Annotated in this window: 55 protein-coding genes (1 of these 55 running past the window's edge); 27 read left to right on the top strand and 28 right to left on the bottom strand. The window is 43.5% G+C overall.

The genetic code is table 11. The features are described from left to right. The 4 genes from bioB to AC5WJX_RS05600 all read left to right on the top strand — a co-directional run. A protein-coding gene (gene bioB, locus AC5WJX_RS05615; RefSeq protein WP_494483713.1) for a biotin synthase BioB crosses the window boundary here: on the top strand, positions 1–584 show its 3' portion. Its footprint begins 397 nt before the window's first position; 584 of the gene's 981 nt are visible here — the last part of the coding sequence; its start codon lies off the left edge, out of view; it ends in the stop codon at positions 582–584. Position 585: 1 nt separating this feature from the next. Further along, on the top strand, positions 586–1,881 hold the full coding sequence (gene bioA, locus AC5WJX_RS05610; protein WP_494483712.1) for an adenosylmethionine--8-amino-7-oxononanoate transaminase: 1,296 nt from the start codon (positions 586–588) through the stop codon (positions 1,879–1,881). A 262-nt stretch (positions 1,882–2,143) separates the two neighbouring features. Next, the gene (locus AC5WJX_RS05605) at positions 2,144–2,842 is read left to right on the top strand and encodes a toll/interleukin-1 receptor domain-containing protein (RefSeq protein ID WP_494483711.1); all 699 of its coding nucleotides are present in this window, start codon (positions 2,144–2,146) and stop codon (positions 2,840–2,842) included. A gap of 276 nt (positions 2,843–3,118) precedes the next feature. Beyond that, positions 3,119–4,084 carry a hypothetical protein gene (locus AC5WJX_RS05600; protein ID WP_494483710.1) on the top strand — a complete coding sequence of 322 codons (966 nt, stop codon included), beginning with the start codon at positions 3,119–3,121 and terminating at the stop codon, positions 4,082–4,084. 384 nt (positions 4,085–4,468) lie between these two features. Here AC5WJX_RS05600 and AC5WJX_RS05595 read toward each other — a convergent pair whose 3' ends face one another. From AC5WJX_RS05595 to AC5WJX_RS05560, 8 genes are all read right to left on the bottom strand, one after another. Beyond that, complete coding sequence (locus AC5WJX_RS05595; RefSeq protein ID WP_494483709.1) at positions 4,469–5,590, bottom strand: aldo/keto reductase; 1,122 nt, start codon at positions 5,588–5,590, stop codon at positions 4,469–4,471. Then, a complete protein-coding gene (locus tag AC5WJX_RS05590) occupies positions 5,571–5,702 on the bottom strand; it encodes a hypothetical protein (protein WP_494483708.1) in 132 nt (43 codons plus the stop codon). The genes AC5WJX_RS05595 and AC5WJX_RS05590 overlap by 20 nt, the downstream gene beginning before the upstream one ends. Positions 5,703–5,723: 21 nt before the next feature. Continuing rightward, positions 5,724–6,188, bottom strand: a complete 465-nt coding sequence (locus tag AC5WJX_RS05585) for a (R)-mandelonitrile lyase (protein WP_494483707.1) — start codon at positions 6,186–6,188, stop codon at positions 5,724–5,726. 38 nt (positions 6,189–6,226) lie between these two features. After that, positions 6,227–8,437 carry an aldehyde oxidoreductase molybdenum-binding subunit PaoC gene (gene paoC, locus AC5WJX_RS05580; RefSeq protein ID WP_494483706.1) on the bottom strand — a complete coding sequence of 737 codons (2,211 nt, stop codon included), beginning with the start codon at positions 8,435–8,437 and terminating at the stop codon, positions 6,227–6,229. 1 nt (position 8,438) lies between these two features. Then, positions 8,439–9,389, bottom strand: coding sequence for an FAD binding domain-containing protein (locus tag AC5WJX_RS05575; protein WP_494483705.1), 951 nt, complete (start codon positions 9,387–9,389; stop codon positions 8,439–8,441). Between the two features lie 60 nt (positions 9,390–9,449). Further along, entirely contained in the window at positions 9,450–10,094 is a 645-nt protein-coding gene (gene paoA / locus AC5WJX_RS05570) for an aldehyde dehydrogenase iron-sulfur subunit PaoA (protein WP_494483704.1), read from the bottom strand. A 44-nt stretch (positions 10,095–10,138) separates the two neighbouring features. Beyond that, entirely contained in the window at positions 10,139–10,591 is a 453-nt protein-coding gene (locus AC5WJX_RS05565) for a hypothetical protein (protein ID WP_494483703.1), read from the bottom strand. A gap of 105 nt (positions 10,592–10,696) precedes the next feature. Then, positions 10,697–11,044 (bottom strand): MBL fold metallo-hydrolase, encoded by a 348-nt coding sequence (locus tag AC5WJX_RS05560; RefSeq protein WP_494483702.1) that lies wholly within the window; start codon positions 11,042–11,044, stop codon positions 10,697–10,699. 196 nt (positions 11,045–11,240) lie between these two features. Here AC5WJX_RS05560 and AC5WJX_RS05555 point away from each other — a divergent pair, with 196 nt between their 5' ends. From AC5WJX_RS05555 to AC5WJX_RS05525, 7 genes are all read left to right on the top strand, one after another. Beyond that, entirely contained in the window at positions 11,241–12,140 is a 900-nt protein-coding gene (locus AC5WJX_RS05555; protein WP_494483701.1) for a helix-turn-helix domain-containing protein, read from the top strand. 433 nt (positions 12,141–12,573) lie between these two features. Continuing rightward, positions 12,574–13,767: an aldo/keto reductase gene (locus AC5WJX_RS05550; RefSeq protein WP_494483700.1), complete on the top strand. Its 1,194-nt coding sequence runs from the start codon at positions 12,574–12,576 to the stop codon at positions 13,765–13,767. 26 nt (positions 13,768–13,793) lie between these two features. Beyond that, positions 13,794–14,300, top strand: a complete 507-nt coding sequence (locus AC5WJX_RS05545; RefSeq protein WP_494483699.1) for a (R)-mandelonitrile lyase — start codon at positions 13,794–13,796, stop codon at positions 14,298–14,300. Between the two features lie 76 nt (positions 14,301–14,376). Beyond that, positions 14,377–15,369, top strand: a complete 993-nt coding sequence (locus AC5WJX_RS05540) for a carboxymuconolactone decarboxylase family protein (RefSeq protein WP_494483698.1) — start codon at positions 14,377–14,379, stop codon at positions 15,367–15,369. 5 nt (positions 15,370–15,374) lie between these two features. After that, a complete protein-coding gene (locus AC5WJX_RS05535; protein ID WP_494483697.1) occupies positions 15,375–16,289 on the top strand; it encodes an MBL fold metallo-hydrolase in 915 nt (304 codons plus the stop codon). A gap of 88 nt (positions 16,290–16,377) precedes the next feature. Then, positions 16,378–17,049, top strand: coding sequence for an NAD(P)H-dependent oxidoreductase (locus tag AC5WJX_RS05530; RefSeq protein WP_494483696.1), 672 nt, complete (start codon positions 16,378–16,380; stop codon positions 17,047–17,049). A gap of 296 nt (positions 17,050–17,345) precedes the next feature. After that, positions 17,346–18,875, top strand: a complete 1,530-nt coding sequence (locus AC5WJX_RS05525) for an IS1182 family transposase (protein ID WP_494483695.1) — start codon at positions 17,346–17,348, stop codon at positions 18,873–18,875. A gap of 258 nt (positions 18,876–19,133) precedes the next feature. On the opposite strand, the gene AC5WJX_RS05520 is transcribed toward AC5WJX_RS05525, so the two are convergent. Continuing rightward, entirely contained in the window at positions 19,134–20,165 is a 1,032-nt protein-coding gene (locus tag AC5WJX_RS05520; protein ID WP_494483694.1) for a zinc-dependent alcohol dehydrogenase family protein, read from the bottom strand. Between the two features lie 113 nt (positions 20,166–20,278). On the opposite strand from AC5WJX_RS05520, the gene AC5WJX_RS05515 reads away from it, so the two are divergent. From AC5WJX_RS05515 to AC5WJX_RS05500, 4 genes are all read left to right on the top strand, one after another. Beyond that, positions 20,279–21,688, top strand: a complete 1,410-nt coding sequence (locus AC5WJX_RS05515; RefSeq protein WP_494483693.1) for an aminotransferase-like domain-containing protein — start codon at positions 20,279–20,281, stop codon at positions 21,686–21,688. Positions 21,689–21,933: 245 nt separating this feature from the next. After that, entirely contained in the window at positions 21,934–23,349 is a 1,416-nt protein-coding gene (locus AC5WJX_RS05510) for an alpha/beta hydrolase family protein (protein WP_494483692.1), read from the top strand. Further along, positions 23,349–24,377, top strand: a complete 1,029-nt coding sequence (locus AC5WJX_RS05505) for a sensor histidine kinase (RefSeq protein ID WP_494483691.1) — start codon at positions 23,349–23,351, stop codon at positions 24,375–24,377. The genes AC5WJX_RS05510 and AC5WJX_RS05505 overlap by 1 nt, the downstream gene beginning before the upstream one ends. Next, the gene (locus AC5WJX_RS05500; protein ID WP_494483690.1) at positions 24,374–25,093 is read left to right on the top strand and encodes a LytR/AlgR family response regulator transcription factor; all 720 of its coding nucleotides are present in this window, start codon (positions 24,374–24,376) and stop codon (positions 25,091–25,093) included. Before AC5WJX_RS05505 ends, AC5WJX_RS05500 begins: the two co-directional genes overlap by 4 nt. A gap of 80 nt (positions 25,094–25,173) precedes the next feature. On the opposite strand, the gene AC5WJX_RS05495 is transcribed toward AC5WJX_RS05500, so the two are convergent. The 5 genes from AC5WJX_RS05495 to AC5WJX_RS05475 form a co-directional block, all read right to left on the bottom strand. After that, positions 25,174–26,358 carry a hypothetical protein gene (locus AC5WJX_RS05495; protein ID WP_494483689.1) on the bottom strand — a complete coding sequence of 395 codons (1,185 nt, stop codon included), beginning with the start codon at positions 26,356–26,358 and terminating at the stop codon, positions 25,174–25,176. Positions 26,359–26,928: 570 nt separating this feature from the next. Next, positions 26,929–27,123 carry a 30S ribosomal protein S21 gene (rpsU, locus tag AC5WJX_RS05490; protein WP_440427677.1) on the bottom strand — a complete coding sequence of 65 codons (195 nt, stop codon included), beginning with the start codon at positions 27,121–27,123 and terminating at the stop codon, positions 26,929–26,931. Between the two features lie 423 nt (positions 27,124–27,546). Continuing rightward, on the bottom strand, positions 27,547–28,719 hold the full coding sequence (locus AC5WJX_RS05485) for an acyl-CoA dehydrogenase family protein (protein ID WP_494483688.1): 1,173 nt from the start codon (positions 28,717–28,719) through the stop codon (positions 27,547–27,549). 188 nt (positions 28,720–28,907) lie between these two features. Further along, on the bottom strand, positions 28,908–29,438 hold the full coding sequence (locus tag AC5WJX_RS05480) for an adenine phosphoribosyltransferase (protein WP_440427681.1): 531 nt from the start codon (positions 29,436–29,438) through the stop codon (positions 28,908–28,910). A 2-nt stretch (positions 29,439–29,440) separates the two neighbouring features. Continuing rightward, positions 29,441–30,334 carry a ComEA family DNA-binding protein gene (locus AC5WJX_RS05475; RefSeq protein ID WP_494483687.1) on the bottom strand — a complete coding sequence of 298 codons (894 nt, stop codon included), beginning with the start codon at positions 30,332–30,334 and terminating at the stop codon, positions 29,441–29,443. Positions 30,335–30,405: 71 nt separating this feature from the next. Between AC5WJX_RS05475 and AC5WJX_RS05470 the strand changes: the two genes are divergently transcribed. After that, entirely contained in the window at positions 30,406–32,157 is a 1,752-nt protein-coding gene (locus tag AC5WJX_RS05470; protein WP_494483686.1) for a bifunctional lysophospholipid acyltransferase family protein/GNAT family N-acetyltransferase, read from the top strand. Between the two features lie 3 nt (positions 32,158–32,160). On the opposite strand, the gene AC5WJX_RS05465 is transcribed toward AC5WJX_RS05470, so the two are convergent. The 10 genes from AC5WJX_RS05465 to rpsT all read right to left on the bottom strand — a co-directional run bounded on the left by AC5WJX_RS05465 (position 32,161) and on the right by rpsT (position 43,760). Then, the gene (locus tag AC5WJX_RS05465; RefSeq protein WP_494483685.1) at positions 32,161–32,673 is read right to left on the bottom strand and encodes a DUF6705 family protein; all 513 of its coding nucleotides are present in this window, start codon (positions 32,671–32,673) and stop codon (positions 32,161–32,163) included. 98 nt (positions 32,674–32,771) lie between these two features. Further along, the gene (locus AC5WJX_RS05460; RefSeq protein WP_494483684.1) at positions 32,772–34,169 is read right to left on the bottom strand and encodes a beta-helix domain-containing protein; all 1,398 of its coding nucleotides are present in this window, start codon (positions 34,167–34,169) and stop codon (positions 32,772–32,774) included. Positions 34,170–34,337: 168 nt separating this feature from the next. Further along, positions 34,338–37,142, bottom strand: a complete 2,805-nt coding sequence (locus tag AC5WJX_RS05455; protein WP_494483683.1) for a TonB-dependent receptor — start codon at positions 37,140–37,142, stop codon at positions 34,338–34,340. A gap of 112 nt (positions 37,143–37,254) precedes the next feature. Beyond that, a complete protein-coding gene (locus tag AC5WJX_RS05450; protein ID WP_494483682.1) occupies positions 37,255–37,782 on the bottom strand; it encodes an Mpo1 family 2-hydroxy fatty acid dioxygenase in 528 nt (175 codons plus the stop codon). A gap of 117 nt (positions 37,783–37,899) precedes the next feature. Beyond that, on the bottom strand, positions 37,900–39,462 hold the full coding sequence (gene rny, locus AC5WJX_RS05445) for a ribonuclease Y (RefSeq protein ID WP_440427693.1): 1,563 nt from the start codon (positions 39,460–39,462) through the stop codon (positions 37,900–37,902). Between the two features lie 158 nt (positions 39,463–39,620). Then, positions 39,621–39,911, bottom strand: a complete 291-nt coding sequence (locus tag AC5WJX_RS05440) for a cell division protein ZapA (RefSeq protein ID WP_440427695.1) — start codon at positions 39,909–39,911, stop codon at positions 39,621–39,623. A 32-nt stretch (positions 39,912–39,943) separates the two neighbouring features. Then, on the bottom strand, positions 39,944–40,234 hold the full coding sequence (locus AC5WJX_RS05435; protein ID WP_440427697.1) for a coiled-coil domain-containing protein: 291 nt from the start codon (positions 40,232–40,234) through the stop codon (positions 39,944–39,946). Positions 40,235–40,284: 50 nt separating this feature from the next. Further along, positions 40,285–42,681: a phenylalanine--tRNA ligase subunit beta gene (pheT, locus tag AC5WJX_RS05430; RefSeq protein WP_494483681.1), complete on the bottom strand. Its 2,397-nt coding sequence runs from the start codon at positions 42,679–42,681 to the stop codon at positions 40,285–40,287. Positions 42,682–42,749: 68 nt separating this feature from the next. Then, a complete protein-coding gene (radC, locus tag AC5WJX_RS05425; protein ID WP_494483680.1) occupies positions 42,750–43,448 on the bottom strand; it encodes a RadC family protein in 699 nt (232 codons plus the stop codon). 57 nt (positions 43,449–43,505) lie between these two features. Next, a complete protein-coding gene (rpsT, locus tag AC5WJX_RS05420; RefSeq protein WP_494483679.1) occupies positions 43,506–43,760 on the bottom strand; it encodes a 30S ribosomal protein S20 in 255 nt (84 codons plus the stop codon). A 181-nt stretch (positions 43,761–43,941) separates the two neighbouring features. Here rpsT and purN point away from each other — a divergent pair, with 181 nt between their 5' ends. The 7 genes from purN to rodA all read left to right on the top strand — a co-directional run bounded on the left by purN (position 43,942) and on the right by rodA (position 51,809). Next, positions 43,942–44,520, top strand: coding sequence for a phosphoribosylglycinamide formyltransferase (gene purN / locus AC5WJX_RS05415; protein ID WP_494483827.1), 579 nt, complete (start codon positions 43,942–43,944; stop codon positions 44,518–44,520). A 67-nt stretch (positions 44,521–44,587) separates the two neighbouring features. Further along, on the top strand, positions 44,588–46,114 hold the full coding sequence (gene purH / locus AC5WJX_RS05410) for a bifunctional phosphoribosylaminoimidazolecarboxamide formyltransferase/IMP cyclohydrolase (RefSeq protein WP_494483678.1): 1,527 nt from the start codon (positions 44,588–44,590) through the stop codon (positions 46,112–46,114). 88 nt (positions 46,115–46,202) lie between these two features. After that, a complete protein-coding gene (locus tag AC5WJX_RS05405) occupies positions 46,203–47,225 on the top strand; it encodes a rod shape-determining protein (RefSeq protein ID WP_440427706.1) in 1,023 nt (340 codons plus the stop codon). 22 nt (positions 47,226–47,247) lie between these two features. Further along, positions 47,248–48,084 carry a rod shape-determining protein MreC gene (gene mreC, locus AC5WJX_RS05400; RefSeq protein ID WP_440427708.1) on the top strand — a complete coding sequence of 279 codons (837 nt, stop codon included), beginning with the start codon at positions 47,248–47,250 and terminating at the stop codon, positions 48,082–48,084. Beyond that, positions 48,077–48,592 (top strand): rod shape-determining protein MreD, encoded by a 516-nt coding sequence (locus tag AC5WJX_RS05395; RefSeq protein WP_440427710.1) that lies wholly within the window; start codon positions 48,077–48,079, stop codon positions 48,590–48,592. Before mreC ends, AC5WJX_RS05395 begins: the two co-directional genes overlap by 8 nt. After that, complete coding sequence (mrdA, locus tag AC5WJX_RS05390; RefSeq protein WP_440427712.1) at positions 48,592–50,547, top strand: penicillin-binding protein 2; 1,956 nt, start codon at positions 48,592–48,594, stop codon at positions 50,545–50,547. The genes AC5WJX_RS05395 and mrdA overlap by 1 nt, the downstream gene beginning before the upstream one ends. Continuing rightward, the gene (gene rodA / locus AC5WJX_RS05385) at positions 50,544–51,809 is read left to right on the top strand and encodes a rod shape-determining protein RodA (RefSeq protein WP_494483677.1); all 1,266 of its coding nucleotides are present in this window, start codon (positions 50,544–50,546) and stop codon (positions 51,807–51,809) included. Before mrdA ends, rodA begins: the two co-directional genes overlap by 4 nt. On the opposite strand, the gene AC5WJX_RS05380 is transcribed toward rodA, so the two are convergent. Then, the gene (locus AC5WJX_RS05380) at positions 51,802–53,031 is read right to left on the bottom strand and encodes a DUF8457 domain-containing protein (RefSeq protein WP_494483676.1); all 1,230 of its coding nucleotides are present in this window, start codon (positions 53,029–53,031) and stop codon (positions 51,802–51,804) included. The two genes, rodA and AC5WJX_RS05380, sit on opposite strands and share 8 nt — an antisense overlap. Before the next feature lie 167 nt (positions 53,032–53,198). Here AC5WJX_RS05380 and AC5WJX_RS05375 point away from each other — a divergent pair, with 167 nt between their 5' ends. Continuing rightward, positions 53,199–53,774 carry a thymidine kinase gene (locus tag AC5WJX_RS05375; protein ID WP_440427718.1) on the top strand — a complete coding sequence of 192 codons (576 nt, stop codon included), beginning with the start codon at positions 53,199–53,201 and terminating at the stop codon, positions 53,772–53,774. A 46-nt stretch (positions 53,775–53,820) separates the two neighbouring features. Further along, complete coding sequence (locus tag AC5WJX_RS05370; protein ID WP_494483675.1) at positions 53,821–54,018, top strand: KTSC domain-containing protein; 198 nt, start codon at positions 53,821–53,823, stop codon at positions 54,016–54,018. On the opposite strand, the gene AC5WJX_RS05365 is transcribed toward AC5WJX_RS05370, so the two are convergent. Then, positions 54,015–54,905 carry a LysR substrate-binding domain-containing protein gene (locus tag AC5WJX_RS05365; RefSeq protein WP_494483674.1) on the bottom strand — a complete coding sequence of 297 codons (891 nt, stop codon included), beginning with the start codon at positions 54,903–54,905 and terminating at the stop codon, positions 54,015–54,017. The genes AC5WJX_RS05370 and AC5WJX_RS05365 overlap by 4 nt on opposite strands. 109 nt (positions 54,906–55,014) lie before the next feature. Here AC5WJX_RS05365 and AC5WJX_RS05360 point away from each other — a divergent pair, with 109 nt between their 5' ends. Next, positions 55,015–56,238, top strand: a complete 1,224-nt coding sequence (locus AC5WJX_RS05360) for an MFS transporter (protein ID WP_494483673.1) — start codon at positions 55,015–55,017, stop codon at positions 56,236–56,238. 10 nt (positions 56,239–56,248) lie between these two features. On the opposite strand, the gene AC5WJX_RS05355 is transcribed toward AC5WJX_RS05360, so the two are convergent. Further along, positions 56,249–56,599 carry a hypothetical protein gene (locus AC5WJX_RS05355; RefSeq protein ID WP_440427725.1) on the bottom strand — a complete coding sequence of 117 codons (351 nt, stop codon included), beginning with the start codon at positions 56,597–56,599 and terminating at the stop codon, positions 56,249–56,251. Positions 56,600–56,696: 97 nt separating this feature from the next. Between AC5WJX_RS05355 and AC5WJX_RS05350 the strand changes: the two genes are divergently transcribed. Continuing rightward, the gene (locus AC5WJX_RS05350) at positions 56,697–56,924 is read left to right on the top strand and encodes a hypothetical protein (protein ID WP_440427727.1); all 228 of its coding nucleotides are present in this window, start codon (positions 56,697–56,699) and stop codon (positions 56,922–56,924) included. A 234-nt stretch (positions 56,925–57,158) separates the two neighbouring features. On the opposite strand, the gene AC5WJX_RS05345 is transcribed toward AC5WJX_RS05350, so the two are convergent. Then, positions 57,159–57,671 (bottom strand): group II intron maturase-specific domain-containing protein (locus tag AC5WJX_RS05345; RefSeq protein WP_494483672.1); only part of this gene is annotated, 513 nt, incomplete at its 5' end.

Raw genomic sequence — 57,671 nt, 5'->3', positions numbered from 1 at the left:
GTTGTACCCTGGGCATGATAACTGAACATCAGGCGGAGCGTTTACAGCAGGCCGGTTTATACGCCTATAACCATAATCTGGATTCCTCCGAAGGCTATTACGGAGAGATTATCAGTACAAGAACTTTCGGCGATAGGCTAAATACGATTAATAATGTAAGAAAGGCTGGAATCAGCGTTTGTTCCGGTGGGATCCTGGGACTTGGTGAAAGTCACGATGACCGTATGGGAATGCTCATGACTTTAGCCACGATGTCCAAACATCCGGAGTCTGTGCCTATTAATGCCCTAGCCCGGGTAAAGGGAACGCCGCTGGGTGATTTTCCAAAAGTTGAAGTTTGGGATATGGTCAGGATGATCGCTACCGCGAGAATCACAATGCCGGCTTCAATGGTAAGGTTAAGTGCAGGCAGAGCAGAAATGAATGAAGAAGAGCAGGCCTGGTGTTTTATGGCGGGTGCCAATTCTATTTTTACCAGCGAAAGTGAAACTTTATTAGTCACACCAAATCCCGGCTTGACTCAGGATAAAAAGATGTTTGAAAACCTCGGATTAAAGCCGATGGTAAAGGAGGTGAGAGAATAATATGCAGACTTTAGCCGAACGGGATCAGCAGCATATCTGGCACCCCTATACACAAATGCACACAGCCGCTCCTGCCATTCCAATTGTTAAGGGAAGCGGGGCATATTTATTTGATGAACAAGGAAAACGTTATATTGATGCGGTATCATCCTGGTGGGTGACCTTGCACGGTCATGCTCATCCTTATATTGCCCAGAAAGTTGCCGCCCAGCTACTTGAGCTGGAGCAGGTGATCTTTGCTGGTTTTACTCATTTGCCGGCAATCCAGCTAGCCGAGACCTTGCTGAAGATTCTACCTCCCAATCAACAAAAAGTTTTTTACACCGACAATGGATCTACAGCCGTTGAGGTGGCTTTGAAAATGTGTCTGCAATTTTGGAATAACAATGGGGAGGATCGGCAAAAAGTAATTGCGCTTACCAATGGATATCATGGCGATACATTTGGAGCAATGTCGGTAAGTGGCCGGAGTGCATGGACGAAACCTTTCGAACAACTCTTGTTTGATGTGGTATTCATTGATCCGCCAACCAGTGAAAACCTTCCAGAATTGAAAGTTCTTGTCTCGCAAATTGCGGCTGATACAGCGTGCTTTATTTATGAGCCCCTGGTGCAAGGTTCTGGAGGGATGCTAATGCATAGTGCTACTTGTCTGGATGAGTTGATGCAACATTGTCGTAAAGAAGGTGTTTTAATGATTCAGGATGAGGTTTTTACCGGCTTTGGCCGTACAGGGAAGAATTTCGCCTGTGATCATTTAACAGAAGTTCCCGACTTGATGTGCTTTTCGAAAGGGCTTACTGGCGGCACGATGCCACTTGGGGTAACAACCTGCATCAGGGAAATTTATGAGGCATTCCTCAGCGAAGACCAACATAAAGCCTTATACCACGGCCATTCGTTCACTGCCAATCCCCTGGCTTGCACTGCTGCGATCGCCAGCCTAGATCTGTTAAGCTCTCAGGAAACTCAGAACCATATCAGTAGAATTTGCAAAAAGCACCTTGAGTTCTCAAAGAAGCTGCAGGCGCACCCTCAAGTAAAGGAAGTAAGGCAGACAGGTACCATCCTGGCCATTGAATGGAAAAGCAATGCCGGGACCTCTTATTTTAATAGTTTCAGAGACCGGCTTTATCCTTTTTTTTTGGAACATGGTATCTTGCTAAGACCTTTGGGCAATGTTATTTACATACTCCCCCCCTATTGCATGACCGATGAGGATCTTGAATACACTTATACCGTGATTTTGAAGGCGCTAAATCAAATTAAAGATGCCGAGGGTTTATGCGCAGTATAGGTAAGTTCCGCATGAACACTTAAATACAACAAGCAATCATTGATCCTGTGAAAATATCCCGTGAGCTAGATTAATCTTCTCTTCTGTTTATTGACCTTGCATCTGCCAAAAGAAAAAGATGATTCGTAGGTGTCATACCCGTCTTTAGTGAGAAATATTCTTACTTATTCTTAATCTTCTTTTTACTAGCCATTGTTTGTGGAACTTTATTCTCCTCGCCTTATAATTTTTTGTGGATCTTTAACTGACTATTATAAACTCTATGGATGTAAATTACTATCAAAATCATGTCAACCGTATAGAATCTGAACTTGCCGCACTCCATAAAAAGATTGCTGATGAGGCAAAAAAAGAACTTGACAAGAGTAAACAAATTACTTCAATTCAAAACTCAATCACAAAAAGCACAAGTTTGTCTACATTGCAGAGTAAGAATCGTCAGATACAAGGCTACCAGAATAACATCTTTAACTGCAAAACAAAAATAGCAGACTATCAAAAGCAGATTGCGGCCAAGACTACTGAACTTGGAAGAAAAAAACAGGAAGTAAGGAAGGCGGAAGAGACCGCATTTAAAAAGCAGCAGAAAGACCAGATCAACTTTCATAAAAATCTTCAACAGGATTACCAAAGGCAAAAAAGCGAAATGAATATGGTTTTCAATCAGCATTACCTTATCCAACCGGCTGTCGTCACAGAACCCATTGTAGAAAAGGATGATAAGCAATACGATTTCTTTATTTCACATGCCTCCGAAGATAAAGATGCCTTTGTGCGTGTATTAGCAGATAGACTTCGTACTTCTGGATTTTCGGTTTGGTATGACGAGTTCGAACTAAAAATTGGAGATAGCCTGCGTAAAAAGATTGACCAGGGACTGTTTAAATCTAAATATGGGATTGTTGTCATCTCACCTGATTTTATAAAAAAAACTGGACTGAATATGAATTCAGCGGTATGATAGCTCGGGAAATGAATGGTCAGAAAGTAATACTACCAATTTGGCACAAAGTGACCAAAGATGAGGTGCTCGCGTTTAGTCCCTCACTTGCTGATAAAATGGCTCTTAATACTAGCATCAATTCCATAGATGAAATTGTCTCTCACCTAAAAGATCTACTTTATGTTTAGCCGTTTTTTTAAAAAAAAAAATAAAGTATCCCTTGAAACATTTTTACAAAAGGTATTTCATGACCAAAAGGATCCATATGATATAATGAACCTTAACAGAGGAAAATTGCAAAGGGCTACTCTGGAACAAATCCTTGATAATCCTGAAGATGTTGCCGACGGTGTGAATGCAGTCGAAATGGACTTTTCTACAACGTATTTCAATAATTTTAAGGCATTAGTAATCAAGCACCAGGCTGATGGCATCATTAGGTGGATGTTCTATGATACCATAGACAATGCCACAACCATACTTAATATATTTTCTGAGTTAAAAGATACGCTCGGGGAAGGATTCATTCAAGATCAGAAATTAAACACCTATTATCAGGTGGGAAAGGTTAGTGCGCTACCATCCGACCGACGGCATAATGCTAATGATGAAATCCTGCAACTTTGGCAAAAACAAAAAGTCACTATACTGCTAAATTACCAGCTTCAACTGCTACGGCTTTCCTTTACCTTCCATCCGGAAAAAAAGAAAAGCACTGTGATCAGGAATAAAGGAACATTAATTAAATTAATGCAACACGATTTACGTCTCCTCTTAATAGGAACGGAACTGAACGCAATTATAACAGAAGAGAGAGGAATAACTAAATTCATAGACTATAACTACGAGCTAATTCCTGTAGAGCTAAACTACTTCAACAGGGTAGATATCCGACTATTCTCTTCAACTAAATTTATTGATAAAGAAATACATACCAATGTGACTTACTGGAGTACGCTCGCGTTTGAGGTACAAGAAGTGATACTGCTCGTCGACAAGCTCTGCCGTCTATACGGGCCGGACAATTACGGAGACGAAGAAATGATGCCCTATGAGATTGATTTAGTAGAAAATAAAAAATACTGGACAGGACGCGGTTGGGATTTCAACGAAAGCCATGCATTGATTAACTATGATGACAAAGATCAAAGGTATCTTTACAGCTTCAGGCTTTATTACAATCCAGATGACCTGGGTTTGAAAATTTCTATAATCGGTTATAACAAGATGCTTCAACATCACCTTAAACAGTTCAGCTAAGCTTAGCAATTAGGGATCTGAAATTTAGAGAATGAAACTAAGTAACCTTGGTATTGATCTTCCTTCCATTTATGAGACAATCCTTTCTCTTTTTGCCAGCTATAGAAATGCAGGTTATCTAACTAATACCACCGTTTGTTGATGTAAAATGAGATGGTTTAATGATAGGAATTTCTTGTCACTATTCAGATGATCATGGTTGCTTATAGTTATTGTTATGTTGCCTTATCCAAGGTCTGCTTGATTAAGCTGATAAATAGTGGGGCTAGTGACTGGGTCGCCACCTTCTCCGACTATTTAAATTAACGCTCCCAAAACAATATACATCATGGTCTATGCTAAGTGTAATTTAATCTTTACTTAGCCGAGCTTCTCTTTTGGAAACTAAACATCCAGTGATGACGACTCAGGTTTTCTTACACCCATTAGTTGAATTTTTTCCATTTCAGAACGAAAGTCTCTTAGTTCTGCATCAGTAAATTTCACTTTCAGCGCTCCAAGATCTTCCTCAAGATGATGCAACTTTGTTGTACCGGGAATGGGAACAATCCATGGTTTTTGCGCCAGGAGCCAGGCTAGAGAGAACTGCGCCGGGGTAATTCCTTTTTGCTCAGACCAGTTGCGAACTAGGTTAAGTAAAGCCATGTTGTTTTTTAAAGCTTCTGGTGAAAAGTATTCAATAGCAGGAAAGCGCGATTCCGGCGCAAAACGGCTGTATTCATCGAATTTGTCTGCCATGAATCCCCTTACTACCGGGCACCAGGGCACAAAGCCGATGCCCAGTTCCTGACACAGGTCAAGTGTCTTATTCTCGTGTACTCTTTGTACAAGTGAGTATTCGTTCTGTAGAGCAGCTACCGGATAAACTTTGTGCGCCCTGCGTATATTTCCGTGAGAGGCTTCAGAAAGGCCGAAGTGCAGTGCCTTTCCTTCTTTAATAAGATCAGCCACAGTGTCAGCTACGTCTTCGATCGGCACCTGGGGATCAACACGATGCAGGTAAAGCAAATCAATGCGGTCGGTCTGTAAACGTTTTAGCATACCTTCAACTGCCTTACGAATACTTTCAGGGCGTGAGTCCCGGCCAACGTTCTTGCCATTTTCAAATTTGAACCCAAACTTACTGGCAATTACTACTTTGTTTCGAAGCGGTTTTAAAGCTTCACCTACAATCTCTTCAGTTCGGTAAGGGCCATAGACCTCTGCTGCGTCGAAAAAAGTCACTCCCCTATCTACCGCACCGCGGATAACTTTAACCATGGGGGCCACTTCTCTAGGAGGATTGTAGCTGTTACTGGCCATGCTCATGCAACCAAGCCCAATGGCGGAAACCTCGAGTTTACCAAGTTTGCGTTTATCTGCAGCAAGTGGTTGGGCATTGTCTGATTGTGTTTTCAAATCATCTTTACCAGTACCAGAAGTATAGCCCAATCCTGAGGCAGCTGCTGCTGTTGCCAGGGCGCCAGTAGTTAAAAATTTGCGTCGGTTAATATTCAAATATTCCATCTTCTTCTCTTTTAGTTAAACAATTATTATTTGTCAATTCGTTTTTGCAAGTAAGCGATGAAATAGCTGCCAGATTTTGCTGTTTATCATTTAATTCTTGATTGTTTTCCATTTGATGATGGGTTATGTGTTCTTATTGTTTCGGTCCGTTGTACTGCGCATCGGTTACCGGCTGTAACCAGGTGACCACCCCTTGATCTGCATTTGGGTTCAGGGAAATATGGGTCATGGAACTATCGGATGAAGCGCCATGCCAATGTTCAATATTAGGTAGGCAGGTAATTACTTCACCCTTACGAATGACCCGTATTGGTTTCCCTTTTTCCTGGGTGTAACCTACTCCATCGGTAATGAGTAAAATTTGTCCCGCCTGATGGGTGTGCCAGAAGCTTCGTGCTCCTGGCTCAAAGGTTACGCTCCCGGCAACCAGGTTAAAGGTGCTGTCCTTAGCGACTAGTGGATGTACCCAAACCGTTCCGGTAAAAGTGGCTGTAACCTTTTTGCCTTTTGGAAATGGCCCCCCATCTGTCTTCTGTGCATAAACGCTGATCTGCATCATCAAAATAGATGCGAGTGTCAGAATCATAAATCGTTTCATAGTGTATTTTTTTAGATATTTTTACTTCAAATTTCCTTCTAAACAGGAGTTTTCATTTTCGAGAGATACTTATCTAAAGTAATGGGATAGTCGCGAACCCGAACGCCGGTTGCATTATATACTGCATTGGCAACTGCAGCAGCGACACCTACCAGGCCAAGTTCTCCAATGCCTTTGGCTTTCATTGGTGACATCGTTGGATCTACATCTTCCATAAGAATCACTTCCTGATGGGGAATGTCTGCATGCACTGGCACTTCGTATCCGGCAAGGTCGTGGTTCACAAAAAAGCCTATTTTTTTATCCACGACCAGTTCTTCCATCAAGGCCGCCCCAACACCCATGGTCATCGCACCAATCATCTGACTTCGTGCAGCTTTAGGATTTAAGATCCGTCCGGCATGGGCAACTGCGAGCATTCTGCGTACCCGAATTTCGCCGGTATAGGCATGTACAGCTACTTCAACAAAATGCGCACCGAAGGTGTCCTGTGCATATTGTTTTGAAAGTTCACCATAGGTCATTTCATCCTCGCCAACCAGCTCCGCTGTTTTGGCTGCATCACCTAGCGGAAAACTTTGATTCCCCGAACGAACGCGACCATCTGAGAACTCGGCCTCTAAAACGTTAAAGCCAAATGCCAGGGCAACACGCTCCCGCAATTTTACGCAGGCCGCATAAACGCCGGAAGTAGAAGATGCTGCGCCCCATTGACCTCCTGAGCCTGAAGATTCCGGAAAACTAGAATCGCCCAATTTCACGACTACCTGAGCAAGGCCAACGCCCATCATTTCCGCTGCTGTCTGTCCAATGATTGTATAGCTCCCTGTTCCGATATCAGTCATATCGGTTTCTACGGTTACTATACCATTCCGATCAAGCCTGACGCGCGCCGCCGATTTAGTTATCGGAGCTCCTCGCACAGCTGAGGCTACGCCCATACCGATCAACCATTGACCATCACTCACCTCTCCCGGAGCGGCCTTGCGGCGTTTCCAGTCAAAACGTTCAGCACCTGTTTTTAAACACTGAACGAGCAGGCGGGTTGAAAACGGACGTTCAGGTTTTTCCGGATCAAACTGAGTATCATTTTTGATCCGGAATTCTACCGGGTCTATATTTAATTTTTCAGCCATTTCATCCATGGCAATTTCCAGTGCCATCATGCCTGGTGCCTCACCAGGGGCTCTCATGGCATTCCCCTCAGCAAGGTCAAGTACTGCCAGCCTTAGATGTGTCATGCGGTTAGCGCCGGCATATAGTATGCGCGTAGAAGCGGTAGCAGCTTCGGTGCGTCCGCCACGAATATTGCCTGACCAGCTTTCGTGACCTATGGCCGTGATTGTCCCATCTGCATTTGCCCCTATCCGGATGCGCTGAATAGTTTTAGGGCGGTGTGTGGTATTGTTAAAAATGAGCGGCCTTGGCAAGGTCACTTTTACCGGCCTACCAGCGGCACGCGCACTGAGGGAGGCCGCTACGATATCTGATAATACCGTCCCCTTTCCGCCAAAGCCTCCACCGATGTAATGAGAAATTAGCCGAATATTTTCGTTTGGAATCCCTAAAATATTAGCGAGGTCCCTCACGCCCCAGTTCAATTGCTGAATAGAGCACCAGCAGGTTAATTTATCTCCTTCCCATCTGGCGATTGCAGCATGGGGTTCCATCATCGCATGCGATTGATCAGGTACGGTGTAACTTTCATCTAACTTCAGCGGGGCAGCTGCAAATGCGCCATCAAAGTCTCCCACCATTGTTTGGGGCGGACCACCAAATTGTCCTGGCTTAGGCGTTACTGCTGAATCTTTTTCGGCCTCAAGATCAAATGACCCCTTTTCTTTGACATAGTCAACCTGCAACAAACTTGCAGCTGCCCTGGCCTGTTCAAAAGTCTCAGCCACAACCACAGCGACCACCTGGTGATAATGGTCAACGTTTGGTCCTGCAAGCAATCTATCCGCATAAAATTTACCGGGTTGCAATGGGCCGGCATTAGCAGCTGTTACAATAGCCAGTACACCCGGTGCATTTCTGGCCTTTAATTGATGGATCGCTTCTATACGCCCTTTGCTGATCGCTGCACCAACGACGTAGCCGTATGCATAGTTAGGCGCCTCTTCATTAAACTCGTAGGCATATTTAGCCGTACCGGTTGTCTTCAAGGGGCCTTCTATACGATCGGCCGGCCTGCCAATAACTTTTTGTTTATCGGTGGGATTAGCACCTGCTGGTTTATCAAATTTCATATTAGCCTTTCCCTTCTTTCAAAACGCTTTCCAGCGTCCGTTCTACTAGTGCAAGTTTAAATTCATTTTCTTTTGTTGGCTTTGCGCCAGCCATGAGTCTGGCTGTTACGACCTTTGCGCCGGCCGGAAGCAACCTTTCTGCCTCAACATTGCGCCAAGGCTTTGCTGCAACGCCGCCAATTGCTACCCGTCCTGTACCATCCTTTTGCAAAATTAACCCCACTGATACCAGGGCGAAGGCATAAGATGCGCGGTCGCGAACCTTATGATAAATATGTACACCACCAATTGGCGCTGGAAGGGTAACTGCTGTGATGAGTTCGTTTTTAGCCAGATTAGTGTCGATGTGGGGGGTATCTCCAGGCAAACGATAAAAGTCAGCAATCGGGATGCGACGTGCTTTCCCTTTTGCATTGACTGTTTCTATCTGCGCGTCCAGGGCCATCATTGCAACCGCCATATCACCTGGGTAGGTTGCAATACAATGTTCGCTGGATCCTATGACAGCCAGCTGACGACTATAGCCACCAATAGCAGCACACCCGCTTCCGGGAACCCGCTTATTGCATGGCTGGTTAGTATCATAAAAATAAGGGCAACGGGTACGCTGTAAGAGGTTGCCTGCTGTAGTAGCCTTATTCCGGAGTTGCCCTGATGCTCCGGCCACCAGAGCGCGGGAAAGTAAACCATAGTCCCTCCTTACACCCAGATCTGCTGCCAGATCTGTATTACTCACCAGCGCACCAATCCGTAAACCTCCCTGGGATGTAGGTTCTATTATATTTAGTCCCAGCTTACCTATATCGATCAGGTGAACTGGTGTTTCGATCTGCAGTTTCATGAGATCGAGTAAATTGGTTCCTCCGGCAATAAATTTGGAGCCAGGCACTCGCATTGCGGCAGCTGCCGCCTCAGCGGGTGAATGAGCTCGTTCGTAGGTAAATGCTTTCATGCTGTTTTCTTTAATATGCGCTCACGCACATGATTAATTCTGTTTGGGCAAATAAATGATTTAAGATTTAGCAGCTACTTCTGCGAATGCTTCGGCAATGTTGGAATACGCCCCGCACCGGCAAATGTTCCCGCTCATTCTTTCACGGAATTCCATGTTGCTCATTTCAGGCTGGCTGGTAAGATCTTGGCTGACATGGCTTGGGATTCCGGACTTGATCTCATTTAACACCCCTACTGCCGAACAAATCTGCCCAGGTGTACAGTAACCGCACTGGTATCCGTCGTGTTTAATAAATGCTGCCTGCATAGGATGTAAATCTTTCGGTGTCCCTAATCCCTCGATTGTTGTGATCGAATCACCTTCATGCTGTAGCGCTAAGGAAAGGCAGGAATTAATTCTGCGTCCATTCACAAGTACCGTACAAGCACCGCACTGCCCATGATCACAGCCTTTTTTTGTTCCCGTCAGGTTTAAGTGCTCCCGTAATGTATCAAGAAGCGTTGTCCGGGTATCTAACATTAACTCATGTTTTTTTCCGTTTACACTTAAATTAACACCATGGTTAACTAATTTCGGTTCAGCCGGCGCACCAAGATCCCCTACCTGATCTATTGTGCCTGAAGTTAAGGTAACCGTAACAGCAGCTGCCGTTCCCAGGATCATTTCGCGACGCGTAATATTGAATTGTTTCGAGTCTTTCATATATAAAATATTTAGTCCGGTTTGGTATGCGTTCAAGTTTCTTTTTAATCCGCAGGTTTTTGATTGTTTGGAAAAAACCAGTGCTCCAGGGCTTTACCATTGGAATATTTGGTCATTTCAATGCCTTCAATTACTGCTGCTGGGTTTGAACTAATAAAACGAACCCAGTTGCCAAAGTATTCTCCATCGGTTGTACGACTAATAACTTCAACCTTGCCTGGCTTAAATGAGCTATAAAACGACCTCATGCTTGACTTCAAACTATCAGGACCAACCTTATTTCCGGCGCCATGATTCATAAAATTAACAGCAACCACCTTTTGCAGATTACTGACATCACCTGTTTGCAGGGCCCTTAAAAATTCGTCATCTGCTTTCTGATTTTTCTTGGCTTCAGCCGCGCTTATATTTTTAGTTCCCGATTGCGCAACGACTGTATTAACATGAAGGCTTGTCAACATTAAAATAAAGGCGATGATGGCATGTTTTATTTTCATAATTGCAGTTGTTACAAGGAATTAATGTTTGACTACTTTTTTTTTAGCTCAAAGGGTGCTCCGGGGGCTAAAACCTTAATTCTTTCCGGATTTACCACCAGTTTTTTAAGTTGTAACTGCTGACAAATCTTTAAACGTTTCAACACTATAGTGATCGTTATCACTATGTGTGGCCATAATAGCGTCTAAGTGAGGAACATCTTTTGGCAAAATTGGAAACTTCATTAATAAAGGCATATCATAACCTTCAAGTAAAGGATCAATCATAAATGTTGTTCCTCTGCTATTTACTGAAACCCTGGCCATGCCCAGCCACCGGACAGTGGTAATTTTAGCTGCACCAAGTGCCTCTTTCCCAAGAGCAATAGTCATTGGCGCTACAGCCTGAAACTTTTTCTTTTTTTGCTGTGTTGCATCCGGCGTGTTTTGTGCACTTGCAGATAAAGAACACACCAGAAAGAAGAAGGCAAGGAGTGTGGGTTTTGATTTTCCATATTTACTCAGGTTGATGGTACAAATTTCATCTAATTTATGGCCGGATACTTATACAGATTCCTGTTATACTTACCATTATTCCTGATTCTGAGGCAAGTAGCATTGGAGCAGAAAATCTTGTCGTAATTTTGGATAGACATAAATAAATTAAGCTGTGGAACTAAGTAAAAGACTCGAAAGTGTTTCTCAATTCAATTCTGAAAGAGGCCAACAAACATTGCATCCGCTCATCACGGTGCTGGACCAGTCGAAATCGCATCCCATCAGGGTAACAAAGTTCATGTCTGAACTTTATGTTATTTTCTTAAAGGATGAAAAATGTGCTGACCTTCGCTATGGACGTAACCACTATGACTATCAAGACGATTCGCTCATTTTTATATCACCTGGACAAGTGGCAGGTTTTGAAGAAGAGGATGGCACGGACATACAGCCCAATGGCTGGGCGCTTGCTTTTCATCCGGACCTGATCAGAGGGACTATGCTTGGAAAAATGATCAAAGATTACCATTACTTTTCATATGATGTTAAAGAGTCCCTGCATGTATCTGCCCGTGAAAAAGAACTGTTACTGGAATGCTTTGGCAAGATTAGCTATGAACTGCAACACCCTATTGATAAACACAGCCGCAAACTTATTGTCAGCACAATTGAACTATTGCTCAATTACTGCGAACGCTTTTACGACAGGCAGTTTATTACAAGAGAACACCTTAATAAGGATATCCTGACCCGGTTCGAAGAGCTGTTAGATAACTATTTTAAATCTGATAAGCCTGGACAAATCGGCTTGCCTTCAGTAGGGTATTGCGCAGATGCACTTAATCTATCGGCCAAGTATTTCGGAGACCTTATCAAAAAAGAGACCGGGCAATCGGCACAGGATTATTTGCAGGGAAAGGTCATTGATGTTGCCAAAGAGCGGATGTTTGACCCTAATAAATCAATAAGTGAGATTGCATACGATATGGGATTTAAATACCCACAACACTTTACCAGGTTATTTAAACAAAGGGTTGGGCAGTCTCCTCATGATTACAGGATAATGAATTAGACGTATTTCAAAGACATTAACATAAAAAAAGAACGTTAGGCAACAGTGGTTTGGAAGTATCAGCTCTTGGCCTGGGTTGCATGGGGATGAGCTGGTCCTAGAAATGAAATGCAGAATTTACCATTAATTGCACTAGGTACCTGGTCATGGGGAACTGGTGCAGCAGGTGGAGACCAGGTTTTTGGAACCAACTTTCTGCAGAAAGTCTAAAGCCGGTATTTGACTCAGCAAATGCAAGCAGAACTTAACCTATGGGATACGGCTGCTGTATATGGGATTGGCTCATCTGAATCTATAAACATCCGCTTCCTGAGGGTAGCGGCAGGGCTAAAACATACAAGAAAGTGATCCTGTTCTTATTACAGGAGCGGCAAAAGGTATTGGATATGGTACTGCCAAAAAACAACGGCATTCAACATAAAAAAATAAAAATATGAGTAGCAAAACAGAACATCAAAATAGCGAGAACAGCAACCCGTCCAAACGCCGGGATTTCTTAAAAGGTGCCGCCCTTTTCGGAGCGGCAGCCTGCGTACCTACTGTATTGGTATCAAGCTGTACAGAGCATAAAACAGCATCTTCAAACGTAAGTCAAAACGAAAATATGATGCCTATTATTACTGGGCGCCGTACTTTAGGGAAAGGCAGTGCCTCAATGGAAGTTTCAGCATTGGGATTCGGCTTAATGGGAATGAATTACCACCGTGGCGCACACCCCAATGAAAAAGCTATGATAAAACTGATTCATCAGGTGGTGGAGCGTGGTGTTACTCTTTTTGACACGGCAGAGACCTACGGCCCATTCTTCAACGAAGAATTAGCAGGTAAGGCACTTGCCCAGTTTAAGGGAAAAATTGCCATTACGACAAAATTCGGCTTCAACTATGCAGGAAATAAAAAGAATGAGATACCCGCTGGGCCCAACAGTAAGCCCGGACGCATTCGTGAAATGGTGGAAGCATCGTTAAAACGCCTGAATATCGATGTGATAGAATTGCTGTACCAGCACCGTTTAGACCCCAATGTACCCATTGAAGACGTAGCGGGGACGGTGAAAGACCTTATTGCCGAGGGAAAGGTTAGGCATTTTGGTCTTTGCGAGGTCGGGGCAGATACCATCCGCAAGGCACATGCGGTACAGCCTGTTACAGCCATACAGAGCGAATACCATTTGATGTGGCGTGAAGTAGAAAAAGAGGTATTGCCCGTATGTGAAGAATTGGGTATCGGTTTTGTACCATACAGCCCGCTGAACCGTGGCTTCCTTACAGGATCCATCAATGAATACACGAGCTTTAATTCCGGTAATGACAACCGTAGTATTTTGCCCCGGTTTACGCCCGAAGCCATAAGGTCTAACCTTAAAATTGTGGAAGAGTTAAACAAATTCGGACGGACAAGAGGCATTACCATTGCGCAGGTAGCATTAGGATGGTTACTTCAAAAAGCCCCTTTTATTGTTCCTATTCCGGGAACGACTAAGCTATCGCATTTGGAAGAGAACCTAAGAACTTTGGATTTGACATTTACCGGACAAGATTGGAAAGAGCTTGAAACAGCAGTGGCAAACATTCCTATCATTGGCGACCGTTATCCAGCTTCAGAACAAAAACAGGTAGAAAAATAACCGAACAAGGCTCATAGAGCCTTTCAATGAATATTTCAAAAAATCTGAAATTGATGATGTTGTTTATAGGTATCCCATTAACAACATTAGCTTGTAATAACGATAAAAAAACAGAAGCCATGCAAGAAGAAAATAACATTTCGCTTTTCCCAAAAGGTAACCGCGTACCCAAAGAATGGTTTAGCGGTGAAGCTTTTTTACAACCATTATTGGCAAAAGACAAAAGCAATAATTTCGCATTAGGCAGCGTAAGCTTTGAACCAGGTGCCAGAACAATTTGGCATACCCATCCCAAAGGGCAGGTTTTGATTGTTACCGAGGGTAAAGGCTGGTATCAGGAAAAGGGAAAACCTGCACAGGTCATAGAGAAGGGAGATGTTGTAAATATCCCTGAAAGCGTGGAGCATTGGCACGGAGCAGCAGCCGACAGTAAATTGGTACACATTGCCATTACCAATTACAAGGGCGAAGAAAATGTAACATGGCTGCAACCAGTAACAGATGCAGACTATAATGAGGTCAATAAAAATTAAACAATCAATTATGGTACACTTCAAGTCCTTTTGGCAGTGGATACTTCTTTTGGGTTTAATCCTAAACGTAAATACAATGAATGCACAAACTAAAGCCGAAGCTTTGAACGCACAGCAACAAAGCATTGTAGCTATATCTGCACTTACGGCAGCGGGCGATTTGGGAAATTTGAAAATTCAGCTAAATACAGGCTTGAATGCCGGACTTACCATCAATGAAATAAAGGAAGTCTTAACACAGCTATACGCTTACAGTGGTTTTCCTAGGAGCCTTAATGCAATAGGAATTTTTATGAATGTTCTGGAGGAAAGAAAATCCAAAGGCATTCAAGATCAACAAGGAAAGAAAATTGTTTTAGGTGCCAACACAACCGATAAATACGAACAGGGCAGAAAAGTTTTGGAAATTTTGACTAAAATGCCACAGACAAAACCTGCGCCCGGTTTTGGAGCGTTCGTGCCACGTATGGATGCATTTTTAAAAGAACATTTGTTCGCTGATATTTTTGATAGTGATGTACTAACGTTCCAGCAACGGGAATTGGCAACTATTTCAGCATTGGCTGCAATACCGGGAGTAGAACCGCAGTTGAAGGCACATATCAGTATGGGCAAAAATACTGGAATTACTGATGCGCAAATGGTGCAAATCACCAGTTTAATAGAGCAGTATATCAACAGGACGCAATCAAATACCTTGCGGGAGTTACTTTCGCAACCCACGGTTCCACTTATCGAACCAGATATGTTGGTACGTATTTCTGAAATTGAAATCCTGCCAGAACACTTGGAAGCATACAACACGATTCTAAAAGATGAAGCCTCTGCCTCTGTTAAATTAGAGCCTGGGGTGATAGCTATTTTCCCAATGTACGAGCAGAAAAACCCAACGCAGATAAGGATTATCGAAATTTACGCCAATAAAGCTTCTTATCAGTCGCATTTAAAGACGCCCCATTTTCTTCATTATAAGACAAATACACTTCACATGATAAAATCATTAAAATTGGTAGATATGAACAGCCTTGATACAGCAACAATGATGGAAATTTTTAAAAAATTAAATTAGAAATCATGACAACAAAACATTTTGCAATCATCTCATCGTTTCTTTTGTTGATTGCCACCGGAGTACAGGCGCAATCAGGTTCTGATACAACGAAAACAAAAAGCACACATAAAAAATACCAGGCTAAGGCACCAAAAACGCAGCCCTTTAATGCCAAAGCATTTCTGCCTTCAGATAAAACAACTTTACGATGGTTAGGGATGGCGGGGTTTTTCGTCAATAGCAGGGGCACAACCTTTATGATTGATCCATTATTGGATGATTTTGATATGCCCTTAATGATTGACTTTCCCATTGCATCAAAGGATGTTCCCCAGCTAGATGCTGTATTGATCACACATGCGGATAACGATCACTTCAGCCTTTCTACCAATCGCAACCTGAAACCGGTCACCCGTAGCTTTCATTCGACGGTTTATGTCGATTCGCTTATGAAAAATGAAGGCTTTCCTTCGTTTGGACATAACATAGGCGATAAGTTCAATGTGGGGTCTGTACGAATAAAACTAACCCCAGCTGATCATGCCTACCAAAATGCTTATCCCGGAACGAGTACACGTTGGTTCAAAAATGAAGATGCCTGTGGGTTTTGGATTGAAACACCCGATGGAACCATTTGGGCACCAGGAGACTCCAGGTTAATGCCAGAGCATCTGCAATTCCCAACACCAGATGCCATTTTATTTGACTTTTCGGACAGTGAATGGCATTTCACATTGGCAGGTGCCGTGAAAATTGCCAATGCATATCCGAATACACCGCTACTGCTGAATCATTGGGGATCGGTGTATGCTCCGGATTTTACGCCGTTCAATGCAGACCCGGCGGTATTAAAAAAGCTTATAGTGAATCCTGAACGTGTCATTGTATTGGCGCCTGGCGAAGCATACCATTTAAAGCCCCTTAAAAAAGTTAAGTAGTATCCTGACAAAAAAGTAAAAGCCGATGTTACTGCGAATAAATCTAACTGGGTCTTCACCTTATTTATTGGCAGTTAATTGTAATAAAATGGATATAGAATTGAGAATAAAAGGAAGAGTTGTCAAGAATACAACTGGGAATGTAAAAACCGGGATAGCCGCCATCATTTGGGCTTCAACAATGTTATGGGGAATAGGTGTTTATGGGCAGTCAAAAACTGATGAACACAACGGAAATCGGAAAGCCACGACACTGGTGATAACTTCACACCCCTATCCGGATCGATCTGTTATAAATAAAGCATTACAGCAGACTGTGGAGAATATGGATGGGGTCATTTATAGAAACCTGGAAACATTATATGGTAACGACATCAGTGGTATTAACGTGGAGGCTGAACGAAAAGCTTATGAAGGGATAGATAGGGTCGTCTATATGTATCCTATTCATTGGTTTAATCTGACACCGATGCTTAAAGCCTATTTTAACGAGGTCTGGTACCAATGGGCTCCTCAAGCACTGAAGGAAAAAGAGATGTTGATTGTAGTGACCGCAGGTGCAGATAAAGACGCTTATTCCCATGTTGGAAAAGTAGGTCTTACGATTGGGGAGGTTTTGGCTCCGATGAAAGCGAGTGCCAATTACCTGGGGATGACCTATCTGGAACCTCTGGTATTTCTTGGTGTTAGTAAAGCAAATGAAAATGAGATTCGCATCTATCAAAAGCAACTTTCTGAAAGGCTCCGCAAGAGGGATTAAGGAATTGGAAAAAATAAAGAATCAAAACTAATAAGACCAAGGACTAAAAGCTTTTTTCTTTTGCTGTAATATAGGCGATCGATCTTTCTTTTCGCAATATCCTCTTCTAAAAGGACGGCACGGGCAGGTCTGACCCAATTAATGATTTATGGCAAAAAAGAGAAATCGTAGTTTGTTCAACAAATTTGGCCTGTGCCAAATCTTGTATACTCCATTATTCCACCGTGGCTGTTGCACAACTCGAATAAATACAGATTTTGCTTTTATAAAATTGCTGAAATGCGTAAATTAAAGGCATGCAAGGCAGAAAGGATTATACCGAAAAGCTGTTCACCAGCTTCCAGCTCTCGAGCCGGGTTCCAAAGGAAAACCTGTACCGCAAACTCCGCGAAACGCTTGATCTGAGCTTTCTATACAAAGACACAAAAGAACTTTATGGCAAGACCGGCAACCCGTCTATTGATCCGGTGGTCTTTTTCAAGCTACTGCTTACAGGCTATCTGGAAAACATTACATCCGACCGAAAGCTGGTAGAGCATTGCTCCATGCGGATGGATGTATTGTATTTTCTGGGCTTTGATATAGATGAAGAGTTGCCATGGCATTCAACAATCAGCAGAACAAGGCAGCTTTATCCGGCATCCTTATTTGAAAAGCTATTCAACAAGGTGTTTACCCTTTGTGTAAACAGTGGAATGGTTTCCGGTCATACTCAGGCGGTAGATTCAGCGCCCGTTAAAGCAAACGCATCAATGGAAAGTGTGGTGCTGAAAACACCTGCAACCTCTATTGATAGCCATTTAAAAAAAGTGGAAGAAGAGAATCGGGAAGTTAAAAAGAATAATGATCCACCTAGCTCAGGGCAAATAACTGCGCCAGAGCACGAGTTAAGTCGGGTTAAAAAACGCCATCAAAGCCTGCTTGATAATCCAGTTGGGGCACCAGGGGCATCACACGAAAAAGCACAGTTACTTAGCAACAAAACACATTACAATCCGCATGATCCGGATGCCCGTATATCAGTAAAGCCTGGCAAAGCCAGAAAACTGAACTACCACTGCAGTATGGCCGTGGATACAGCTGAAGGTGTAATTTCACATATTCAGGCAGACTTTGCCGATGGCAGAGACAGCCAGTATCTCCCTAGCATTGGAATGCAGGTGCAAAACCGCTTAAAGAAAAACGAACTTGCACTGACGGACCTGCTGGCAGATGCAGGTTATTCTAACGGCTTTAATTACAAGTTTCTTGAACAAAGAAATGTTACCGGATGGATACCCGTATTTGGCATGTATAAACCTGAGATCAAAGGCTTTCCTTACAATAAGGAAAAGGACGAATACAGATGTCCGATGAACAAAACCTTACCATTCACGGGATTTCATACGAACAAGGATGGTACTGTATTGAAAAACTACTATGCAGCATCCAAGGATTGCAAAGTTTGTCCCATGAAATCTACCTGCGTACCAAATATACCATGCAGAAAGATCACCAGGACGGTTTATGACGAGCAGTATTTGAGGGCTTACAGTAGACAAAAAAGTAAAAGAGGCAAACAAATGAAAAAACTGAGGCAAAGTACAGTGGAACCTGTCTTTGGAAGTTTGACTCAATACTATGGATTACGAAAAATAGGTGTACTCGGTAAAGCCGACGCCCATAAAGTCATGCTGATGGCTGCAATTGCCTTCAATTTGAAAAAGTACCTGAAAAAAGGAGGTCGAAAGCCTTTCCAAGCCTTCTTTGAAGCCATTATAAACACCCTACAGCAGCACTTACTTGCATTTTCCACTAACCCAGTTAATCAGTACCAGTTGTCCTAATGGCGGAATACATAATCTGATGAATCAACGGTTTAAAGAACATACCCCTTCTGCAACGGCCACCACCCTTTTATGATAAATCATGTTTAAACCTGAAATAATAATGAATTTAAAAATTACAGCCTTTTATCTGAAAACTAGACGTTAACTATAGACCCACCCACCAATTCTGGCTGAAATAACGTAAAAATGCTACTGCCTTGGCGCAAGTAGCACTTAAACAGTAGCATGAGTAGCAGAATTCTTAAGAATTTGGAGTTAAGAGACCTTAATTACGATTTTTCCGAAAGCCCCTTTTGCCAAATGCTGGTATGCTTCAACGGCCTGTTCAAATGGGTATACCTTTTCAATTACCGGCTTGATATTATATTCATCAAAAGCTTTGTTCATTTCTTCAAATGCAGTTAAGTGGCCTACGGCAATCCCCTGAATTTTGGTTTGTCTGAAGATGATGCGCATCAGGTCAAGATTAGTGGTTTGGCCGGCCAAAAATCCAATAACAGAAATTTGTCCTGTTACCTTAGTTGCTTCAATGGAATCGTTCAAACCCTCGCCACCTACTACTTCCAATAATTGATCAGCACCTATGCCATTAGTTAACCTTTGAACTTCCTTTGCCCAATCAGGTGTTGTAACGTAATTGATGATTTCATCAGCACCAAGTTCCTTTGCCTTCTGACCTTTGGCATCGCTGCTGGTACTGACAATCACACGGGCACCAAGAGCATGTGCTATTTGCAAGCCAAAGATTGATACACCGCCTGTTCCCTGGATAACAACTGTTTCACCTGCCTTTAATTTACCATAGGTTACCAGTGAAAACCATGCGGTCAAAGCAGCAATTGGTAATGTTGAGGCTTCTTCATCAGTGATTGTTGATGGAGCAAGTACGGCTGATTCAGCTTCGAGTATCATATACTCAGCAAGACCGCCTGGATAAGGAGCACCAAGGCAATAATCAGGCTCATCGGAAGCCGGAGCACCATCTATCCAATGCGAGTATAAATGAGATATTACACGGTCTCCAACCTTAAATTTTGTAACATCTGCACCAACGCTGACAACAGTACCGGCAGCATCCGATACAGGGATTAAAGGCTTCGGTATCATTTCAGGCTCATAAATCCCATCAACGATGGCCTTGTCCCTAAAATTTAAAGATACAGCACCTACCTTAATTAAAATTTCGTGCGCTTTTGGCTCTGGTGTAGCAATGTTACCCAGTGTTAAGTTATCTAAACCGAATTCATGAAGCTGCCAAGCTTTCATTGTTGTATTTATTTCAGACATGATCATTTTTATTTAGGGACAAAGATGGGATTAAAATAACTACAAGAACAGGGGCAGACTCAGCAAAAAAAACGAGAACAGTTTGTAACTTTGTGACTATATTCTTGATACAGATGATGACAGGAAAAAGCTTTCGTTACGAACAGATTGCGGAAAAAGTTGAAGAAACGATAAGGGTTCTAAATTTAAAAGCTGGGGATAAGGTTCCTTCAGTCCGTCAGATTGTGAAAGATCATAAGGTAAGTATGAACACTGCCTTCCAGGCATATTCACTGCTTGAAGCAAAAGGTATTATTGTATCCCGACCACGCTCAGGTTATGTTGTAAATTCATTAGGGACATTAAATGTTCCTGAGACAAAAACTTATCCGATGCTTCCAGCAGATGTTGAGATTACTTCAATGGCTGCTACGATGATGAAGAATGCGAAGGAAAATGGCATTATCAATTTTTCGATCCTGGCACCTGTCAATGAGTTCCTACCGATAACAAGTTTAAACAAATTCGTGAAGGCTTCACTTGCTGAGGCTGGTAATGATAATTTTCAATATCCACTTGTAGACGGACATCCTCATCTGCTTAAGCAAATAGCAAAACTATCCCTGGAATGGCAATATCCTGTAGCCTCTGACAAGATATTGGTAACCAATGGAGGAATGGAAGCTATCAACCTTTGTTTGGATGCAATTGCAGCTCCAGGTGATATCATAGCTGTAGAATCCCCAACTTACCATGGCATTTTGCAAAGCTTAGAGCGGCGTGGACTTAAAGCACTTGAAATAAGGGTTGACCCGGAGACCGGACTTTGTATCGAAGACCTTGAATTGGCACTTCAAGAAAACAAGATTACCGCGTGTGTTTTTATGCCTCGCTGCAACAATCCCACTGGATTTTCAATGCCTGAGAGCAATAAGATCAGATTGGTTGAATTGTTAGGTGAAAAGAATGTTCCGCTAATAGAAGATGATTGCCTTGGTGAATTAGGCTTTGATAGTGCTAATGGCCTTCCTGCAAAAGCCTATGACAAATATGATAATGTGCTTTATTGTTCTTCCTTTTCAAAGACGCTGGCGCCTGGCTTTAGAATAGGGTGGGTATCATCAGGTAAATACCATCAGAGCATAGAAAAGTTAAAATTTGGATCTAACATTTCTACCAATGGTATCTTTCAATATGCTATTGCAAAGTACTTGGAAAGTGGTTTGTATAATAGGCACATTAGAAAAATGAGAAATGATCTTCAAGGGCAAATGATCAAGTATATCGGAGCGATAACCGAACATTTTCCTAATGGAACCAAACTTGCGATACCAAAAGGTGGGCTAAGCATTTGGATAGAGCTTCCAAATGAAATTGATGCATTCGACTTTCAGAAGAGGGCACTAAGCCAAGGAATCGGTATTTGTCCTGGGCATATTTTTTCATCCTTCAACTACTATAATAATTATATACGATTGAACTGCTGCCCATTGTGGAACAATAAAATCGATAAAGCAATTAAGGTGCTGGCAAAAGTAATGTAGTTAGCTATGAACACAGGAAGTAATAATAGCCCCATTATCACTAATCTACTTCTTTTCTAATGAAGTGTAGCCAGCCATAAGAAATAGACCGTTTTTTGATAGACACGAGACGGGTAGGACATATTGCCTAGTACTATAGTACAGTAACCTTCTTTATACCACTCATCAGTTTGTATTACCGCTTATCACAATTTGACAGAATAAGCGTACGGATCATTTATATTTGGCCCAATACAACTAGAAAAATGAAAAAAATTACGCTTCTTCTATCTCTATTACTACTATCAACTTTACTTAATGCACAAGACCTAACAGGTTCCTGGTCTGGAGCGCTGCAGATCCAGGGAACAACATTACGTATTGCATTTAACATCAGTGCTGCTAGTTCCGGTTTTACCAGTACAATGGATAGTCCTGATCAGGGCGCTCGTGGGATACCTACCAGCACCACCACTATAGCCGGTAATGATATTACTATTGAAGCGCCAAACCTTGGCATCAGCTACAAAGGCACTTTTCTCCCAGACAGCAACATTATCAGGGGAATTTTTAAACAAGGCCCAGCAAACCTGCCACTTATCCTTTCTAAAGCTTCGGAACACATAGCGACAGTTGCTAAACCGGCAAAAAGGCCACAGGATCCAACAGAGTTTCCTTACAAACAGGAAGAGATTAGCTTTCAGAATGTTAAGGCTGGTAACCAGCTATCAGGAACACTGACCATGCCTTCAAGTGGTAAGGTTTCTAAAATCGTGGTATTAATATCAGGCTCAGGAGGGCAGAACCGGGACGAAGAAATCCTGCCTTTTAACCACAGGCCATTTTTGGTTTGGAGCGACTGGCTTACCCGAAATGGGATAGCCGTATTGAGATATGACGACCGTGGTGTGGGCAAGTCTACTGGTCAACAGGCCGGTGCAACGAGTGCAGACTTTGCAGACGATGCAGAAGCTGCAATTACCTATATCAGTCAACGACCGGATCTTAAAGGACTTTCTATTGGGTTTTTAGGTCATAGTGAAGGTGGCATGATTGCGCCAATTGTAGCGGTTCGCAATCCGCGGGTAAAGTTTATGGTACTGCTGGCCGGACCCGGTGTGCCCATCTCTGAACTGATGGTAAAACAGAATAGTGAGTCACTACGCCTTGCAGGTGCTCCAGATAGTATTAATGTTTCAATATCATCCCTGAACAGGAAAATATATGCTGCCATAGGCACTTATAAAACGTTAAATGCTGAAGATTTCAAAATAAAGATGGATACTGTTCTATATTCGGTAATCCGTGGTGATCAACCTGGTGATCCTTCGCCAGAAAAGATCGAGCAGTTGGTGAGGCAAAATTCCAAAGCGCTGAATACGCCTTGGTTCAGGTATTTCATTGCCTTTAATCCAGCAGATTACCTTACCAAGGTTAAATGTCCTGTACTTGCCATAAATGGAACTTTAGATTCGCAGGTTGATAGCGAAACAAATTTAAATGGGATAAAGACAAGCCTGCTCAAAGCAGGGAATAAAAAGTTTGAGATTGTACCACTATCAGGCCTCAACCATTTATTGCAGAAAGCAACAACCGGGTCCGTAAGTGAGTATGCTGAAATTAGTGAAACTGTAAATCCGCTAGCACTAGAAAAAGTATCCACCTGGATTAATAAACTGTAGTGAAACAAAAATCGTGGTTTTGGGCATTACAGGTTCTTGTCTGGCTAATAATTGGTCTGATTAACTTTTCTGTCCAATACTTTGCCGGTCACTTCAGTGCGACAATTGCAGTGCTTAATTTTACCGGTATGGCTGTAGGTGGCTTTATAGTTACATCAGCTTATCGGTTCTTCTTAAAACGCCAACCCTTTTTAAGGCTTAAACCCGGCAGGTTTATATTGACCTTATTAGCTACAGGCATGCTGCAATCTTTTTTATGGATTGGCTTCATTTATTTAATAACTCTACCATTTGCAGCGAAATTGAGCATCAATTTTTTACCATTGTTGTTTAATTTGGCACCTCTGCTGACGATCGTGCTTGCCTGGGATTTTGTTTACATGAGTTACCACCTGATCAGAAGGTACCATACCAATGAAGTCGAAAAGTGGAAGCTTGAGGCAGAAGTACAAAAGGCGCAGCTCGGCGCACTCAAATCTCAGATCAATCCCCATTTTTTATTTAATGCATTGAACAATATCCGGGCATTAATCCTTGAGGATCCAACACTGGCAAGAGAGATGCTTATCAAGTTCGCTGACATATTTAGGCATTCTCTACAGTATTCCGGTGAAAAGCTTATCACTGTAACAGAGGAAATTTATATACTTACGCGGTATTTTGATATACTAAAACTCCAATATGAGGATAAACTCCATTATACCATTGTTTCTGATGATGAAGCACTCCAGAAAAGTATCCCTCCAATGATCCTACAGTTATTAGTTGAAAATTCAATTAAGCATGGAATTGCGTTAACTAAAGAAGGAGGCATAGTTGCTGTTGAGGTGAGCAGTAAAAAGGGGGAACTGCTGTTGAGTGTAAAGAATAGCGGAACGCTGCAGGTTAAAAATACATTGGAAGATAGTCTGGGTATTGGATTGAACAATATTTCCGAACGACTTTCACTGATTTATCCTGGAAAGGCAAAACTCATGATATCAGAAGAGCCACCATTTGTGATTGTCAATATTTTAATCAAAGAATGATTACCTCTGTAATTGTAGAAGACTCTAGGCTGGCAAGGAAAGAACTATTGGAGTTGTTGAAAAATCACCCTAACATAACAATTCTGGGTGAGGCAGATGCAGCAGAATCGGGTTTGCAGTTGATAAAGCAAACTAAGCCAGATCTTATTTTTTTAGACATTCATCTACCAGGGAAAAATGGCTTTGAAATTCTACAGGAGTTAGACACCGTTCCTGTAATCATTTTTACAACTGCATTTGATCAATATGCATTAAAATCATTTGACTTTAATACCATTGATTATTTGCTTAAGCCTATCTCAGCGGAAAGGCTTGAAAAAGCAATTTTAAAAGCCGAAGCATTGCTTAAACAGAAGTTGGATACCCAAGATGAAGATAGATTACAACTTACCGATAGAATATTCGTAAAAGACAGGAACCGATCTTGGTTTGTGACGGTTGCGGAAATCCGCATATTTGAATCTCAGGGAAATTACACGCAGGTCTTCTTTGATCAGGAACGTCCACTTATCTTGAGAACCTTACAGCAAATCAGCAATAGTGTCGACGAGCGATTCTTTTTGCGAGCGAACCGCCAACAGCTCGTTAACACAAGATTTATCATGGATGTTGCTGAATTGCCAGGTAGCAGACTTAAACTAACACTGATTACAGGGGAGGAGATTCGAGTTTCCCGCCGTCAGGTAGGTAAAATAAAGGCCCATTACGGCCTATAGAGTCTATTGTTAGCATTAAGTTATCCATGAAATTACCGTTAAATGAGAATTACCAATTCGAAGGCCACAACATTTTACCCTTAAAGAGTATAGTTTGGCTCCATCCTTTTAGTTGCAGGTGGAATAAGAATCATGTCATACTTTTGCATGTAGTTTTGCATTGTTTTAGAGAGTTTTATTTTCCCTTCCCAACCATCTTTCGCCAATTGCTTCAGATTAATCAAGCTCCAGCTTTTTTCATCAGTATACTTTAACAATTGTGAATCATCAGGATCCAACTCATCCGTTAAAACACCCTTTTCATCAATTCTATATCTGGCAAAAGAAATCACGGAGAAGGCTTTTGTACCATTATACTCTGCCAGTTCATAAAGAGTGTTGCCAACCTCTTGAAACCCACTAGAACTGGTTCCCCTCGCAGTATGTACTGCTCCTAACTTTACAAAAACCTTCGGCAGGCTTTCATTTTTACACGCTTCCTTGTATAATTGAACAAAGTTGCTCTTCATATTTATCACTCTCGGATGCCAGTTATTTAAACGTTCTTGTTGGTATAGTCTCCAGGATTGGGTAATCTGATCTATCAACCACTTATTTTCGGGGGTTTCTGCTATTAGTGAGAAAAAACGTTTGATGAGTGGTGACGACAAGAAATTAGCACACAAAGGGTATTTTTTGGTCACCTTGTCCAGTGCATATTCATTGATAACGTATTTTCGAGCATCCTCATAAGCTACTTTGATTTGCTTATCCCTCGATGACTGTTGATAAAGCTCATCCAAAATGAGTAAAGACGCATTATAGTTTTCGAAATCAATACCCCATAAATTCATGCCATTGTTCATAGCTCCTTTAAGAAGTAATTCTTCATCCTGGCCATCAAAAAAGCCAAAAGGACCTCGACCTAAATACTTTGCGTAACGACTGTTAAATACACCAAGAGACTCTTTTTTTTCATAAATAGATGTGAGCTTTCTTGCTGAAGCAGGCCCTATTTCTACCGCGAAGTGCCTGTAATCACTTGCCTTTAGAAACGGCATGATAGCAGCAGTGAGTTGTTGTAGCTCCACCATATCATGTTCTTCGCCTATTAGAAAAAACTGCGATTGTGCTATGTTTGTTTTTAGACTATCTGCTCCAGCACCTGTAAGTGCTCCATTCTCCAACTTGAAGTGATAAGTAGCGGCAGCAATGGGATCTGTTTGTCCATTAGTGACCGAAAAGAGAAGTGGTAGTACAAGGAGAGTTAAAATATATTTTATCATCGCTATGGATCAAGATACTTATATAAACTATACTTTCAAATCACGTATTGAGATCAAAGTAACATCAGATCTATTTGCAAATATGCAATATCATTATTCCCTCAATTTTTGACCAGGTAAAAAGAGCTAGTATAAAACCTGTCCGCTCCCCTCCCCGACCATTGGTACTTCCCCCAATTATCAAGAACTCATTCCATTAATCAAACGGTATTTTCTAGTTTTTGATAATGAGTAAATGATAATCCAAAATGCTCCTCCAAAACCTCCGTCTCTCTAATCGATCACTTTTAGCAAACAAGCCAATATTGACTACCTCGCTGATTTCAACCCTTATCTAAACACAAACCGGTCTTATTGTTCCGTCTCATTAATCAATGTATTTTTTATCGCTCGTCGAAACGTTTAAGTATCAATTTCCAAGAAGTAAGATCGGTGCAAGCTAATCTACAATCAGATACTCAAGTCTCTTTTCATATGAAGAGACATCTACCTGCAGTACAGTCCACCCTAACACAAAAAAGCGCCTATGAATTGCTTCACAGGCGCTTTTAATTTATGTATTGAAAAGAACTAGATCGTTCCTTCTAATTGCATATTTTGTTTGTAGATAGCATGTTTAACTTGCATGCGACGAGCTACGGATTTTTTCTCGTATGCCTGACGACTACGCAGTTCTCTCAAAACTCCAGTTTTCTCAAACTTCTTTTTGAAACGTTTTAGCGCTTTATCTAATGATTCGCCGTCTTTAATATTAATGATGATCATAACGTTGAAATACCTCCTCTCGTTGTTTTTAGGACTGCAAAGGTAGCATAAATTATTTTAATATCAGCACAATAATTATACCCGCTGAAATAATTCAACAGAAAGGTTGGTACTGAAATGTTAGTATTAACAGCTAAAGACCTATAGCCATAATAGGCTAAGACAGCTTTGGGGTCGAGCCGCCCTCAAGCCGCCCTTGACCCGGCCTCCAGCCGGGGTTGACTCGCCCCCTGGCCGGATCAACCCCGGCTGGAGGCCCTATTTACCCCTCTGTGACCCTTAATCATTGCTGCCAATGCGGGTAAGCTAAGACGATTATGGTCCTACTGTGTGGTAGACACAAGAAAATCCGGCACCTCAAATGGAAAGGGCCGGATCAACAATATATTTGGTTAGAATATGTTGGATGGATGTTATTCTTCTTTATGCATTCAGCACTTCACGAGCGATGACGATCTTCTGGATCTCTGAGGTCCCCTCGCCTATTGTGCAGAGTTTACTATCACGGTAAAACTTCTCCACCGGAAAGTCTTTGGTATAACCGTAGCCGCCGAAGATCTGTACGGCTTCAGTACTGGCCTTCACGGCAACTTCTGAAGCGAAGTATTTGGCCATTGCAGATTCCTTTGTCATCTTCTGTCCACGGTTTTTCAGATCGGCAGCCTGTCTGATCAAAAGCTCTGCAGCTTCGATCTCTGTAGCCATATCCGCCAGTTTAAAGCTGATACCCTGGAAGTTTGCAATAGGTTGTCCGAACTGATGGCGCTCCTTGGCATAAGCTACCGCAGCTTCATAAGCGCCTTTGGCGATACCCAGAGATAATGCAGCGATCGAGATCCTGCCGCCATCGAGTACTTTCATGGCTTGTTTGAAACCTTCACCCTCAACGCCAAGCAGGTTTTCTTTCGGTACCCTGCAGTTGTCGAAGATCATCTCTGTGGTCTCGGAAGCACGCATACCCAGTTTATTCTCTTTTTTACCAGCAGAAAAACCTGGTGTTCCACGCTCCACGACGATGGCAGAGATACCCTTAGAGCTACCCGATTCACCGGTACGCACCATAACAACGGCGACATCGCCAGAGTTACCATGGGTGATCCAGTTCTTGGCGCCATTGATCACGTACTCGTCGCCTTCCAGCCTGGCAGTGGTCATCATCCTTAAAGCATCTGATCCTGTGTTGGCTTCTGTAAGGCCCCAGGCACCGATCCATTCTGCTGTAGCCAGCTTCGGCAGCCATTTCGCTTTCTGCTCCTCGTTTCCGAAGACTAATATATGTCCTGTACAAAGGGAGTTGTGTGCTGCAAGCGAAAGGCCGATAGAGCCGCATACCTTTGAAATACCGACGATGACGTCTACATACTCCTGGTAGCCAAAACCTGAACCGCCATAGGTTTCGGGTACGAGCACCCCCATCAAACCCAGTTCACCGAGTTTTTTAAATACCTCCACCGGGAAGATCTGTGCCTCGTCCCATTCCATCACATGTTCACGGATATGTTTCTCCGCGAAATCCTTAACCATACTCCTAACCATCATCTGGTTCTCTGATACAGAAAAGCTGTATCCCATTGGTTCACTTAATGTTTCAAGCATGTTGTTGTGTTGTATTTTCACAATGATAAAGAATTATAACAACAGCAATTACAACAAAATATTTGCCCAAGAACAGAATGAAATGGTATTTAGTTCAATATCCCGATTGGTTAATCCATCCCCTGCTAAACACAGCAACACAAAGCCAAGGAGATTTTTTTTCAAAAAGGCCTGAGTTGCATTGAATTTTAGGTGTAAGAAGCCAAAGAAAAGGTCACCGGGCTAAATTCAGCCAGTCTTTCCTCACCTTTAAGGAAGTCTAATCCAATGATAAAGGAGAAAGCAGAGACTTCTGCACCAAGTTGTTCGATCAGTTTTGCAGCTGCTACAACCGTACCGCCAGTGGCCAGTAAGTCGTCATGAACAAGCACCTGCTGTCCTGCCCTTAGTGCATCCTCGTGCAATTCCAGTACAGCACTGCCGTATTCCAGGTTGCAAGCCTGCTGAATGGTTTTGAAGGGAAGTTTACCCGCTTTGCGGATCGGCACGAAGGGAACATTCAAGGCCTGTGCAAGCAGCATTCCGAAAAGAAAACCGCGACTTTCAATACCTGCCACAACATCGATCTGCACACCAGACAAACGCTCCACTAATGCCTGGGTGATTTCCCTGCACAAAGCAGCATCTTTAAGAATTGGCGTGATGTCTTTGAAAATGATACCTGGCTTTGGAAAATCAGCCACATCTCTAACGGTGTCTTTAATTTTTGACTCAATCATAGCTAAAATGAAAAATACGGCACCAGCTTGTCTACAGTTTCTGCAGGCAGGATGGCTACCTTTTTTAAGTCTGCAAAACTACTGTAATTTCCGTGTTGTTTCCTATATTCTATAATTGCATTCACCTGTTTATACCGCAGGTATGGGTGTTGTCTCAGCGTTTCGAAGTCGGCCGTATTGATGTTGATCTTTCTTAACAGGCCTTCATCGATGCGGATCTGCGGCCTGATCTGTTCGTAGTGGACGCTGTCGATACCGAATACCTCCAGCAGTTGTTCTGGCTGTGCAAAGCCGCCAAGCCGTTCCCGGTACTTAAAGATCCTTCTGGCGAATGCCGGTCCGATGCCATTGATGGCTTGCATCCCAGTGGTGTCAAGGCCATTTAGCTCATATATTGTGGCTGTTTTCTTCGTGAATGTAGCATGGGCATAGGTTTGCTGAACGGGCTGCCGGTTGGTATCCCTGATCTGTACATAGGGCATAAGCAGCTCGTACAACTCCGGCCGGATGGTGTACATCTTTTTAAGATCTTCTGCTTTGCGGAACTTGCCACCCTTGCGCCTGTAGTTGATAATTGCGGTAGCCTGCTTAGGCGAAAGGCCAAAGCCCTCCCAACCTGCCTGATCCAGGGTGTTCGGGTCAAAAGCATGGAAGTTCAGTATTCTGCCGGGACGATCGCCTTTTGTGAAGGGCGGCTTTTTTGCCTCCACTTTGAAATGCTGGCCGAGCTTCATGCTTTTGATTTCAGCAAAGTCAGCTGGTTCCAGGGCATCTGGTTGGAGCCAGCGATATAACCTGGGCAAGGCCAAGAACAATATGATCAGGACAAAAAGCGTCAGAATTCCATTGAACTCCGCCTTTGTAAAATTAAAGTAGGTATTGATCCATTTCCGCATAGCTGTACAGTATAGCCCGGGTTTTAACATTATTAATCATATTTTTGAAAAAAGCTTTTAATACCATATTCATGAAGATCATTACCACACAGGAATTCGCGAAAGCCACGAAAATTGATAAACTCGGCGTACCAGGTTTAGCTAAATTGCTGATGGAGGTCATGAAACTCAATGACATCAATGAGGTGTTTTCTAAGAACCAGCATTTCGAAGGACTGGAGTTCGTAGACAAGATCCTGGAGACTATCGGCGTGAGCATCGAGTTTGATGAGCAGGACTTGAAGAACATTCCAAAGACTGGCGCTTTCATCGCAATAGCGAATCATCCTTACGGTGGTGTTGAAGGCCTTGCGCTGGTGAAGCTTTTATGCACGGTACGGCCGGAAGCTAAGGTGATGGTTAACTTTATCCTGAAGAAAATACCCAACCTGAGCGAGTTTTTCGTCGCTGTAAATCCTTTTGAAAACGTTCAGCATTCGTCCAGCATCAGCGGTATTAAGGCCACACTGGACCTGCTTAAAACAGGTACGCCTATCGGGATCTTCCCTGCTGGTGAGGTTTCCACCTTTTCATTGGAAAAACAGGAGATCACCGACCGGCTTTGGCATCCGGTGGTTGGCAAACTGATCGCCCGGGCTAAACTTCCAGTGGTGCCAATATATTTTCATGGCAACAATGGGGTGCTGTTTAATATCCTGAGCTTTATCCATCCGACGCTTCGTACGGCGAAGTTGCCTTCAGAGTTCCTGAATAAAAAAGGTTTAAAAATCAAAGTGCGCATTGGTAAGCCAATCGACATCAATGAGATCTCTTATAAAAATAACAGCAACAAGTTATTGGATTTCCTTCGGGCAAGGACCTATGCTTTAGGAACGGCATTGGAAGAAGAACGCAAGTTGTTTAATCCAATCGGGCTTTTTAAAATTCTGAAAACACCAAAGCCGATCATTGAGGAGACTTCTAAAGTGGCCATCAGCCAGGAAATCGGGCAGCTGGAAGACTTCAAAGTATGGACAGAAAAGAATTATGAGGTGTACATAGCACCGACTACCCATATTCCCAACATCCTTAGGGAGATCGGCCGTCTTCGGGAAATTACCTTCCGGGAAGTTGGTGAAGGTACCAATAAGAAGATCGATCTCGACAATTACGACATCTATTATCACCACCTGTTTATCTGGGATAAAGAAGCTCAAATGATTGTTGGTGCCTACCGCATTGGTAAGGGCGATCAGATCCTGGATACTTTCGGTCGCAGGGGCTTTTATCTTTCTGAGTTGTTTAAGATCAAAGAACCTTTTTACCCGTATTTAAGAAAAGGTATTGAGCTTGGCCGTTCCTGGATTAGAAAAGAGTACCAGCAGAAGCCTTTACCACTATACCTATTATGGAAAGGTATTTTGAAATACCTGTTAGACAATCCGCAGTACCGTTATATGTTTGGACCGGTGAGCATCAGTAATAACTTCTCCCAGTTTTCTAAATCGCTTATGGTTGATTTTATCACCAAGAACCACTTTGATTATGATCTTGCAACTTATGTGAAGCCCAAGAACAAGTTCAAAGCAGACCTAAGTCCGATTGATGCGCAACTTCTTGTGGATACCAGCGATAGTCTAAAGGATCTGGACAGCCTGATTTCGCAGATTGAAAAATCACATATTAAGATTCCAGTCATGTTAAGGCAGTACTTGAATCTGAATGCAAAGATCATTTGCTTTAACATCGATCCGAAGTTCGCGGATTGCCTTGATGGGTTTCTAGTGGTCGATATGCAGAATATCCCTGCAGAGATGCTGGAAAAGATTGGGAAGAATATGTAGCTATTAAGGCTGCCTGGATAAGATCATTTCTAAAGGGATTGAGAAACTCATGATTTGATCCTTTGTGAATCGCCACTCTGGTCTTTTTGGAGTTATATGCCAGCGCATTCTACCATCGCCAAGAAGCTCCATAGTACCTTCGCCTCTGAATTTGGTGGTGCCATCGGTGATAAAGAAGATCAGTTTTCCAGCTTGAATACTGCCAGCAGCAAGGTTAGATCTGGTGGTGTCATTTACTGAATTATACTTTTCAACTTCATTAATTTTATATTGGTACTGTCCAAGTAAAACCTCCATGGTATAATCCTTATTACCAGCAAAATCAACGACACGCTTATAAAGCTTAAGCTTAAAAAATTGGTTATTGTCTTTCCATTCCCATATACCCTCGTAAGGGGTAACATTTGCTGTCTCGATACGATCGCCTTTCTTGTAGGTTTTACCGTTGATCTCCATCGTCTGTGCATAGGAAGATATGGAGAGGAATAATATGAATAATGTGCGTAAAATCTTCATAATTGCTTTGATGATGGTCTGTGCTGGCTAGCATGAAAAAACGCGCAGGCCTTTCGGCGCTACGCGTTCTAGTTTTAGATTATTTAACACACAATGTTCTAGAATGAGGCACCTGAAGCGGCTGCTGATCCAGCTTTCACTGTAAAGTTTGGTGCTGTTAAGCTGTATGGTGTTGTTAGCAATGCGTCAGCAAAAGCCTTTTCAATGAACACATTATCTTTAGAAGTCAGGTAGGTTTTAAGAAGATCTACGTTAGCGAATGATGGTGTTGCACCGCTTGCCATCACTTCTTTACCTGCTTCATTCGCCTGGTAGATATTGTTCTTGATCAATGAGCTACCATCGGTTAATGCATCTCCTGTTTCTTTATCACGAATGTCGATACCATATCTGGCATTGATGAAAATAGAATTTGCCAACACCATTTTAGAACCTCTTCTCCATAGATTCGCATTTTCATGTTTACCATCGCTTGGTGTACCCGGACCGACTAAGGTAAGGTTTGAAATTACCGGACGTGTTCTTGGCTCAGTTGTAAACGCTTTTTCAGAGTTATCTGATTCAATGCCGTTAGATTGACCCGCCTGATCCGCTAATGCAGGATCGCGTTGCGCAACTAAGTATTGTAGTTTACCGGTATACCCATTATCAAAGTCAAATACATCATCGATATTGGCGATTGAAACAAGGTGTTTTGCATTTACTGTTCCACCGAACCATTCATATGAGTCATCTCCGCAGTAAGATACCTGTAGATAGTCAAGCGTGGTACCTCTACCAACGGATCCGAAAGTAATACCGTTGATTTCGTTACCTGGCACGAATGGAATACCAGGAAACTCTACACGAACATATTTAAGTACACCTGAGTTATCTTCATCGTTGCTGCCGCCATGTTTTCCGAAAGGCTCTGTGAAACCACCTTCAATTAGCCCTTCTCCACCAGGAATGTTGTTTTTAGCCTTTCCGAGGATTATTATTCCGCCCCAGTCACCCGGCGCCCTAGAACCTACAGCTTTGTTTGACGTAAATACGATTGGTTTAGATGCAGTACCTTCAGCCATGATTTTTCCACCTCTGGTAACTACTAGGGATGCTTTTGACCCCTCGTCACCGCGGATAATTGTTCCGGCAGGAATGGTTAGGGTTACGCCATCGGTAACATAAACAAATCCTTTTAACAGATAAACTTTAGAAGCATCAAGGGTTCTGTTGGCTGCTATTGTACCCTCAAGGGTTTCCGTTGTAGCAGGGTATACCGTAGTTTTAGGATCAAAGTTCGTCCAGTCTTTAGTCCAGTCTGTTGTTCCAAAAGCACCTTTATAAGCCACTTTATCAAAGAATGAATCTGCAAGAGATGCATCAGAGCCTGTAGGTGGAGTAACCGGATCAACAATTGGGTCAACAGTCGGATCGTCGCTTTTTGAACAGCTGCTCATCAGAGCGGTTCCTGCCATCATTGCGGCTATAAGACTAAGGTTAAATTTACTTTTCATGTTTGCTATTTTGTTTAATCAAAAGTAGGTCGGGTATGTTACCGGGATGTTAGTTAAGCGTTACCAATACCTTTGTTTGTTGTTAAATTAACATGAACAACTTGTCGGTAAACACAAACAGCTATAGCGTTTGTCGCCATAGCTGTTTGCAGGAATAGGTATTTATATTTACTTGATCCGGTAAGAAAAACCGATCGTAAGCGTGGAACCAAAGGTATCCGCGATATTCAACTTATCTGTACGTTTGTCATACGATGCATCAGGATCTGCACCTTTTGCCTTTTGATAATAGATTGCACGGTTGTTCAGGATATCACTATAGTTTAGCTTGATCTCAGCCCTCGATTTTGCAAAGCGTTTTGATAGCTGCAAATCAAGAACGTTCCTTGGATTTTCATAAATATCCGGATCGATCACATTACCAACAGCCCAGATGCGTTTTCCAATCCGGTTATATAGTAAACTTATCCCAGTCGAGTTTTCAACTTTTGAATTATACTGCAAACCTACATTAATCAAGTATGGAGATTGACCTTGCAGTGGGCGTTTACCAGTACTATTTATCGTTGTGGATACCTTCACTTCTGATTTCATATAGGAAGCATTTGCACTGAATGTGAAGTTCGCTAAATCTTCGCTGATCAGGTCTAATGGTCTTCTAAACTCCATCTCTACTCCGTATAGGGTGGCAGATTCGGAGTTTCCGTAGCCGAAGATCCTTCCGGTACTACCCAGCTCCAGCCGCTGTTCAATAGGCAAATCAAACTTTTTATAAAAGGTAGAAACGGAGAATACTTGTCCCGCAGATGGGTAAAGTGCATAGCCAAGATCCACATTGGTCGTTTTAGATTGCTTCAGATTTGGATTACCTACTACAGTTACGTTTTTGTTGAAATCATAAAAGCCAAAGGGTGCGATCTCCCTGAACTCCGGGCGACCTACGGTCTGTGAACCGGATAAACGCACACTTGCTTTTTCAGTTAAATTATATATCAGGTTAAGGGATGGCAACAGGTTAACATACGTGGTATCTACATTTATTTCAGTACCGGCATTATCTGCACTATTCAGCTTTTGATTGTAGGACTCCAACCTGGCACCTACACCTATCCTTAGTTTCTCGGTTACAAAACCATCAAACATGGCATAACCTGCATTCAGGAAAGAATTTGCGTCATAGACATCCGAACCGTTTGTGATGTCGCTTAACACATAACCATTTTCACGAATGTTTTGAGGTGCAAAGATCTGATCTTGCGGAAGGTTTAACAGATCTGCATCAAACTGGCCATTTCTTATAAATCCAAGTACCCTAGCAGCGAAGTCGCGCTTCCTGTATTGAGTAAAATAACCGAGTTTTATCTTGTTTTTCTCCTGTATCCACCTAACTGGAATGGTCAAGTCTAACGCTCCACCGTATAAGTTTTCATTCAGCTGGGAGTTGAAATCTCCAGCAAGCCTTGGATCTGCTTGCCCCGAGGAAGGAATACTTGCGCGGGTATACCCACCTTGACCGCTCTCCTGCTGATACTCCATTCTTTTGAAACCTGGTTCTTTACGATCCGTGTTTGCATAGTTCAGGTTCCAGTCAAGCTTAATCTTGCTCTTTTCAGACAGCTGGTGATTACCCGTAAGTTGTGTGGAGATTAAAGAGCGTTGAAGCAGATAATCTGCTGTTCTGAAGAATCCGCTTCCGGAATCATCGATACCTTCACGTGCAGTGAACTGGTTTTCCAATACGCGGTTATAGATATTCTTTAGCGCAATTTTATTTGTTCCCCAGGAATAGGCAAAGTTTGCCAATCCACCGATGTTTGTATTGTAGTTGAATACGTTGTCACTGAACCGATCACCGATGGCGTCTCCCATAAAGGCGATCTGCTCGCTTTTGCGTAAACGTTCATCATAACGGTAAGATAGTGATAGTACGGTTCCAAACTGGCTATCGTCTTTAAACCGCTTGCTGGTACCATAGTTTGCCTGAAAGATCGGGCCCAACACAGATTTCACGTTGTTATACCCCCAGTTATTAGGGAACTGTCTGGAAAGTGCCACACGTTCATTGAGGGGTAAGCTCAGGTACTGATTCTTCGAAGGGAAGTTTGCAGGTATTTCGCGGTCCTTGTTTGCAAAGCCAAACACCTCAGCACCGCCTCTTTCAGAACGCTGAAAGTCTTTGAATGCCGACTGGAAGTTATACGCTGTACCTAAAGAGAAGTTCAGGAACTTGGTATCCGGGAAATCTTTTGTGGTCACTTGCACAACACCACCAGAGAAATCTCCAGGGATATCCGCTGAAGCGGTTTTATTTACAACGATGGCATCGATAAGGTTAGAAGGTAGGATATCAAAGGAGAATGCTTTTTTATCAACCTCAGTATTAGGTAAAACGGCATTGTTCAGCATCGCTGAATTATAACGATCAGACAATCCCCGCACTACGATGAACTTATTGTCCTGGATACTCGCACCACTAACACGTTTCAATACCTCTGAGGTATTCTTATCAGGACTTCTTCTGATCAGTTCTGCAGAGATACCGCTGGAAATGTTGATGCTGGCCTTCTGGTTTGCATAAAGGTTGTTGACCGACTCCCGGTTAGCCTTGTAGGTAATTTTAACCTCTGACAGGTTATTCTCAGAGGATTCTTCAAGTACGACATTTAGCGGGGTAATGGTATTCTCTTTGATCTCCACGTCGGAGATGGTCTGTGTAACGTAACCAACATAAGATACTTCGAGGGTATATCGTCCGGTAGCTACACCAGCGATCAGGAACCGGCCTTCGATATCGGTAGATGCACCAATTTTGGTACCCGCAATTTTAACGGTTACACCGACCAGGGTTTCGCCGGTTTTCTTGTCTACTACCGTTCCGGAAATCTTTCCGATTGGGGCAGCGATACTGAAACTGCTGATGAAAAGAAGTAGAAGGGTTAATACGCTGCGCGTATAATTAACTTTTGCTTTCAATTTGCTTAATTTTAATTTAAAGCAAAAGTAGCTTGAGCTTGTTAGCTCAAAGTTAGCCTAGCATTACCATTCATTAAAGACTGTGTTAAGCTGATGTTAAATGTGCCTCTAACTAGTATCTGAGGCCGATTTTCTTACAGATGAAGTGTAAAAGCCAGATTGGGCCGATTAACAGAAATTTAACATCGTCCAGAAAGGAGGGTTTCTTCCCCTCCACCTTGTGCCCATAGAACTGTCCAACCCAGCTTAACACAAAGATTACCAGTGCTGATACCCACATGGCAGGGCCGCCACTCTGCTCCCATTTCTCCAGCATAACGATGAAAAAGCTCATGATAAACACTGCAATAAGCATGAAGTAAGACATTACCGGCGAAAGCTTGTAGTAATAATAGATGGCAAAAGCAATAAGGAAGGATGCCCAGTTTACAAAGCCATTGTACTTACCCAGGAATTCCAGTTGCGGAAAGGGTATCGCCCATACCAGCGCAAGCAGGCTGAACACGATCAGCGGAACGCAGATCCAGTGGATCAGTTTATTGGTTGGGTTTTGATGACTCTCTGCATACTTGTCGAAAAGTACATCAATTTCCCGTTTCTGAATTGCTTTTGCTGGTGTTTGCTTCTGGATCTTGGCCATGTGGTAAAAATAAAAAAAGCGGCAGATAAACTGCCGCTTTCCATGTATAAATTCGGTAAGATTAATCTGGCTGGTGTTGCAGGTTTAATCGCAACTGCCGCCGTCTAATCTATTATTCTATTTAGCGAATGATACGGAACGTGTCTCGCGAATTACCGTAACCTTGATCTGACCTGGGTAAGTCATCTCGGTTTGAATACGGTTCGAGATGTCTGCCGCAAGCAGTTCAGCTTGTTGGTCAGTTACACGCTCACTTTCTACCACTACCCTTAATTCACGTCCTGCCTGGATAGCGAATGTTTTTTCTACGCCAGGGTATGATAAGGCTAGCTCTTCAAGTTCTTTCAGACGTTTGATATAGCTTTCTACAACTTCACGTCTTGCTCCAGGGCGTGCACCAGAAATGGCATCACAAGCCTGAATAATTGGAGAGATCATAGAGGTCATCTCAATCTCGTCGTGGTGGGCACCAATGGCATTGCAAATCTCTGGGTGTTCTTTATATTTCTCTGCAAGCTGCATACCCAGGATCGCGTGAGGTAGTTCTGGATTATCATCAGGCACTTTACCGATATCGTGTAGTAGTCCTGCACGTTTTGCCATTTTAGCGTTTAAGCCAAGTTCTGCTGCCATCGTTGCACAGAAGTTTGCCACCTCACGGGAGTGATGTAACAGGTTCTGGCCGTAAGATGAACGGTAGCGCATACGACCTACCATACGGATCAACTCCGGGTGTAAGCCATGGATACCAAGGTCGATCACGGTACGTTCCCCGATCTCAACAATCTCGTCTTCGATCTGCTTTTTAGTTTTCGCAACAACCTCCTCAATACGCGCCGGGTGGATACGACCGTCCGTTACCAGGCGGTGTAATGCCAGACGGGCAATTTCTCTTCTTACCGGGTCAAATCCTGAAAGGATGATGGCTTCCGGGGTATCATCAACGATGATCTCGATACCGGTTGCAGCTTCCAGTGCACGGATGTTACGTCCTTCACGACCAATTACACGACCTTTGATTTCATCACTTTCAATATGGAATACAGAAACCGTGTTCTCAATTGCCGCTTCAACTGCTGTACGCTGAATGGTTTGAATTACGACTTTCTTGGCTTCTTTAGTTGCAGTAAGTTTAGCTTCATCTACAATATCTTTAACCTGAATCATGGCTTGTGCCCTTGCTTCAGTTTTCATGTTCTCTACAAGTTGATTTCTGGCTTCTTCAGCGCTCAGACCAGCGATGGTCTCCAGCTGCTTCACGTGCTGGGTTTTTAGGTGCTCTACCTCTTCCTGCTTCTTAACAGCAATGTCTGTTTGTTTTTCCAGGTTCTTTCTTTGATTATCAAGTTCCTGCTCTTTGCGATTCAGGTTCTCCAGCTTTTGGTTTAAAGACTGTTCTTTCTGCTTGATGGCGTTTTCACGCTGATTGATCTGGTTGTTTTTAGCATTTACTTCCTGCTCATGCTCGCCCTTCAGTTGAAGGAACTTCTCTTTGGCTTCAAGAAGCCTATCTTTTTTCATGATCTCCGCCTTAGTCTCGGCATCTTTCAAGATCTTTTTAACTTTCGTTTGTGCAGCAATTTCCTGCTTCTTCAGTAAACTCCTCAACAGGTATCGCCCTGTGATAATCCCGACTGCAAGGCCGGCGAGTATGTATCCTATTATTCCTACTATTTCCATTTTATTTATATATAAAAAAACCGTTATTAAAATTTAAATTTCTTGTACATACCATTAAAAGGAACAAGTCTGGCATGACTTCCACCCTTTAAAATTATAATAATGAAACTTAAAATTTAACAACGGTTAAATTTCTTTGCTAAAGTATAAAGAACGCCCTATTTTGAAAAGAAGTCGTTTAATAAATTATCCAACTCCTCTATTTTTTCAGTAACGGCTGTATCCTGATCCTGCACCTTCGATTCCACCCTTAAGGCGGCAGTTGCATAATGCAGCAATGCCATAGAGAGTAAATCCTGTTTATCTCTTACCGCATAGTTTTCCTGATAATCTTTGATACGTTCATTGATAACCTTGGCTGCACGCCTTACGATTTCCTCCTCTTCCGTAGCAACCTTTAAAGGATAGATACGGTCAGATATAGATATTTTAATCGAGATTTCTCCCATTTCTTAGCTTTGTTTCACTATTATGGTATGGCTCATTTCTTCAGTAATACAACACACTTGTCAATCTCCCGTACAAATTCATTGATCTTCTGTTTGATATCAAGCGACTTTTCGGAGGTTCCCTCCAGGCTTTTGGCAAGCTTTAAAACCCTCAGTTTCTCCTCCAGTTCTGCATTCTTGGTTCGTGAGCTTGTTAAAGCAGCTTTTACAGATTCATTCTCCTGTTTAAGCAGGTCATTTTCCTCCTGAAGCGCATTACACAACTCGATCAGGCGAGCTGTTTTATGTAGTACGGAATCTAATTGATCTGCTACCGTGGACATTTGTTATCTGTTAATCTAGCTGTAAAACCTTGCTAAAATAAAAAAATATATTATTTTCTTATCTCCGCTTTTGCTGTTTGGGCTAAGTTAGAAATAATCTTTTGCATAACCGCATCGATCTGCTTGTCGGTTAAGGTCTGATTATCATCCTGTAACGTAAAACTTAAAGCGTAAGATTTTTTCCCTTGGGGAATTTTATCCCCCATATAAACATCGAATACCTGAATGTTTTTGATCAGTTTCTTCTCTGTTTTATAGGCAATCCCTTTTAAGTCCTCAAAAGTCACGGCCAGATCTACGTACATAGAAAGGTCACGACGAACCGCAGGATACTTTGGTATATCCTTGTTGATGATTTTGTTTTTTCTAACCATATCCATCAGCAGTGCCCAGTCAAAGTCCGCATAGAATACGTCTTTGTCTACGTCGGCCGTTTTCCGGTCCTTTGCTGTTGCTGAACCGAAGGTCACGATGGTTTTGTCGCCACGGAAATACTTTAAGCCGTAAGCGAAGTTTTCATCAGCCACTTCCTCTATCTGGAAGTTGGTCAATCCTAACCGGCCCATTATGGCATCTACCGTTGATTTAATATGATAGAAGCTTACCGTACGTGGTTTTTGATTCCACTGCTCTGTTTGCAGGTTGCCAGAAACCAATATCAGTAGTCGTGGTCTTTCCACGTATTTCTCGTTGATCAGGTGGTAAGTTTTCCCGAATTCGTAGAACTTAAGGTCTGCGTTCTTGCGGTTCTGGTTATAGGCAACGCTTTCCAGTGCCGGCATAAGCAGGCTCTGACGCATCACGTTCAGGTCGGAACTCAGGGGATTTAAGATCTTTACCGCTTCTTCTTCATTTTTGGAATAAGCAGCCTTGGTTAACGAGTTGCACCAGATCTCCAGAAAACCGTTCGCCGTTAACATATCTGCGATGAAATGCCGTGTTTGCTCCCGGTTTGGTTTTACGCCATAAGACAAACTTGCATTTACCTTGGTTGGAATAGGAATGTTGTTGTATCCATAAATACGAAGTACCTCTTCGGTGACGTCACATTCCCTGGTTACATCAACTTTGTATGCAGGCACCTGAAGCTGCAGACCAGCTGCTGTCTCCGCAGCTACGCGCATACCTAGTGCTTCTATGATTTCCCTGATCTGTGTTTCCGGGATCTGAACGCCAATTAAAGATTGAATATTTTCGTAGCTTACTTCTACATCAAATGGCTTAACAGGATTCGGATATAGGTCACCCACCTGACTGCTGATGGTACCGCCACCAAGCTCCTGGATCAATAATGCCGCACGCTTTAATGCATATACCGTGATTTCAGGATCAGTACCACGCTCATAGCGGAAAGAAGAATCTGTTTTCAGTCCATGTCTTTTAGCAGTTTTACGTACGCTTACAGCATTGAAATAAGCACTTTCCAGGAAGATGTTTGTGGTCTGCTCTGTTACACCCGAGTTCTTACCGCCGTATACACCGGCAATCGTCATCGGACCTGCTTCATCACAGATCATCAGATCCTCAGCAGAGAGTTTACGTTCTACACCATCTAGGGTTACAAAGGGGGTGCCTTCCGCACACTTCTTAACGATTACACTTCCTTGAATTTGATCTGCATCAAACGCGTGTAACGGCTGACCAAGGTCATGAAGCACATAGTTCGTGATGTCTACGATATTGTTAATTGGCCTGATGCCGATTACTTTCAATCTATCCTGCAACCAGTCTGGTGATGGTTTTACCGTTACGCCAGAAATGGTCACACTGCTATAGCGTCGGCAGGCCGTTTGGTCTTCTACACTTACTGGAATGCTTAAAGATTCATTTGAAACGCTGAAAGCTTCCACCTCCGGCATTTTGATGGAGCTACGGAAGTAAGCCGCAAGGTCTCTGGCAACGCCTAAATGTGAGGCTGCATCGGCCCGGTTCGGTGTAAGTCCGATCTCAAACACAAAATCATCTTCCATTTGGAAATGATCCTTTGCAGCAATACCAATCGGCGTGTTTTCATCCAGCACCATAATGCCAGCATGCGAGCCACCCAATCCAATTTCATCTTCAGCACATAACATCCCTTCGGATACCTCACCACGGATCTTGGATTTGTTTATTTTAAAAGGTTCACCTTCATTCGGATAAACGGTTGTACCTACGGTTGCAACCACAACTTTCTGTCCTTCGCCAACATTGGGTGCTCCACAAACGATCTGTAGCAGTTCAGGGCCGCCAACATCAACAGTAGTTACGCGCAGGCGATCAGCATTCGGGTGTTGTACACAGGTCATCACCTTCCCGATCAGTAATCCTTCCAAGCCACCTACAATCGGCTGTACTTTATCTACGCTTTCAACCTCCAAACCAATGTCCGTTAAAATCAGGGATAGTTCCTGTGGAGTTTTATCTGTTTGGATGAATTGCTTAAGCCAGTTATATGAAATTTTCATGATATTACTCAGTATAAAGCGCAAAGATATAAAATTATGCTGTTGCTGTTCCATGAGGCATCAATTCCCTAGATCAAGCCCTCATCACAAAAGCTATAGTAGGAATGGTCTGCAAGGATCAGGTGATCTACCACGAGCAAGTCCAGCAGCTTGCCCGCTTCCACAAGCTTTTTGGTAAGCTTGATGTCTTCAGCACTTGGCTTAAGATTCCCCGAAGGATGATTATGTGCGAGGATAATGTACGCGGCCTGATGCTCCAGCGCGGTTTTAAAGATGATCTTGGGGTCTGCAACCGTGCCGGACTGCCCACCTTTACTAACCATGTGTTTGGACTTCACGTGATTTGCACGGTTCAGGAGCAGCATCCAGAACTCCTCATGATTGAGGTCTGCAAAGTCGGCATGGAGGTGCTGAAAGGCATCACGGGAGCTGCCAACTTTAACAACCTCCGCTTTGGCCATTTCCTTTCGCCTGCGACCGAGCTCCAGTGCTGCAACGATGGCAATTGCTTTGGCCTCCCCGATTCCCTTAAACTTAGACAATTCTTTGATGGAAGCCTTTCCAAAAGCATCGAGGTCATTTTGATAGGCTGTGAGCATACGCTTACTCAGGTCGACCGCAGTTTCTGTCCGGCTGCCCGAGCCAATTAAGATGGCTACCAGTTCCGCATCCGTTAATTGCCGCCTGCCATTAAGCATCAGCTTTTCTCTGGGCCGGTCAGCTTCGGCCCACATCTTAATTCCTAGTTTTTGTTCATAAAAATCCATAAACAAAAAAACGGGATAAGCAGCGCTTATCCCGTTCGGAATATTGTAAGTATATACTTAGCTTAAGCCATTAACAAATTTAGTTAACTTCGATTTGTTGTTCGCTGCTTTGTTCTTGTGAATAATGTTTTTCTTAGCTAAACGGTCTAACATAGAGATCACTTTAGGTAGTAATTCTTGACCAGATTTCTTATCTTCTGCAGCACGTAATCTCTTGATGAAAGTACGAGTTGTTTTTGCCTGATATCTGTTACGTAAACGCTTCGCTGCGTTTGCTCTTATTCTTTTTAAAGCTGATTTATGATTTGCCATTGTTTTTAGCCTATAATTTCTATTTTTTTCGGACTGCAAATATAGAACTTATGTTTTTAATTTACAAAACCGTTGTGAGAATATTTTTATTAACAGAGAAAACCACGTGCATTTCCCGCTAATAAAGCGCCAAAGTACGTATTTAAAAGCTAAATTGTTACTTTTGAAAAAAAGACTAACAGTGAAAAAACGAATTGCCATCTTTGCTTCAGGTTCAGGATCCAACGCTCAAAAGTTAATGGAGTACTTTAAGGATAGCACAGCAGCGGAAATCTCGCTTGTGTTAACCAACAACCCCGATGCATACGTTATTCAACGTGCAGACAACTTCGAAATTCCCGTACACATCTTCGACAGAAATGAATTCTACAAAACAGACCGGATACTGGATCTGCTTAATGATCTGGATATCGATCTGATCGTACTTGCAGGCTTCTTATGGCTTATTCCTGAAAATCTGATTAAACGCTACCCGAATAGAATAATCAACATCCATCCTGCTATCCTGCCGAAGTTTGGCGGTAAAGGTATGTATGGCGATCATGTACACCATGCTGTTATTGCGGCAAAAGAGGTTGAAGGCGGCATTACCATTCATTACGTGAACGAACACTATGATGAAGGTGAATACATCTTCCAGGCTAAGTATAAGATAGACAAGAATGACAGCCTGGAAATGATCAAGTTCAAAGGTCAGCAACTAGAACATTTACACTACCCTAAAATTGTCGAAAATATCCTAAAAAAGCTTCCTGAGTAGTTTTATTGCAGGTCCTTAAAATAAATCATCAAAAAAGGCTACTTTTGCGGCTCAAAATTCTTCACAGATGAGTCAATCAATAAAGATCAAAAACGCTTTAATTTCAGTCTATTACAAAGATGGTTTAGAACCTTTAGTACGTCTGCTGGCAGCACAAGGTGTTCAATTATTCTCTACCGGTGGTACCGAGCAGTTTATAAAAGACCTTAATTTACCAGTAACGGCAGTAGAAGATTTAACCGGATACCCTTCTATTTTAGGTGGCCGCGTAAAAACCTTACACCCGAAAGTATTTGGAGGAATTCTTAACCGTAGAGGCTTAAAAGAAGATCAGGAACAGATTGCTTCTTATGAAATTCCAGAGCTTGATCTTGTTATTGTAGACCTTTATCCATTTGAAGAAACCGTAAAAGCAGGTGGCACAGAACAGGAGATCATCGAAAAGATCGATATCGGCGGTATCTCCCTGATCCGCGCAGCGGCGAAAAACTTTAATGATGTCGTGATCCTTGCCTCTAAAGACGATTACAGCACCTTACAACAACAATTGGAGACACAAAATGGCGAGACTACATTAGCCCAGCGTAAGACATATGCTAAAAAAGCATTCCACGTGTCTTCAGGTTACGATACTGCAATATTCAACTACTTCAATAACGAAGAGCCAATTAACGTTTTCAAGCAAAACATCTCTTCAGCACAGGTATTACGTTATGGTGAGAATCCACATCAACAAGGTGTTTTTTACGGCAACCTGGATGAGATGTTTACCAAATTAAATGGCAAAGAACTTTCTTATAATAACCTCGTGGATGTTGATGCAGCGGTTGCCTTAATCGATGAATTTGAAGCACCTACTTTCGCCATCTTAAAACATACCAATGCATGTGGTGTCGCTTCAAGAGTAACCATTCTGGAAGCATGGAATGATGCACTTGCTTGTGACCCGGTTTCTGCCTTCGGTGGCGTACTTATCGCTAACCGCGAGATCGATCTTGCTACCGCAACGGAGATCAATAAATTATTCTTTGAGGTCCTGATCGCACCATCTTACCAGGCTGAAGCAGTGGAGCTTTTCCGCGCAAAGAAAAACCGCGTTATCCTTCAACGTAACGATGTCGAGCTGACTAAAAAACAGTTCAAGACCCTATTGAACGGCGTTATTGAGCAGGATAAAGATCTAAGCATTGAAGGCCCTGAACAAATGACACCAGTAACGGATAAACAACCTACTGAACAGGAACTACAGGATCTTTTCTTCGCAAATAAGATTGTAAAACATACCAAATCAAACACCATTGTTTTTGTTAAAAACCAGGTGTTGGTAGCGAGCGGTGTGGGTCAGACCTCCAGGGTTGACGCCTTAAAACAAGCGATCGTTAAAGCAGAATCATTCGGATTTACCCTGCAAGGTGCAGTGATGGCTTCTGACGCGTTTTTCCCTTTCCCGGACTGCGTTGAAATCGCTGCAGATGCTGGCATTACTGCTGTTTTACAACCAGGTGGATCGATCAAAGATGCAGACTCGATTAATATGGCAAATGAGAAAGGTATAGCAATGTTAACCACTGGTATCAGGCATTTCAAACACTAAGTTTTTTTTCCGCGGATACAATAAAAAGCTGTAGTTTTACATTACTTATAGTACACAGAATTTTTCATATTTAAATTATCACCTATAAATGGGTTTATTTAATTGGTTTACACAAGAGGTTGCCATAGATTTAGGAACCGCAAATACCCTGATTATACATAACGATAAAGTAGTAGTTGACGAACCTTCTATCGTTGCTTTCGACCGCCAGACAAACAAAATTATAGCTATAGGACGCCAAGCCATGCAAATGGAAGGCAAAACCCATGATAATATCCGCACCGTTCGTCCATTAAAAGATGGTGTGATCGCCGATTTTAATGCCGCAGAAGCCATGATCAAAGGCATGATCCGCATGCTTAATGGTGGAAAAGGCTGGATGTTCCCATCCCTTCGCATGGTGATCTGTATCCCTTCCGGTATCACAGAAGTTGAAAAACGTGCCGTGCGTGACTCTGCTGAAATTGCCGGTGCTAAAGAAGTTTATTTAATTCACGAGCCGATGGCTGCTGCTGTAGGTATCGGTATCGATGTGGAAGAGCCTATGGGTAACATGATCATCGATATCGGTGGTGGTACCACGGAGATTGCCGTAATAGCCCTTTCTGGCATCGTGTGTGACCAAAGTATCCGCGTAGCCGGTGATAACTTCGACTCTGATATCGTAAACTACATCCGTCGTCAGCACAACATCATGATCGGTGACCGTACCGCGGAAAAGATCAAGATCGAAGTTGGTGCTGCATTACCTGAACTAACCGATCCACCTTCGGACTTCGCTGTTCAAGGAAGGGACCTGATGACTGGTATTCCAAAGCAGATTACCGTTTCTTACACTGAAATCGCACACTGTCTGGATAAATCCATTTCCAAGATCGAAGAAGCGATTCTTAAAGCCCTAGAGATCACGCCACCAGAGCTATCGGCCGACATCTATCAGACTGGTATTTACCTGACCGGTGGTGGTGCCTTACTGCGTGGTTTAGATAAACGTGTTGCAGCTAAAACCAAATTGCCGGTTCACATTGCCGAAGATCCACTTCGTGCGGTTGTTCGTGGTACTGGTATCGCCCTTAAAAACATTGGTGGTTATAAATTTTTAATGCAATAAAAAACGGTGGTGAACCTCAACTATGCGTAACCTTTGGATTTTCATAAACAGATACAACGCATTTTTTCTATTCATCATATTTTTCTCTGTAGGACTGATTTTAACTGTTAAAAACAACATCTATCAGCAAAGTGCTGCCGTGAATTCTGCGAATGAAGTAATCGGCAACGCTTATGAAAAACTGAATGTTTTCAAGAAATACATCAACTTAGGCCGTGTTAATGATAGTCTGGCAGCAGAAAATGCCAGACTACATACGGCCATCTTTGCCTTGCGCAACATCGACTCTGCCAAGAATACGGTTGTGGTGGATACCACCACCAACTATCAATACACCTACCTTGCCGCCAGGGTCATCAAAAACTCCATCACTTTAAGGAATAACATCATCACGATCAACAAAGGTTCCCTTGATGGTATTGAGCCCGGCATGGCCGTTATCGCAGCAGATAAAGGTGTTGTCGGCTTTGTACGTGATGTATCACCACACCTGGCCACCATCCAGTCCTTACTGCATAAAGACACCAAGATCAGCGTAAACATCAAAAAGAACAACGCGCTGGGCTCACTGGTCTGGGGCGACCGCAATGTAGACTTCCGCAAAGCTTACGTGAAAGAGATCCCAAATCAGTACAAGATTAACCTGAGAGATACCGTGGTGACCTCCGGATTCGGCTCCTTCCCTCCGGGCATTCCCGTGGGCCGGGTAAGCAACACCGGTATCGCTACCGGCGATAACTTCCTGACCATCGAGATCGCACTGTTCAATGATTTCAGTACCTTACAATACGTGAATGTCATTAAGCATAAATTCGCCCAGGAAGAGAAGGCTTTAGAAGCAAAACTGCCCAATGAATAGTAAATTAGTTTTCATCAACATCGTCAGGTGGATGCTCCTCCTTTTCATTCAGGTATTCCTGCTGCGGAACCTGGGCTTCTATAACCTTGCTACACCCTTTGTGTATGTACTGTTCTTACTCCTGCTGCCATTCCGTACCCCAAACTTATTGCTGTACCTGATTGCATTTGTCACCGGCATAACCCTCGATGCTTTTTACGACACCATCGGTGTGCACGTCGCCGCAAGTGTTACCCTCATCTACGTTCGTATCCTGTTCATCAGCGTCAGCGTTAACCGCGATGGCTTCGATGAACCCGAACCAACACTTGGAAATATGGGCTTCAAGTGGTTTTCGCTTTATGCGTTACTTTGTATCTTTGCACATCATCTGGTACTTTACTTGCTGGAAGCCTTTAAATTAACAGAGCTCTCTTACACCTTAATGCGGTGTTTATTTAGTGGTTTATTAACCATGTTAACCGTTCTATTGATAGAATTCGTTTTTTATAACAGGAAATTACGCTAATGGACAATTTGTTCGACAGGAAATATACGATCCAGGGTCTGTTTATCCTGGTTTGCCTGATCCTCATGGCCAAGCTTTTTTACATACAGGTGGGTAGCGACAAGTACTTCATCTCGGCAGAAAGTAACGTGCTCAAGAAGATCTATACTTTCCCTGCGCGTGGAGTGATCTACGACCGCAAGGGTAAGGTGCTCGTGCAAAATGAGCCCGTTTACGACCTCATCGTCATCCCCAATCAAGTAAAAGAGTTTGATACCCTGGATCTATGCAATACCATTGGTATTGACATGAAGGGTTTTCACAAGCGTTTTACCAAGGCGATGAACCAATCCCGGTACCAGCCTTCGATCTTCGAGAAACAACTTTCCGTGCAGATCTATGCTTCACTGCAGGAGAAACTCTCCAGGTTTCCAGGTTTTATGGTGCAGAACAGAACCATCAGGCATTATCCGGACAGCGTGGCCGGACAATTCTTTGGCTACGTAAAAGAGGTAACCAAGAAAGATATTGAAGAGAATAACGGCTATTACCGCCCTGGTGATTACATCGGCAAAGCCGGAATTGAAAAGCAGTACAATGATGTACTCCGTGGTGAACGTGGGGTAATTAACATGCTCTATGATGCCCGTAACGTACCTCAGGGAAGTTATGCGGAAGGTAAATTTGATACCCTTGCCCGCGCAGGAGAAAAGGTCTACTCCTCGCTGGATATGGATATCCAGAAACTGGGTGAGCAGCTGCTACAGAATAAAGTCGGCAGTATTGTCGCCATAGAACCCGCAACAGGTGAAGTACTGGCCTTTGTAAGTGCCCCTGGTTATGATCCGAACAGGATGGTTGGCCGCAGTCAGGGTAACAACTACATGGAGATCTTCGGTAACCCGAACCGCCCCTTCCTGGTACGACCAACATCTGGTTATTATTCTCCGGGTTCAGCCTTCAAACCTGTAAACGCATTAATCGGCTTACAGGAAGGTGTGATCGATCCGGAAACGCCTTTTAACTGTCCTGGTGGCTACCGCGCCGGCAATCACGTGGTGAAATGTGAGCACGTAGATGGAAACATCAGTCTACGCCGCGGACTCGCGCGTTCCTGCAACACCTATGCTTGTAATGTGTTCGCACGCATCATGACCCAGAAAAAATTCAAGAACAAGATTGCTGCCTACAACAACTGGGAAGAAAAAGTGCGTAAATGGGGCATCGGACAAAAGCTCGAGATTGATATCCCCTTTGAGAAAAAAGGTATCCTGTTTACTTCAGACGAATACACCAAACGCTTCGGTAAGTACTGGGGCTATACCACGGTGATCTCCTTGGCCATCGGACAAGGCGAAATGAACACCACCCCACTGCAAATGGCCAACATTATGGCCATCATTGCGAACAAAGGTTATTACGTTAAACCGCACCTGATCAAAGCCATTGGCGAAAAGAAGACCATCAGCAAGGAATATGTACAAAAGAACTTTGTTGGTGTTGAAGAAAGACATTTTGAACCGGTAATCGATGGCATGCAGGAAGCGGTAAACAGTCCATGGGGTACTGCGGTACTATCCCGCGTGCCGAACATCATCATGTGCGGAAAAACGGGTACCGTTCAAAATCCACACGGTAAAAACCACTCGGTGTTCATCGGTTTCGCACCACGTGATAATCCGAAGATCGCGATTGCGGTAATCGTGGAGAATGCCGGTTACGGAAGTACCTATGCTGCACCGATCGCCAGTTACATCACTGAAAAATATTTAACGGACTCCATCTCCAAAGGTCGTCAGGCACAGGTAGAATGGATGAAAAAACAAGTGGTGCTACCAATTATGCCAAAGCCAAAAGTAAAATACCAGCCGAAGCAAACGGAGGATACCACGAAAAAACAATTACCTGCAAAACTGGAAGCTACCCCGGTGACGGAGATCACGGCGCAGCCAAAACCAATTGAAATCACTAAATGAGTACACAACAAGGCAACAGATTCTTTTTTAACGTAGACTGGATAACCATCCTCATCTTTGTTGCGCTCTGTACCATCGGCTTCATCAACATATATGCTTCGGTATACAACCCCGATACGGCTGACGTGTTCGACTTCGGCAGCAACTATGGTAAGCAGCTTATCTTTATCCTTACTGCACTAATCCTGGGCTTCTCCATCCTGCTGGTAGATGCGAAGTTCTTCAGCGTCTTCTCCCCCATCATATATGGGGCTACAATACTGCTCTTACTGGCCGTGCTGGTTGTAGGCCGGAATGTTGCCGGTAACCAGGCCTGGATCCCCATCGGAAGCTTCAGGCTGCAACCTTCGGAGTTTGCGAAGTTTGGTACTGCACTACTGATGGCGCGGTACATCAGCACCTTCAACCCGAAACTGCGTGACTTTAAATCCATCGCTTTTGCAGCGCTGATCGTGCTGGTACCGCTTGGACTGATCATGCTGCAACCAGATACCGGTTCCGCATTGGTATTCCTTTCTTTCATGTTCCCGCTATACCGGGAAGGCCTTTCAGGTTACTTCCTGCTTATATTCCTGGGCATGATCGTATTGTTCATCGCGGATTTCCTGATGCCCATCGGCCTGATCATCTTCATCATTGTCATGGTATCGGCCTTCTTCATTTATCAGAACCGCAGAAAGCAAAAGATGATCTTCACCATTGTGCTGGCGGCAATTGTTTCGATAGCTTATCTATATGTCGTTAAACTAACCTATACCAAGGTATTGGAACCCCATCAACGTAGCAGGATTGAGATCATGCTCGGGCTGAAGACGGATCCAAAAGGTGCGGGTTACAACGTGATTCAGTCTAAGATCGCGATTGGCTCGGGACAGACCTTAGGACGGGGATTTCTACAAGGAACCCAGACCAAATACGGTTACGTTCCAGAGCAGAGTACCGACTTTATCTTTTCTACTATCGGTGAAGAATGGGGTTTTGTAGGCTGCAGTGTTGTGATTGGCCTGTACTGCTTTATGCTGCTCCGGGTGATCAATCTTGCCGAGCGGCAACGTTCTACCTTCTCCAGGGTGTACGGCTACTGTGTCGCCAGCATTATCTTCTTCCACGTATTCATCAACATCGGCATGACGATCGGCATCATTCCGGTCATCGGAATTCCACTGCCATTCATCAGCTACGGTGGATCTTCGCTATGGAGTTTCAGTGTATTGCTATTTATATTCCTGAAGCTGGACGCCAACCGGATGGGCTTTATTTAGGGAAACGCTGGTGTAGCAGTTCATAGAACTGATCTGCTGTACTTTGTTTTGCCGCCCAGTTGTGCTTCGTTGCATAATGCTTCTGTAAAAATGCATCTGCAGTCTGGAAATCCGGCATTTTATTCAGCAGGTCAATTGCCTCTGCGTAGGCCAGATTATAACCGTCAAACAAATCTTTAACAAACAACAACTTTTCATTTAAGCTGATTGCACGCTTCAGATCCTGAATCACCGGTTTGGAAGTTTCCTGCTCCGGACGGGCATTGCTGCTCTGCCTGCTGGCAGCAAGCAGTTCATTTAAGGTCGGCTGGTGCGTGGGCGCAGCTGCAGGTTGCTCGCTTGCAGGCTTTGCGGGTTCTGCGTATGGTCTTTCTGGCTCGGTATAAGTTCTTGCAGGCTCCGCAACAGGTTCTATCGCCGGCGAAACCGTAGGTGCTGGTGCGGCAGGCTGACTAGGCGTTGTAAACACCGGGATCACAGGCTCTGGTACTGCGGCTGCAACTGGCGTCGGCGCTGCTTGTGGTGTAGGTGCTGGTTGAGGTGCCGGCACTGATTCAGGTGTTGCTGCAGGTCTGCCTGCTTGTTCCTGTGCAACCAGGAAAGGCTCCGGTCCAACTTCATCTTCTTCCTCCACCGGGTCAGTTTCTGCAACCGGTTCATCGTGGGCAATCTGTTCTGGTGGGATGCTACTGATGTCCATGTTACTGTACACCGGATGTACATATCGGCTTGCAGGTTTCGGCTCCTCCACTGGCTCCTCCACAGGAGCCTGTTCATAGGGTTCCTCCTCGGGTTCTTCGATCTCGTACAATTCCTTTTCCGGGTAGTCATCGTCTCCATCTTCCTCCGGCGGGTTCGGATCAATCACCTGACTTGCACTGCCAGCGACGAGCTGTGGCTCCTCCCTGCGGTCATTAACAATAAATTCAAAGGTCGGTGTTTCCTTATCTGGGGTAAAGAAATCGTCAAACACCTTCGTCTCCCCGGCGTTGCTATCATCCAATGATGGTTGTGCGTGTTCCGGCAAGGCCTTTACAGGATGAAAACTGCTGATCTTCTTCAAGATCTGCACATGCTCCGATAAAAAATTGGCATTGGCGAGAAATAACTCGAGTTCCAGCTCACTGATCTGCTGTGGATCCGCTGACATGAACTGGTATTGTTCCTGAAGTTCATTCAGGATCGCGCCTGTTTTTTTCAAAAGATCTTCCTGTTTCATCATGATTATTAAACGGAGATTTATGTTTAATGTTTTTTCCTTATTTCAAATATAAGCGAATGGAACTAACAATATCAAAGCAGGCTTTAAATCCCGGCGGTTGTTACATTTTTTGTTACTTTTGCAGCCATAAGGTAACAACCTTTCCTTCCCCAAAAACAAGAATTTGAATGTTATTTAGTGAGCAGAATTACAGACGAGGCGAATATTGTGGCAGCATAGAAGTAGTTTGTGGATCCATGTTTTCCGGTAAAACTGAAGAACTGATCAGAAGATTGAAAAGAGCTCAGATAGCAAAACTTAACGTCGAGATTTTCAAACCCAAAACCGATATCCGCTACGACGAATCTGCGGTGGTGTCTCATAACGCAAATGCCGTTCAATCCACCCCGGTTGATCATTCTTCTGCAATACTCCTGCTGGGCGCAAATACTCAGGTTGTAGGTATAGATGAGGCACAGTTCTTTGACGATGAACTGCCTGAAGTCTGCAACAAACTCGCCAATAAAGGTATCCGGGTTATCGTTGCGGGTTTAGATATGGACTTCTCCGGTAAACCCTTCGGCCCGATGCCAGCACTGATGGCGATTGCCGAACATGTGACTAAAGTTAATGCCGTATGCGTACGCTGTGGCAGCCCGGCCATGTATTCCTATAGAACCGTCACCAACGATTCCAAAGTGCTGCTCGGTGAAAAAGAGAGCTATGAGCCAAGGTGCCGATGCTGCTTTTACAGCAAAGATTAGGGCTGGCATAGTTTTTACGCTTCAGGTTCAACAGCAACCTTGAAACATGCCTTCTTCTGTCATCCATGCCTACGAATATGACGCCGCCAAGCACATCCTCACCATTACCTTTGTTTCTGGAAAGGTTTACGCCTACAAAGCAGTGCCCAAGCAGATCTATGTAGGCATGCGTGGCGCTGTGTCTAAAGGCAGATATTTCAACAACTACATCAAAGACTTGTACGACTTCGAAGAACTGGTTTAATCGCCTACATGCAAAATACGGAAGAGCTCCTCTATAAACAGGGTGGCTGATTTCTTCTTATGCACCCCTTTCTGCCAGAGAATGAAAGCTTGTTTGTAATACTCCTTACCCGAAATCGGGATGGCAACCAGATCTTCCCAGGTTATAATAGCTTTCTCATTGATGATCGTTGCCCAGTTCCCCTCATCAACCATCGACAGCAACGAGTGCACATCATTCATCTCAATTTTAATGACCGGCGTAATCTTACCGCGACTGAACAGGCTATCCAACAGATCCCTGGAACTAAAACCCTTGCTCGGCAGGATCAATTCGACCTTTCCCAGCTCAGCCAGCGAAATCTTCTTCAGGCCTGCCAGGGGATGTCTTTTTGAGACCACCATCATGATACGAGAGGCATATAAATGCTGCATCTCGAGGCCAAGATCGTCAGCTTCGGATTTCTCATGGAATGCCAGAATCACATCCAGCTCGGCCATCTTCAGCTTCTGCTCCAACTCTCCCGCAGTTCCATATTCCACAACGATCTTGATGCCGGGATACTTAGAGGAAAATGGCGGCAAGGCCGGCAATAACATGGAACTGAAAGCATAGGTTACACCAATCCTCAACTCGCCGGTCACCAGATTATTGAGTTCATCAATGGCCTGTTTGGAACGCTTTACATCCAGCTGAATCTGCCTTGCATGCCCCAGGAAAACCTTGCCCGCTTCCGTAAGTCGCACCTGCTTACCTACCCGGTCAAACAACAGCATACCCAGCTCATCCTCCAACAGCTTGATCTGCTGTGAAAGCGTCGATTGCGTAACAAAAGATGCCGCCGCAGCTTCTGTAAAATGCAACAGCTCAGCAGCTTTGATGAAGTAGTTTAGTTGTCTTAATTCCATAGATCCTCCTGGTCAATCATCGATAAAACTAATCAATATCATTAAAACAATCAATTTTACTACTGTTTATATTATATGGATATTTGTAAGTGTAAAAATCACACTAACTATGAGCATATTCAGATCTTTAAAGTACCGCAACTTCAAGCTTTTCTTCTACGGACAGTCCATCTCACTTGTTGGAACCTGGATGCAGAAGACGGCCGTAAGTTGGCTGGTATACAGACTGACTGGCTCAGCACTGCTGCTCGGCCTGGTAGGTTTTGTAAGTCTTATCCCCTCTCTGGTCTTATCACCTTTTGCAGGGAGTCTTATCGACCGCTACGACCGTTACAAGATCCTGATGATTACGCAAATCGTGTCGATGCTTCAGGCGGGTGCACTCGCTGCACTGATTTTCTTTCAGTTCTACAACATCCCCATGATCATTGCACTTAGTTTGCTGCAGGGCATCATCAATGCCTTCGATGTGACCTGCCGCCAATCACTCATGGTGGAGATGGTCGACAATAAAGAGGATCTTCCAAATGCGATCGCATTGAATTCAACCATGACCAACCTGGCCAGAATTGCGGGCCCGGCATTGGCAGGTATCCTGTTGAGCGCCTTCGGTGAAGACTTCTGTTTCATTGGTAACTTCCTGAGCTACATTCCGGTACTGCTTTGTCTTTTTATGATGAAGCTAAACCTGACGATCACAGAACCAAGTCAGAAAAGCATCTGGCTTGAACTTGAAGAAGGTTTTAGGTATGTTGTGGGTGATAAGGAGCTCAGCAGCATGATCATCCTGATCGGGATCAGCAGCTTATTCGTCATTCCTTTTAATACGCTGATGCCGATCTTCGCAAAGGACATCTTCAATGGAACGGCCAGAACATTCAGCTGGTTTGAAAGTGCAGCCGGCCTTGGATCAGTAGCTAGTGCCATGTATATGGCCAATCTGAAATCTTCAAAGTTCCTGCTAAAGATCACCATGGTGGCGAGTATCATCTTTGGCTTCAGCCTGATCTTTTTATCCGTAGCCGGATCCTTGCCAATAGCCTTGTTCTTCATGACCATAACAGGTGTCGGCATGATGGCACAAACGAGTTCCATCAACACCTACATCCAGACACACGCCATCCCGGAAATGCGTGGACGGGCAATCAGCTACTTCGTTATGGCTTATCAGGGTATGATACCGATCGGTAGTTTATTGATCGGCTGGACGGCCAATGCTTTTGGCCCACGAATGGCCCTGACCATCGCAGGGGGCATCGGTTTGCTTGCAACAGCAGGATTTATGTTTTACAAACACAAGGTGAATGCAGCGAAACACCTTGCGTTTGAATAAGCGTTAATGGCTAGGTTGGATTGTTGATGTCCCTTAAAGGGCCATCTAAAGTATCCAGATCATCTTCATGAACGTTGGTGACATCGTCGTCGAAATCGTCATCATCATCATCTGCAAGTAAGTCATCGTCGTCATCGAAGTCTGCATCCAGATCATCCGGAATATCACCATCTACCAATTCGTCATCATCGTCGTCGTCCAGTGGTGTACCAATGTCGGTTAGGTCATCGTCATCATCATCCAGGGTTTGCGCCAATGGACCATCTGTAGCAAGCGAGCGGTTAGATCCTGTTCCTGACGTTAGCGGCTCACTCGGCGTATATTCGCCAGTTTCTAAAATGTTTTTTTCCTGGGTTTCCATAGGTTTAATATTAAAATTGTCCAACAATCAAATTGCTTAGGTCTAATAGCATAAACAATCAACCTGGGTCTTTGTTAAATATTAAAACAAATAAATAATGAAACAATTCCGCATTGAAATACCAGATAACGACACCCTCCAGATTTTTAGCATTACAGAACTGGGCGACAATCAATACGAGATCCATAAGGCCGGAGAACGCATCGGCATGATCCAGATTGATGGTGAAAGTCATGAGCATTGTAAAACCGTAGACTGTGAGATTGACTTGCCGCTACTAAACTCCATTCGGGAAGCAATCCTGGTTCACCGCGATTTAGCTTAGGTCAGTTGTTGGCCAGGCGCATACCTGGTATTGACAAGGGGTTAACACGGCCCGGGCCCTGTCAACCCCTTGTCAACCCCTGTCAACCCCCTGTTAACGCCTCGATAACTTAAAACCAGAACCCTTCTAAATACCGCTTCATAGCGATTTGGGGCATCGAGTAGGAAGGTAATCATTATTTGATTACCTGTCCCCTCACACCACCGTACGTGCCGTTCGGCATACGGCGGTTCATTAAACATAAACAGCTTTAGGGGTTACTATTTCTTTTAGACATAGTAGCCCCTGTTTCTTTAGAAATGCATTGTTAAGAGTCCGGGTCAGTATCGGGCTGTGTACGGTTCGCCAATGGCCTTTTCGGGTATTTCCCCATTGATAAGCCTGATCAGGGTGAACCCCAAGTTTCTCGAGTTGCTTAACGCGGGTCTTTACCTGCTTCCATTGTATCCAATAACATAGCCTGACTCGACTGCGGACCCACTCATCAAGTTCTCTGAATACAGTATGAGCTTCGCTCAGCTTGAAGTAGTTCCCCCAACCCTGGTTCAGCTGCCTGATTTGCATCATCCGATCCTCGATCGGGTAAGGTTTTCTGCGGCAGGTAATCTCCCTGATTTTATCCTTGTAAGTGCTAATGCTTTTACGGTGTACCGTAATGCCTTTGCTACCTTTCTTGTGATAAAAGGTAAAGCCCAGTAGTCTGGTTTGCCATGGACGGGTAACCACGCTCTTTTCCACGTTTACTTT

It is taken from the genome of Pedobacter sp. NEAU-ZC8, assembly GCF_059278965.1.
Note: the sequence above shows the minus strand (reverse complement) of the source record. Positions and strands in the feature narration are given on the sequence as shown.

Coding starts and splice junctions, on each gene's coding strand:
- AC5WJX_RS05535 (WP_494483697.1), top strand. CDS start 15,375: ATGACAACAAAACATTTTGCAATCATCTCATCGTTTCTTTTGTTGATT.
- AC5WJX_RS05495 (WP_494483689.1), bottom strand. CDS start 26,358: ATGATAAAATATATTTTAACTCTCCTTGTACTACCACTTCTCTTTTCG.
- AC5WJX_RS05605 (WP_494483711.1), top strand. CDS start 2,144: ATGGATGTAAATTACTATCAAAATCATGTCAACCGTATAGAATCTGAA.
- AC5WJX_RS05380 (WP_494483676.1), bottom strand. CDS start 53,031: ATGATGAAACAGGAAGATCTTTTGAAAAAAACAGGCGCGATCCTGAAT.
- AC5WJX_RS05355 (WP_440427725.1), bottom strand. CDS start 56,599: ATGGAAACCCAGGAAAAAAACATTTTAGAAACTGGCGAATATACGCCG.
- AC5WJX_RS05360 (WP_494483673.1), top strand. CDS start 55,015: ATGAGCATATTCAGATCTTTAAAGTACCGCAACTTCAAGCTTTTCTTC.
- AC5WJX_RS05500 (WP_494483690.1), top strand. CDS start 24,374: ATGATTACCTCTGTAATTGTAGAAGACTCTAGGCTGGCAAGGAAAGAA.
- AC5WJX_RS05450 (WP_494483682.1), bottom strand. CDS start 37,782: ATGGCCAAGATCCAGAAGCAAACACCAGCAAAAGCAATTCAGAAACGG.
- AC5WJX_RS05550 (WP_494483700.1), top strand. CDS start 12,574: ATGAGTAGCAAAACAGAACATCAAAATAGCGAGAACAGCAACCCGTCC.
- AC5WJX_RS05375 (WP_440427718.1), top strand. CDS start 53,199: ATGTTATTTAGTGAGCAGAATTACAGACGAGGCGAATATTGTGGCAGC.
- rny (WP_440427693.1), bottom strand. CDS start 39,462: ATGGAAATAGTAGGAATAATAGGATACATACTCGCCGGCCTTGCAGTC.
- AC5WJX_RS05595 (WP_494483709.1), bottom strand. CDS start 5,590: ATGGAATATTTGAATATTAACCGACGCAAATTTTTAACTACTGGCGCC.
- AC5WJX_RS05460 (WP_494483684.1), bottom strand. CDS start 34,169: ATGAAAAGTAAATTTAACCTTAGTCTTATAGCCGCAATGATGGCAGGA.
- AC5WJX_RS05480 (WP_440427681.1), bottom strand. CDS start 29,438: ATGATTGAGTCAAAAATTAAAGACACCGTTAGAGATGTGGCTGATTTT.
- mreC (WP_440427708.1), top strand. CDS start 47,248: ATGCGTAACCTTTGGATTTTCATAAACAGATACAACGCATTTTTTCTA.
- bioA (WP_494483712.1), top strand. CDS start 586: ATGCAGACTTTAGCCGAACGGGATCAGCAGCATATCTGGCACCCCTAT.
- AC5WJX_RS05525 (WP_494483695.1), top strand. CDS start 17,346: ATGCAAGGCAGAAAGGATTATACCGAAAAGCTGTTCACCAGCTTCCAG.
- AC5WJX_RS05470 (WP_494483686.1), top strand. CDS start 30,406: ATGAAGATCATTACCACACAGGAATTCGCGAAAGCCACGAAAATTGAT.
- purH (WP_494483678.1), top strand. CDS start 44,588: ATGAGTCAATCAATAAAGATCAAAAACGCTTTAATTTCAGTCTATTAC.
- AC5WJX_RS05510 (WP_494483692.1), top strand. CDS start 21,934: ATGAAAAAAATTACGCTTCTTCTATCTCTATTACTACTATCAACTTTA.
- AC5WJX_RS05520 (WP_494483694.1), bottom strand. CDS start 20,165: ATGTCTGAAATAAATACAACAATGAAAGCTTGGCAGCTTCATGAATTC.
- rpsT (WP_494483679.1), bottom strand. CDS start 43,760: ATGGCAAATCATAAATCAGCTTTAAAAAGAATAAGAGCAAACGCAGCG.
- paoA (WP_494483704.1), bottom strand. CDS start 10,094: ATGAAAGACTCGAAACAATTCAATATTACGCGTCGCGAAATGATCCTG.
- radC (WP_494483680.1), bottom strand. CDS start 43,448: ATGGATTTTTATGAACAAAAACTAGGAATTAAGATGTGGGCCGAAGCT.
- AC5WJX_RS05365 (WP_494483674.1), bottom strand. CDS start 54,905: ATGGAATTAAGACAACTAAACTACTTCATCAAAGCTGCTGAGCTGTTG.
- AC5WJX_RS05370 (WP_494483675.1), top strand. CDS start 53,821: ATGCCTTCTTCTGTCATCCATGCCTACGAATATGACGCCGCCAAGCAC.
- paoC (WP_494483706.1), bottom strand. CDS start 8,437: ATGAAATTTGATAAACCAGCAGGTGCTAATCCCACCGATAAACAAAAA.
- AC5WJX_RS05435 (WP_440427697.1), bottom strand. CDS start 40,234: ATGTCCACGGTAGCAGATCAATTAGATTCCGTACTACATAAAACAGCT.
- AC5WJX_RS05440 (WP_440427695.1), bottom strand. CDS start 39,911: ATGGGAGAAATCTCGATTAAAATATCTATATCTGACCGTATCTATCCT.
- AC5WJX_RS05515 (WP_494483693.1), top strand. CDS start 20,279: ATGATGACAGGAAAAAGCTTTCGTTACGAACAGATTGCGGAAAAAGTT.
- rodA (WP_494483677.1), top strand. CDS start 50,544: ATGAGTACACAACAAGGCAACAGATTCTTTTTTAACGTAGACTGGATA.
- AC5WJX_RS05530 (WP_494483696.1), top strand. CDS start 16,378: ATGGATATAGAATTGAGAATAAAAGGAAGAGTTGTCAAGAATACAACT.
- AC5WJX_RS05405 (WP_440427706.1), top strand. CDS start 46,203: ATGGGTTTATTTAATTGGTTTACACAAGAGGTTGCCATAGATTTAGGA.
- AC5WJX_RS05585 (WP_494483707.1), bottom strand. CDS start 6,188: ATGAAACGATTTATGATTCTGACACTCGCATCTATTTTGATGATGCAG.
- AC5WJX_RS05545 (WP_494483699.1), top strand. CDS start 13,794: ATGAATATTTCAAAAAATCTGAAATTGATGATGTTGTTTATAGGTATC.
- rpsU (WP_440427677.1), bottom strand. CDS start 27,123: ATGATCATCATTAATATTAAAGACGGCGAATCATTAGATAAAGCGCTA.
- AC5WJX_RS05590 (WP_494483708.1), bottom strand. CDS start 5,702: ATGGAAAACAATCAAGAATTAAATGATAAACAGCAAAATCTGGCAGCT.
- mrdA (WP_440427712.1), top strand. CDS start 48,592: ATGGACAATTTGTTCGACAGGAAATATACGATCCAGGGTCTGTTTATC.
- AC5WJX_RS05575 (WP_494483705.1), bottom strand. CDS start 9,389: ATGAAAGCATTTACCTACGAACGAGCTCATTCACCCGCTGAGGCGGCA.
- AC5WJX_RS05395 (WP_440427710.1), top strand. CDS start 48,077: ATGAATAGTAAATTAGTTTTCATCAACATCGTCAGGTGGATGCTCCTC.
- AC5WJX_RS05540 (WP_494483698.1), top strand. CDS start 14,377: ATGAATGCACAAACTAAAGCCGAAGCTTTGAACGCACAGCAACAAAGC.
- AC5WJX_RS05565 (WP_494483703.1), bottom strand. CDS start 10,591: ATGAAAATAAAACATGCCATCATCGCCTTTATTTTAATGTTGACAAGC.
- AC5WJX_RS05465 (WP_494483685.1), bottom strand. CDS start 32,673: ATGAAGATTTTACGCACATTATTCATATTATTCCTCTCCATATCTTCC.
- AC5WJX_RS05350 (WP_440427727.1), top strand. CDS start 56,697: ATGAAACAATTCCGCATTGAAATACCAGATAACGACACCCTCCAGATT.
- AC5WJX_RS05485 (WP_494483688.1), bottom strand. CDS start 28,719: ATGCTTGAAACATTAAGTGAACCAATGGGATACAGCTTTTCTGTATCA.
- AC5WJX_RS05475 (WP_494483687.1), bottom strand. CDS start 30,334: ATGCGGAAATGGATCAATACCTACTTTAATTTTACAAAGGCGGAGTTC.
- pheT (WP_494483681.1), bottom strand. CDS start 42,681: ATGAAAATTTCATATAACTGGCTTAAGCAATTCATCCAAACAGATAAA.